32 protein-coding genes and 1 tRNA gene are annotated in these 40,858 nt (G+C 42.4%); 21 read left to right on the top strand and 12 right to left on the bottom strand.

The annotated features are described in order from the left end of the window. Nucleotides 1–328: hypothetical protein (locus AAGA18_12880; protein ID MEM9446232.1), on the bottom strand; the 328-nt coding region annotated here is incomplete at its 3' end. Nucleotides 329–733: 405 nt separating this feature from the next. Between AAGA18_12880 and AAGA18_12875 the strand changes: the two genes are divergently transcribed. From AAGA18_12875 to AAGA18_12830, 10 genes are all read left to right on the top strand, one after another. Then, a complete protein-coding gene (locus AAGA18_12875; GenBank protein ID MEM9446231.1) occupies nt 734–1,093 on the top strand; it encodes a sensory rhodopsin transducer in 360 nt (119 codons plus the stop codon). A gap of 169 nt (nt 1,094–1,262) precedes the next feature. Continuing rightward, entirely contained in the window at nt 1,263–3,482 is a 2,220-nt protein-coding gene (locus AAGA18_12870) for a hypothetical protein (protein ID MEM9446230.1), read from the top strand. A gap of 63 nt (nt 3,483–3,545) precedes the next feature. Continuing rightward, nucleotides 3,546–4,835, top strand: coding sequence for a UDP-glucose/GDP-mannose dehydrogenase family protein (locus AAGA18_12865; GenBank protein ID MEM9446229.1), 1,290 nt, complete (start codon nt 3,546–3,548; stop codon nt 4,833–4,835). Between the two features lie 6 nt (nt 4,836–4,841). Continuing rightward, complete coding sequence (locus AAGA18_12860; protein ID MEM9446228.1) at nt 4,842–6,107, top strand: adenylosuccinate synthase; 1,266 nt, start codon at nt 4,842–4,844, stop codon at nt 6,105–6,107. 15 nt (nt 6,108–6,122) lie between these two features. Beyond that, a complete protein-coding gene (locus AAGA18_12855; protein MEM9446227.1) occupies nt 6,123–6,842 on the top strand; it encodes an isoprenyl transferase in 720 nt (239 codons plus the stop codon). Continuing rightward, nucleotides 6,843–7,694 carry a phosphatidate cytidylyltransferase gene (locus AAGA18_12850; GenBank protein ID MEM9446226.1) on the top strand — a complete coding sequence of 284 codons (852 nt, stop codon included), beginning with the start codon at nt 6,843–6,845 and terminating at the stop codon, nt 7,692–7,694. It begins immediately after the preceding gene. Further along, entirely contained in the window at nt 7,691–8,851 is a 1,161-nt protein-coding gene (locus tag AAGA18_12845; GenBank protein ID MEM9446225.1) for a 1-deoxy-D-xylulose-5-phosphate reductoisomerase, read from the top strand. The genes AAGA18_12850 and AAGA18_12845 overlap by 4 nt, the downstream gene beginning before the upstream one ends. Before the next feature lie 25 nt (nt 8,852–8,876). Continuing rightward, nucleotides 8,877–10,349: an RIP metalloprotease RseP gene (gene rseP / locus AAGA18_12840; protein MEM9446224.1), complete on the top strand. Its 1,473-nt coding sequence runs from the start codon at nt 8,877–8,879 to the stop codon at nt 10,347–10,349. Further along, on the top strand, nt 10,349–12,133 hold the full coding sequence (ispG, locus tag AAGA18_12835; protein ID MEM9446223.1) for a (E)-4-hydroxy-3-methylbut-2-enyl-diphosphate synthase: 1,785 nt from the start codon (nt 10,349–10,351) through the stop codon (nt 12,131–12,133). Before rseP ends, ispG begins: the two co-directional genes overlap by 1 nt. A gap of 121 nt (nt 12,134–12,254) precedes the next feature. Continuing rightward, the gene (locus tag AAGA18_12830; protein ID MEM9446222.1) at nt 12,255–13,634 is read left to right on the top strand and encodes an adenylate/guanylate cyclase domain-containing protein; all 1,380 of its coding nucleotides are present in this window, start codon (nt 12,255–12,257) and stop codon (nt 13,632–13,634) included. Between the two features lie 6 nt (nt 13,635–13,640). Here the strand turns inward: AAGA18_12830 and pdeM are convergent, their stop codons facing one another. Then, nucleotides 13,641–14,306, bottom strand: coding sequence for a ligase-associated DNA damage response endonuclease PdeM (gene pdeM / locus AAGA18_12825; protein ID MEM9446221.1), 666 nt, complete (start codon nt 14,304–14,306; stop codon nt 13,641–13,643). A 14-nt stretch (nt 14,307–14,320) separates the two neighbouring features. Continuing rightward, nucleotides 14,321–16,777 (bottom strand): ligase-associated DNA damage response DEXH box helicase, encoded by a 2,457-nt coding sequence (locus AAGA18_12820; GenBank protein ID MEM9446220.1) that lies wholly within the window; start codon nt 16,775–16,777, stop codon nt 14,321–14,323. Between the two features lie 29 nt (nt 16,778–16,806). On the opposite strand from AAGA18_12820, the gene AAGA18_12815 reads away from it, so the two are divergent. Both AAGA18_12815 and AAGA18_12810 read left to right on the top strand, forming a co-directional pair. Beyond that, complete coding sequence (locus tag AAGA18_12815) at nt 16,807–19,497, top strand: ATP-dependent DNA ligase (protein ID MEM9446219.1); 2,691 nt, start codon at nt 16,807–16,809, stop codon at nt 19,495–19,497. Between the two features lie 29 nt (nt 19,498–19,526). After that, nucleotides 19,527–19,754: a hypothetical protein gene (locus tag AAGA18_12810; GenBank protein ID MEM9446218.1), complete on the top strand. Its 228-nt coding sequence runs from the start codon at nt 19,527–19,529 to the stop codon at nt 19,752–19,754. A gap of 73 nt (nt 19,755–19,827) precedes the next feature. Here the strand turns inward: AAGA18_12810 and AAGA18_12805 are convergent, their stop codons facing one another. After that, nucleotides 19,828–20,718, bottom strand: a complete 891-nt coding sequence (locus AAGA18_12805; protein MEM9446217.1) for a tetrahydrofolate dehydrogenase/cyclohydrolase catalytic domain-containing protein — start codon at nt 20,716–20,718, stop codon at nt 19,828–19,830. A 714-nt stretch (nt 20,719–21,432) separates the two neighbouring features. Here AAGA18_12805 and AAGA18_12800 point away from each other — a divergent pair. Next, nucleotides 21,433–21,508: transfer RNA gene (locus AAGA18_12800), tRNA-Arg, on the top strand. Nucleotides 21,509–21,625: 117 nt separating this feature from the next. Here AAGA18_12800 and AAGA18_12795 read toward each other — a convergent pair. After that, on the bottom strand, nt 21,626–21,883 hold the full coding sequence (locus AAGA18_12795) for a hypothetical protein (protein ID MEM9446216.1): 258 nt from the start codon (nt 21,881–21,883) through the stop codon (nt 21,626–21,628). A 476-nt stretch (nt 21,884–22,359) separates the two neighbouring features. After that, nucleotides 22,360–22,953, bottom strand: a complete 594-nt coding sequence (locus tag AAGA18_12790) for a DALR domain-containing protein (GenBank protein ID MEM9446215.1) — start codon at nt 22,951–22,953, stop codon at nt 22,360–22,362. Nucleotides 22,954–23,514: 561 nt separating this feature from the next. Between AAGA18_12790 and AAGA18_12785 the strand changes: the two genes are divergently transcribed. Beyond that, nucleotides 23,515–24,969, top strand: a complete 1,455-nt coding sequence (locus AAGA18_12785; protein ID MEM9446214.1) for a malectin domain-containing carbohydrate-binding protein — start codon at nt 23,515–23,517, stop codon at nt 24,967–24,969. A 47-nt stretch (nt 24,970–25,016) separates the two neighbouring features. Here AAGA18_12785 and AAGA18_12780 read toward each other — a convergent pair whose 3' ends face one another. The 4 genes from AAGA18_12780 to AAGA18_12765 all read right to left on the bottom strand — a co-directional run bounded on the left by AAGA18_12780 (nt 25,017) and on the right by AAGA18_12765 (nt 31,944). Next, nucleotides 25,017–26,039 (bottom strand): hypothetical protein, encoded by a 1,023-nt coding sequence (locus AAGA18_12780; GenBank protein MEM9446213.1) that lies wholly within the window; start codon nt 26,037–26,039, stop codon nt 25,017–25,019. A gap of 314 nt (nt 26,040–26,353) precedes the next feature. Then, nucleotides 26,354–27,757, bottom strand: coding sequence for a dihydrolipoyl dehydrogenase (lpdA, locus tag AAGA18_12775; protein ID MEM9446212.1), 1,404 nt, complete (start codon nt 27,755–27,757; stop codon nt 26,354–26,356). 40 nt (nt 27,758–27,797) lie between these two features. After that, a complete protein-coding gene (gene odhB / locus AAGA18_12770) occupies nt 27,798–29,072 on the bottom strand; it encodes a 2-oxoglutarate dehydrogenase complex dihydrolipoyllysine-residue succinyltransferase (GenBank protein MEM9446211.1) in 1,275 nt (424 codons plus the stop codon). A gap of 28 nt (nt 29,073–29,100) precedes the next feature. After that, a complete protein-coding gene (locus tag AAGA18_12765; protein MEM9446210.1) occupies nt 29,101–31,944 on the bottom strand; it encodes a 2-oxoglutarate dehydrogenase E1 component in 2,844 nt (947 codons plus the stop codon). A 310-nt stretch (nt 31,945–32,254) separates the two neighbouring features. Between AAGA18_12765 and crtI the strand changes: the two genes are divergently transcribed. Then, entirely contained in the window at nt 32,255–33,709 is a 1,455-nt protein-coding gene (gene crtI, locus AAGA18_12760) for a phytoene desaturase family protein (protein MEM9446209.1), read from the top strand. Continuing rightward, a complete protein-coding gene (locus tag AAGA18_12755; GenBank protein MEM9446208.1) occupies nt 33,706–34,455 on the top strand; it encodes a carotenoid biosynthesis protein in 750 nt (249 codons plus the stop codon). Before crtI ends, AAGA18_12755 begins: the two co-directional genes overlap by 4 nt. A 32-nt stretch (nt 34,456–34,487) precedes the next feature. Here the strand turns inward: AAGA18_12755 and zwf are convergent, their stop codons facing one another. Beyond that, a complete protein-coding gene (zwf, locus tag AAGA18_12750) occupies nt 34,488–35,960 on the bottom strand; it encodes a glucose-6-phosphate dehydrogenase (protein MEM9446207.1) in 1,473 nt (490 codons plus the stop codon). Between the two features lie 67 nt (nt 35,961–36,027). Then, nucleotides 36,028–36,705, bottom strand: coding sequence for a 6-phosphogluconolactonase (pgl, locus tag AAGA18_12745; GenBank protein ID MEM9446206.1), 678 nt, complete (start codon nt 36,703–36,705; stop codon nt 36,028–36,030). A 188-nt stretch (nt 36,706–36,893) separates the two neighbouring features. Between pgl and AAGA18_12740 the strand changes: the two genes are divergently transcribed. From AAGA18_12740 to AAGA18_12720, 5 genes are all read left to right on the top strand, one after another. After that, nucleotides 36,894–37,619, top strand: a complete 726-nt coding sequence (locus AAGA18_12740) for a UDP-galactose-lipid carrier transferase (GenBank protein MEM9446205.1) — start codon at nt 36,894–36,896, stop codon at nt 37,617–37,619. A gap of 13 nt (nt 37,620–37,632) precedes the next feature. Beyond that, nucleotides 37,633–38,070: a thioesterase family protein gene (locus AAGA18_12735; protein ID MEM9446204.1), complete on the top strand. Its 438-nt coding sequence runs from the start codon at nt 37,633–37,635 to the stop codon at nt 38,068–38,070. A gap of 42 nt (nt 38,071–38,112) precedes the next feature. Continuing rightward, entirely contained in the window at nt 38,113–38,913 is an 801-nt protein-coding gene (locus AAGA18_12730; protein MEM9446203.1) for a CbiX/SirB N-terminal domain-containing protein, read from the top strand. Continuing rightward, complete coding sequence (locus tag AAGA18_12725) at nt 38,885–39,484, top strand: DR2241 family protein (GenBank protein MEM9446202.1); 600 nt, start codon at nt 38,885–38,887, stop codon at nt 39,482–39,484. The genes AAGA18_12730 and AAGA18_12725 overlap by 29 nt, the downstream gene beginning before the upstream one ends. Nucleotides 39,485–40,422: 938 nt before the next feature. Further along, nucleotides 40,423–40,858 (top strand): hypothetical protein (locus AAGA18_12720; GenBank protein MEM9446201.1); only part of this gene is annotated, 436 nt, incomplete at its 3' end.

Below are 40,858 nucleotides of genomic sequence, written 5' to 3'. Positions count from 1 at the left end.
TATTGGGTCTTTTAGAAGTAATCTGTAAGTTATCCATCAACAAAGGACCGCCCGCACCATTTGCCGAGCCGTCTCCAAGGACTGCATAAAAGCCGACCCGATGAACGTAACCCGAAAGAGAACCGCCTATCACGGCGCTGCCTACCGTAATATGGCCGTTGGAGCCCCTCTCGAATGTTAATCTACGCCAGTTGTTTTTATTAATGGAGCCCAAGTTATTCAAAAAGCCGGAACTGTCTTCTGTAAGTTTGCTGACACCCGGATGATTAAGGGTGTGATCTATAAGTTGTCCTCTAGTGGACGATGTAAAAATTAATCCACAAATCACCCATGCGAAGCAAATCCACCTAAAGTTATTGATTAATTTCATGGTTTATTCCGAAATGGTAAAAAACGTCATTTAACACGAACAATTCAGTAGTTAAATAACAATTTTTATTAACAAGAGTTTGTTTTTACAAATCAGGATATATCCAACGTTCTTGCCACTGCTTGATGAGTATCTGATGATCTTGTATGCAGAAGAAGGACAAGAAATAGAGTGATGGGTGTAATAGCAGTCTATAAAAGAAGTAATTCCATAAATCTAATGAGGTTGTTCTCTTTCGGCAGCTCATGTGGCTGTTCGGATTCCAGGTAGCTAGCAATTAAAACGGATGATGCCATGGCTTGGGAAATAGGTAGCAATTTGATGTTGCAAGTTGCACATAAATCGCTGGACTAGGAAATTCCTATGACTACTGGAGGAAAAAAGAAATGGATGGTGGCGGACGCTCGTTTTCAGTCTACACGGACTGGCGGTGAATATCTGTGCTTTCTCAACGCCAACGAAGAGGATGCGGCCGTTCGAATGGCCTTTTTATTTGGTGAGAAGAAGGCTCCAATCGAGGATGTGATTGTGGTCGTTAAAGCTCAAACAACGAGACATTTAGCTTTAGATCGTTCGAGTGAATTGGGTGGTATTAGCTTGCCAGAGAAAACAGCTTTTGGGATTGTCTTAAAAAGCGATATTCCAATCGTGGTCCAACATTCCAGATTGGTAAGCATTGGGGATCAAGAGGTTTTATTGTCCTCACAACCCTACAGTGAATAGCAATATATTAGTTAATGCGTAAAAATGCCGGACGATAAGTGATAGAAATTTGTGTTAGAACTTTTGCAAGACTAAGGGATTGTGTGACTTACTTTAATGTTGGCACAAGAGAATACAGATGATAATAAGGGAGCCATTGAAGTTTTCTATTATAACTAGCTGTAGCCTCATGGTGCTGTGCCTATTCAGCTCTGTTCTAAGGGCACAAGACGAAGCCGCGCGTATCCCTATTGAGATTACTTGTGATGGTGAGAATAGCTATGAGAATGGGGTCGCATACGCTGAGGGTAATGTAGTCGTTCGTTACGGAAGTGATGTCATATATGCTAATGAGGTGTATTTCTATAGTGAGAAGGGAATTGTAGAAGCGCGAGGTAATGTCCGTATTTTTGTAGAAGGACAAATTTTCAGAGGAGAATACCTTGAATACAAACTTGATAGTGGAGCAGTAGAGTCCAGGGATTTTATGACGGCAAGAGATAAAATCTTTGCCTATGGAGAAGAAGCATTTACACCAACTAGTGATAAGTATGTCATTAAGAATGGATGGTTAACTACAAACAATAGTGAAAATCCTAGTTACCGACTGAAAGCTAGCACCATCGAGATATACCCTGATGACTCTGTTGTCATGAAGAATGTGACAATCATGTTGGGTGAGGTACCTGTGATGTGGATACCCTACGTGAGTCAAGGTCTAGGTGAACAACGAGGGGAGTGGAATGTCGAGCTGGGCTCTACAACACGGTGGGGAATCTTTGCTTTGGGCAACTATAGTTTTGCCATGAATGAAAAGTGGTCTACCAATGCGCACTTCGGTTATAGGGGACGACGAGGATTTGGTGGTGGACTCGACTTTGACTTTCATCCTCGCGAGGGGGACATAGGTGAGTTTAGGAGTTTCGCTACCGTTGATAATGGATTTGATATTGATTCGGAAGCCAGGAGCTCTGTTCCCGATGAAGAAAGGTACCGCTTTGAGTATAAGCAGCGCTTCAATATAACGCCGGACATTTATGTGATCGGGGATCTCAACTTCTGGAGCGATAAGTTCGTCACACAAGATTTCTTTGAAGATGAATTTATCCAGGAGCGTGTTCCGGATAACTTTTTTGATGCGACTTATTATGATCCGAATTTTACAGCATCTTTAACGACACGATTTCAGATAGATGAGATGTTTGATACTCTAGAGCGCAAACCCGAATTACTGCTCGAATTTAAGAGGCAGAAAATTCCTATGACGCCCATCAGTTACGAAGGTCAATCAAGTATAAGTTATTTACAATACAAATTTGACGAAGACAATCCAATTGGCACCCGACCTCTTGACCCTAACATTGGATCACAGGATTCTGCAGGGGCATTTGTCAGCAATACTTTCAGTGCGTATCGCTACGACTCGTTTCATCAATTTCTCTACCCTCGGCAGTACTTCAACTGGCTAAGTTTTACGCCTCGCGTAGGCACAAGACTCACTCATTATGAGAGTGACACGTATACCTATAGTGGTAAGGAAGAATGGACAAGAGGTGCGTTTAATGCCGGTTTTGACGCTTCCTTCAAATTGAGTAAAACTTGGTTTGAGATACAAGATGAGAGATTCGCTATTGATGGACTTAGACATGTTATCCAGCCGTATTTGAACTACGGCTATACTTATGTCACGAAGCGTCCAGATCAATTTTTCTCATTTGATAATCGCTATGCTTCTACCCGAGCACAACCAATTGATTATTCATATTATAATTCTATAGATTCAATTGATCACTCAAACCGCCTTCGGCATGGAGTAGTCAATAAATTGCAGACAATGCGAGATGGGGAAAGTGTAAATCTAGCCGAGCTAAGAACTTATGCAGATTTTGAGATTGATAGAGGTCAGTATGAATTTACGCGCTGGGACTCATCCTATTCTGAGATTTTTAACGAGTTGACTCTTCATCCATTACCATGGCTCGAGTTTGACCTACATAGTGCTATTGGCGTTGCTGATGATAGTTATCATGAAGTGAATAGTGAGCTTACGTGGCAAGTACACCCTTCACTTGAGGTTGAGCTAGGCCAACGCTTTTTGCGTATGAATAACGATGCGACTTTTGTCGATCCCTTATATAGAGGGACCTTTTTTACTGAAAGCAATCAAATCACTACAGGCGTATTTTGGCGTTTGAATGAGAACTGGCAAATTGCCCAAGATCTGATTTTCGAAGCGGATGAGGGTCTTTTACAGGAACAGAGTTACACTCTTTATAGAGACCTTACCCACTGGAATATCTCTGCCACAGCAAAATTGCGCAGCAATGAGTTGATTGACGAGGAGTTTTTAGTATTCTTCAACTTCACGCTCAAGGCTTTTCCGCGAGCGTCCTTTGAAGTGGGTAATTAAAAGACTGCACTTGTTGTCTGCTTCTAGGATTCGAATTTATAACAATCACAAAAATATTATTGAATGAAAATAGCAATTGTAGGTTCCGGGTATGTCGGATTAGTAACAGGTACGTGTTTTGCTGAGGTAGGACATGAGGTTATATGTGTAGACAATAACAAAGAAAAAGTAAAAATGCTTCAAGCCGGGGAGATTCCCATTTACGAGCCAGGTTTGGAAGAACTTGTTCGAAAGAATGTACAACTAAAGCGTTTGAGCTTTACGGATTCTATTAAAGAGGGTGTGGATCATTCGAAGGTTATTTTCATAGCTGTGCCAACGCCTCCTCAGGAAGACGGTAGTGTGGACTTGAGTTTCATTGAAAAAGTAGCTCGCGAGATTGCAGAAGTTTTAACCGATTACCGTATCATCGTGGACAAGAGCACTGTTCCTGTGAAAACAGGAGAGAAAGTCTCGGAAACTATTCGACGTTACGCGATTAAAGATGTGGATTTTGACGTGGTTAGTAATCCAGAATTTTTGCGTGAAGGAAGTGCAGTAGCTGACCTCATGGACCCAGATCGGATCGTGGTGGGTGTCATGGGGCAGCGTCCTGTTGCCGATATGCGCGAGATTTATGCTCCATTTAAATCTCAAGTGATGATCACTGATATTAACAGTGCGGAGCTTATCAAGCATGCTGCAAATAGCTTTCTCGCTCTGAAAATTAGTTATATCAACGCGGTTGCAGCGATATGTGAGGAATCGGGAGCTGACGTCACTCAGGTTGCTGAGGGAATGGGTGCCGATCACCGTATCGGTAGAGCTTTCCTGAATGCAGGCCTAGGATATGGTGGGTCATGCTTCCCAAAGGACATCAAGGCTTTCATTAAAATTAGTGAAGAGCTTGGTTATAGCTTTGCCCTTCTAAAGGAAGTCGAGAATATCAATTACAATCAGCCAGAGCGTTTTCTAAAAAGAATGCGTGACAAGTTATGGTTGCTTAAAGATAAGAAAATTGGACAGCTCGGTCTAGCCTTTAAGGGCAACACCGATGACATCCGTTCGAGCCTGGCTATTGTCTTGGCAGAGAAAATGATTGCAGACGGAGCCGAGGTAAAAGCTTTTGATTACAAGGGCATGTCAAAGTGTAAAGAGCTTCATCCAACAATCCCTTTAGTCGAGAGTCCGTATGATGTAGCAGTAGATGCTGATGCTTTAGTGATTGCTACGGAATGGAAAGAGTTTCAGTCTTTAGATTGGGTTAAGATCAAACAATCAATGCGTACCCCAACAATCTTTGATGGTCGCAATTTGATGAATCCGGATGAGATGAAGGCTCTAGGATTTGAATATCACAGTGTAGGACGCTAGAGCTGAATGATGAATACGGTATTAGTCGGAGTTCAGTGGGGAGACGAAGGTAAGGGAAAAATAATTGATTTCTTAACCGAGGTAAATGACGTTGTAGTTCGCTCTCAAGGAGGAAATAATGCAGGCCACACAGTTGAGGTTGGCGAAAAGCAGTATATTTTGCACCTAATTCCTTCCGGTATTCTCACTAAAGCCAAGAAGTGTCTTATTGGTAATGGAACCGTCGTGGATCCGCTGTCCTTAGTGCAAGAGATTGAAGGCCTACACGAGAGGGGTATCAAGACAAGGGGCAGATTATACCTAAGTGACAGAGCCCACTTGGTGATGCCGTATCATCGTATAGCGGACGCAGGTAATGAAGCTAGCAAGAGAGTTAAGATTGGGACTACTAAGCGTGGCATTGGTCCAACATATCAAGATAAAATAAACCGAGTTGGTTTCAGAGTTCATGATCTGCTAGACAAAGATTCTTTTGCAGGGAAATTAAAAGCTCGTATTCGTGAGGTTAATAAAATTCACAAGCAGAATGGATGGGAAGCATTATCTGCCGCAAAGGTGAATAAATCCTTTATGGATGCTGCTGAATTGCTTCGTCCGTATATTTGTGATGGCATCCATCTTCTCCATGATTTTATGGATGCGAAAAAGAGAATTTTATTTGAAGGAGCTCAAGGAACGTTTTTGGATATCGATTATGGCACTTACCCTTTTGTGACTTCCTCAAATACCACGTCTGGGGGATCTTGCACGGGAGCAGGAATACCGCCTACGAGCATCAATACTGTTTATGGAGTTGTAAAGGCCTACACGACCCGAGTAGGTGAGGGGCCTTTTCCTACGGAAGAAGATTCTTTGGGTGACCTGCTTCACGGAATGGGTAGGGAGTTTGGGGCAACGACTGGTAGGGCAAGAAGATGCGGTTGGTTTGATGGAGTTTTGGCTCGCTTCTCGGGCAGAATTAATGGCGTAGATAAACTGGCTATCACAAACATAGACGGGCTTGACGGTTTAGAAGAAATAAAGGTTTGCGAGTATTATAAACTAGGCCGTAAGAAGCTTGATTATCCACCAAGTAATCCCGAGGCTTTAAAAGCCTGCAAGCCAATTTATACTACTTTTAAAGGGTGGAAGACCTCCACAAGTAAAGCACGCGAATGGAAAGACCTACCACTTAAGGCAAGGCAGTATCTGAAAGTTTTATCTGAGCTTTCGGGGAGCAAGATAGATATCGTTTCCGTAGGGCCTAAGAGGCAAGAAACCTTCTATGTCTGATGGACTCTGCGGTAAATGAATGAGAGTCCAAAATTTAAAAAAGTTCCTAAGCATGTTGCAATTATCATGGATGGTAATGGGCGTTGGGCCAAAGAGCGTAGCTTACCCAGACTTAAGGGTCACGAGCAGGGAGCTGAGGCGGTTCGCGAGGCCTTAGAAGCCGCCGCAGATATAGGCGTTAAGTATCTAACTCTTTATGCATTTTCAGTAGAGAATTGGTCTCGACCAAAGCCTGAGGTCGATGGCTTGATGCTTTTGCTAGTTGATGCCCTGAAAAGATATAAAAAAGATCTTATTAAGCGTCAAATTCGGTTCGACACTATTGGACGAGTAGAGGACTTACCACAAAAGGTACAACGCACTTTAAGCAATACGATTGAAGCAACTTCAAAAAATAGGAAAGGGACTTTGGTGTTGGCACTTAGCTATGGGGGAAGGACGGAGCTAGTTGACGCAGTCAAGTCTGTGGCGAATAAGGTTGCAGAGGGTGAATTACAAGCTAGTGAAATAGATGAAAACCTGATATCCAAGAACTTATATACGGCTAAAATGCCTGACCCTGATCTCCTCATTCGCACAAGCGGTGAAATGAGACTCAGCAATTTTCTCTTGTGGCAGTTATCATATACTGAGCTCTACGTGACTCCTGTCCTATGGCCCGATTTTAAGAAAGAAAACTTTTATGAAGCTGTTCGTGAATACAACAGCAGAAACCGTAGATTTGGAGGTGTATAATTGTTTGTTGCAAGGTTAGCATCTTTCTTAGTTATCTGGTCAATTATTATCACCTTGGTGGTATTCAAATTCTCAGAGGGGACATTTATCTTAGTCGCGCTCGTAGGGATTTTAGCGCAGTGGGAATTTTATCAGTTACAAAAGGGTAAGGGACTACATGTTTTCGCTAAACTTGGAACAAGTGCCGGTATAGCATTCTTTGCGGTTCTTTATTTTCAAATCTTTCATGCGGGTCTTACTGCAAAATATAGCAGTGTGACAGAGATCTTAATTTTCATGGGAATTATTTTGGCTTCTCTCTCAAGGCAAATATTTGATAAGGACCAATCTACACCAGTGGTATCGATCGCCCTAACGCTATTGGGTTTCTTCTATGTGCCTTATCTATTTAGCTTTATGGAACGGATTTTGTTTTGGCAGACCTCACAAATGGACGGCGCTTATCTGGTTCTTTACCTGGTAGCAGTCACCAAGTTTACGGATGTGGGTGCTTATGTTGCGGGTAAAACTTTTGGTCGCCATAAAATGAGTCCTACCATCAGTCCTAAAAAAACATGGGAAGGCTTTGTAGGAGGGTTGATTGTAGCACTCGGCTTCAGCTTGGCTTTAGTTTATTTTCTCCCCAACAATTTGGCCAGTTTATCGGGAGTACATGCTTGGGTTTTAGGGATTTTGCTGCCCGTTATCAGTGTCGTAGGTGATCTAGCAGAATCCGTGATCAAGCGGGATGCGAAGTCCAAAGACTCTGGGGGAACGATTCCCGGTATTGGAGGTGCCTTAGATTTAATTGATAGCTTACTCTTTACGGCACCACTTTTTTTCTCTTATCTGATACTTTTTGTTAAATTATGAAACGGGTCATATTATTAGGTTCCAGTGGATCGATTGGGGAAAGTACGTGTAAAGTTGCACGTCAGCTACCAGACCAAATGAAGCTAGTGGGGTTAGCTGTCAGCAGCAGCACACATAAGCTCTTAGAACAAGCGAAAGAATTTCAACCGGAAGCTGTTGCCGTCTATCAAGAGGATAAATTAAATGATATTACTGGAGAACTGCCCAACAGCTGTCGTCTTTATTCAGGAGCTCAGGGTTTAGTTGATTTAGTGAAGGAGACGGATGCAGAAATGGTTCTCGTGGCCATCGTGGGAACTGCAGGTTTGGAGCCAGCCTTAATTGCCCTCGAAACGGGCAAAGACCTGGCTGTGGCAAGTAAAGAGATTTTAGTGATGGCTGGTGAGCGAGTCACTTCTACTGCCAAGAAGTACGACCGGGCGATCTTACCAGTTGATAGTGAGCATAATGCTATTTTCCAATGTCTGGAGAGTCATAAGACCAATCAGGTCCGACGCCTCATACTCACCGCTTCAGGAGGTCCGTTTAGGTTGCTACCCAAGAATGATTTTAACGATATTACGCTTGCACAGGCGTTAAAGCATCCCACTTGGAATATGGGGCAAAAAATTACCATTGATTCGGCTACTATGTTTAACAAGGGTCTAGAAATGATTGAAGCTAGGTGGTTGTTTGATGTAGAGATGGCGAGAATTGATGTGCTGGTTCATCCTCAAAGTATCGTTCATTCCATGGTCGAGTATATTGACCACTCTATCCTAGCCCAGCTCAGCCACTCTGATATGTGCTTTCCTATCCAGTATGCTGTAACGTACCCAGATCGTTATGCCAATAACTTGAGGCCATTAGACTTCGCTGAACTAGGCCAACTTCTTTTTGAAGCGCCTGATCCAGATAAATTTCCAGCTCTTCGTCTCGCTCGAGAAGCTGGAGAGGCCGGCGGAACGCTGCCTGCTGTCCTGAATGCTGCGAACGAAGTGGCGGTAGATTATTTTCTCAAGGAAGACGCTAGATTCCCTCAAATCTGGCATACTGTAGAATCTGTCATGCAGGAGCATGACAACATTGCCAGTCCTGATCTAGATGCTATAATTTCGGCTGATAGTTGGGCAAGGCGGAGAGCGCAAGCAATTTACCAAGAGCTAGCAGCTATCTAAACTAATATTATAAGAAAAGAACAGGATGGATATTCTCACGATACTCAGTTTTATTATAACCTTTATAGGTGCTTTATTTGTTTTCGGCATAACGGTTTTTGTCCATGAATTGGGCCACTATCTTGCAGCTAAACAGCAAGGGCTAGTCATTGAAAAATTTGCTATAGGATTTGGTCCTAAAATATTTGGATTCAAGCACGATGGAGTCGAATGGGTCATTAATTGGTTGCCTATAGGTGGTTTCGTCGCCTTGCCTCAAATGGCTCCTATGGACATGGTTGAAGGTGAGACGGAGAAAAAGGCTGTGGACTTACCGGAAATATCGCCCAAGGCAAAGATTATCACCGCTTTCTTTGGTCCTTTATTTAGCTTTTTACTTGCGGTAGTAGCTGCAGTAGCTGTTTCTTTCATTGGTTATCCCAAAAGCATTGATTCTAAGACAACCACTATTGGCTTTTTTTCTGATACAAGCCCCGCGCAATCAGCAGGGATGGAGATTGGAGACAAAATTCTGAGCGTTAATGGCAAGAAGGTGATTTGCTGGCAAGGGCATCCTGATGGCCTCGTAGAGACAATTATCTTCAATAGTGATGGTAGCCCCTTAAAGATAGAAGTCGAGAAGGCATTAGGAGGTGTAAAAACATATGATGTCACGCCGGTAAAAAATCCTGATTTAGAAAATCTCTATACCATAGGGATCATGGCCGCCCAGGGTAATATCATGGTAGGGAACGTCATCGATAATTCTCCGGCTCAGAAGGCTGGATTGCAAAAAAATGACATCGTCCTAAAAGTAAATGGGGAAAAGGTTTATAACACCTTGCAAATCACAGAAAAGGTTGATGAAGCCCCGACTCAACCTATTGAGCTAATCATTGAAAGGGAGGGCAAAAAAATGCCTTTCAGTGTGAAACCTGAATATCCGGTTTATGATAAAGATGGGGAAAAAGTTCCATATGAGAGGCCTATTATAGGTATTGGGTGGGCAGTGGACCCTGAAAGAGATACTTATATTTATAAACCTTCTCCCATGGAGCAGATTGTTCATAACGGCACTTTGGTTTTTAGAGTTTTAAATGCCTTGATTACGCCTAACGATGGCATTAATGCTGGCCACATTTCAGGTCCTATAGGTATTCTAAGGAGTGTTCAGCACTCATGGCTTGCGGATTGGAGATTTGTTCTTTCGTTTTGTGTGATGCTAAATGTGAATTTAGCTATTTTAAATCTTTTACCGATCCCAGTGCTGGATGGTGGGCATATAGTCATTTCTATTGTTGAATGGATCAGGAGGCGTCCAGTCGAGGGTAAATTCCTTTATGCAACACAGTCGGCTTTCTTTGTTCTCTTGATGGGTTTTATATTATTTGTGACATTCAAAGATCTTTCCCGGGAAGTTAGGGGCTTTAAACAAGGGCAAGAGCTATCTGAGATAAGAGAAAAAAATAGAACACTTAGTTTCCCGGAAAAACCAATTACGATTAAGGAGAGCCAGTAGTGAAATATTGCTCAGATCCCCTTACTTATAAACGTCGCAAGACGCGAGAAGTTACTGTAGGTAAAGTAAAGATAGGTGGAGAGAACCCTATACGAGTTCAGTCCATGATTACCTGTGACACAAAGGATACAGATGCTTGTGTCAAACAGACTTTAGAATTAGTTCAAGCTGGCTGTGAAATTGTTCGAATTACTGCGCCTACTGTTAAAGATGCAGCTAATCTCAAAAATATAAAAGCTGAACTAGCTCGTCAAAATTGTGATGTTCCCCTTGTAGCGGATATTCATTTCAAACCTGCTGCAGCGATGGAAGCTGCCCAGTGGGTTGATAAAATTCGTATTAATCCAGGAAACTTTGCAGACAAGAAAAAGTTTAATGTTCGTGAGTATACTGATGATGAGTACGAAGATGAGTTGCTTCGCATTGAGCAGGAGTTTTTGCCGCTATTGTATTTGATCAAGGAGCGTAAGATTGCACTACGTATAGGCACAAACCATGGATCATTATCCGATCGAATTATGAATCGCTATGGAGATAGTCCGTTAGGCATGGTTGAAAGCGCATTGGAGTTTGCCCGCATTTGTAGGAAATTTGACTTTCATAATTTTCTTTTTTCCATGAAAGCCTCGAACCCCAAAGTCATGGTAAATGCTTACCGTTTGCTTGTTTCAAAGCTTAACAGACATGGCCTTGATTGGAACTACCCAATTCATTTAGGTGTTACCGAAGCTGGAGATGGTGAGGATGGTCGTATTAAAAGTGCCATTGGAATTGGATCCTTATTGTGTGATGGACTTGGTGATACTATACGCGTTTCTCTAACGGAAGATGCCATTAACGAAATTCCTGTGGCCAATGCCATGGCAGTCTTTGCTGAGAAGCAAAGTCATTATCCTTCTTCTCAACATGAGATAGTACTTAGTTATGATCCATTTGAATACACGCGCAGACATAGCATGGAACTTGATATGCAAGGAGTGCCGTGTGGGGGTGAAAATACAACTCGTGTCTTTGCTATTAAAAGTGTTTTTGAAGGCCTGAAAGACAGACTCAAAGCTATGGGTGATACGGCACCTGAAATTGTTTATGAGACTTCAGATGTCTTGGAAATAGATCTTACGGATGAACAACAAATTAAGGAAATCAACACCTTGGAAGAACCCAAAATGGTGACTGTCAAGGATGGAACAGAATTGTCCCCAGTCACTGCCTTTCGAGTTCTTGCTTCTAAAGTACACCCCATGCACCCGATTCTGCTCAAAGACACTTTCCATCCTGAGAGAGAGTATGACATGATGCAAAGCTTATTGATGTCCTCGACTTATATTGGATCACTGATTTGTGATGGAATTGGAGACGCTATATTAATTAGATCTGAAAAGGCCCCAGGCGCTAGTATCCGATTGGGTTACAATATTTTGCAAGCGAGTGGAAATCGTATCTTTAAAACAGATTATGTCGCTTGTCCTTCCTGTGGTAGAACTCTCTTCGACTTGCAAACGACAACGGCACGTATTAAAGCTGCAACCGATCACCTAAAAGGGGTACGCATTGCTGTGATGGGTTGCATTGTTAATGGCCCAGGTGAAATGGCAGATGCTGACTTTGGCTACGTGGGAGGCGCTCCTAGGAGAATTAATCTCTATGTTGGGAAGACTCCTGTGAAGTTTAATATACCTGAAGATGAGGCCGTTGATCGACTTGTTGATTTGATTAAAGAACACAACAAGTGGGTAGAACCTTCTAATGAATCGGAAGAAGTGCCAACCGCTGCAGCTATCTAAATTTTGGTTTTGTTTGTTGAAGCCTAGCTCAAGCTTTAGTCCGGTTATCTTATAACTAATAGACTATAACGCCTTTATCTATACTGGATAAGTGCCGCCTTATATGTTAAAGGAGTTTGTCATGCAATTCCAAAGGAAGGTAAGCAATTGGATAGGTGCTTTCATGGGGCCTATTTTTAAAAGAGTTGAACTGAGCAAAACTGCTAAGCGAATTCTCCGTGAAGAAGAGTTAAGAGGGGAGAAAATTACTAATTTCGTCCGTTACATTTTCGGGTTTCTTGCATTAGGACCGACCTTAGTTATTGTGATCCAAGCAGGGGTGCCTGCTGGAATTATTGTCAATCTTTCTGCTTTTGCTATCTATTTTGGATTAACTGGTACCCACACTTTTGCTCTGGCCAATAGCGGTTCAAGAACTAAACAGGCCTTTCGAATTCTGGTTATTTTTGTGGATGTTTGTGTGGTGACACTTATCATCGCATTTTGGACCGGATATAAATCTGCTGACGCTCCAGCATTTGCTTTGAAGAATCCAACGCTTTATTTCTTCTCTCTTGTTATCATCGCACCGGTGCTTCAATACAGGATGAAGCTGGTAATATCTGCCTTAGCTTTTGTCCTCTTAGCCTATGCTGGATTTGTGATTTGGACTTGGGTGGTCGGATATCAATCCACAAATAACTGGCGAACATACATTATGGGAGAAGGTCTCGTAGCATCTGATGTTCTCTTTAGTAGGCCAGTGGTATTTATTGGCCTTGCTCTAGCAGTTGCTTTTTCGATACGCCAATCGCTACATATGATTGCCCGAATAGGTGAGGCTGAGGCAAAACGCACCGTGCTAGCTCGCTACTTTTCACCTTCAATTGTAGAGGATATTACACAACATCCTGAGGAGGTTCGTCAGGCTCGTCGACAAAAAGTGACCATCCTTTTTTTAGATATCAGAGGATTCACACGATTTAGTGAAAACCTTGAAGTTGAATCTTTGGTCGATTGGTTGAGGGATTTTCGTGCTGAGATGACGCAAGCCGTTTTTGATCACGGTGGCACACTTGATAAATATATTGGTGATGCAGTGATGGCTACGTTTGGGACTCCACATGCTGACCCCCAAGCGGGTGGAGACTCTATTCGTGCGGTTAAGGCCGCTTTTAGCATGTTTTCAAGGTTAGAGAAATTGAATGAGCGTTGGACTAAAAAAGGGTTACTACCTATAAGGATAGGAATTGGTTTACACACAGGAGAAGTTGTGGCTGGAAACATTGGGGAACAATTACAGATGGAGTATACGGTTATTGGAGACCCCGTAAACACGGCATCTAGGATAGAAGGACTCTGTAAAGCCTTGGGCCGTGAATTGCTCGTTTCAAAGGCTGTTTATGATGAAGTCATGCATCTATTTGAAGGTGAAGAGATGCCTCCAACAGAAGTCAAAGGAAAGAAAGAGCCCTTGAGGATCTTTGCACTATCTAATGATGTTCTTAACCAAAAAGCGTGAGCTATCTTATGAGAACCAAACTTTTTGAGGTAGGTGTAGAATCTGGTTATCAACAATTCCAAAGATTTGAGAGTTAGGTTCTGGCTGGATTGTATAATGGCCTGTAAATGAGCCAAATGAGGGTAATAAGGCGCTTTGTTCTCCAAAATAGAAGCAAGGGATTCGTGTAGTTCTATGGCCCCTGTCTTTGACTTTGATACTAGGGTGAATGTGACCAGCAATGTTGTATAAACCTATTTGGTTTTGCGGTTGATGAGATAGCAGAAAGGGTTCAATGGAGAAGCTGTTTTTCATTAATTCTATGTTCCATTTTACGGGGAGATCACGGCAAGATCGATCATGATTACCTTCAATAAGCATTATTTCTAATCTGTTATGTTCTTTTTTCCAATTGGAAAAATTCATAATAGTGGGGGCTGAAGCGCTTTCTTTAGCATGAAATAAATCTCCTAAAATAATGAGTTTTTGAGGTCTAGTTTTTTTCAAGAGAGTGGTTAATCTTTCTAGGTCATATGGGTCACTTCCTTCAGGCACCGGAATACCTCTCGCACGAAAGACAGCTGATTTACCAAGGTGTAAGTCACTGATAAGTAGTGCCTTTTGTTTTTGCCAAAAGATTGCTCCTTCAGGATAAAGAATAAGTGTTTGGTTCTGTAAGCTGAGGCTATGCATCTAATCCACTGATTTTATATGGTACTTAGCAGCTTATTTGAATCATCTTCTAGCTTAGAAACCATTTCTTGTATACGGTCGTGCCATGTTTCTGAAGATACTTCCGTGTGTAGAATTTCCGCCCAAAGAGGAAAAGCCATAGGGGTGAGTCTTTCTGTTACTTGATACCGCACAGGAATTTTCTCAAGTCTTTCCAAGGTTTTGCTTAAGCGGGTGAATTCAAGTTGTCCTTCTAATATTTCTCTTTGCGATTGCTGAAGAAGTAGGTTTTTAGGATCGTAATTCTGAAACATGTCATAGAGTAGAGTAGAGGATGATTGTAATTGTCTCATCTTCTTTCTCTGTCCGGGATAGCCTTTGATGATTAATCCAGCTATACTCGCGATGTCGCGAAACTGTCTTCTCGCCAATTCTGTAGCATTCATGCAAGCTAATAAGTCATCGAGCAACGATTCCCTAGAGATTAAGTGACGAATCATGAGTTCATGAAACTCAATTTTATTAGACGTCTGTAGTGAAAAGCCATAGTCATTTGCAGCGGTTTTTAGGGTAGTTTTGTGATTTTTAGTGAGTCGATAAGCTATGAGAGAGGATAACCCTTGATTAACTAGGCGACCTGCGAAAGGGTAAAAGCTGATATGAAATTGGCGAGGCAATTTAGTGGATTCGACTAGAAGACATCCATTGTGAGGAATACGAGACTCTGATTCTTGAATAGATAGAATAGGCGCAACTGCCAGCATTTCAGGATCTCTTGAATTTTTTTCAATAATTTTCTTACTGACAGCTTCGGCAAGTTCTGAAGAAAGCGGAGCACGACCTCCCTGCCAACTTGGCGTATGTCCCGAGCGTCTTGTAGCAAGTCTTACGTAAGCAGTCATATCGCGAAAGCGTATCAGTTGAAGTTTTTTACCTGCAAATTGAAAACTGTCATTAGGTTTTAATTTGCTAATAAAATATTCTTCAACACTGCCTAGTGTTTTACCCGAGATGAATTTGACTAGCACTTCACTACTCCCAGTAATGGTACCAATGGACATGCGATGCATTCTGGCCAAAGGGGAAGAGTTAATTGATAGAATTCCTTTTGCATCTATCACAACTTTTCTGTACTGCGGGTAGGCCTTGAGAACTTTACCTCCGTTGCTAACAAAGTCCACGGCCCATTGCCATTGTTGCTCGCTCAATTGACTGAAGGAATAAGTGGATAACACCTCACTTTGGAGTTCAAGAAGAGCAGTTTTGCCTTCTAATGCAATGGTGTTGATATGTTGCAAGAGGACATCAAGTGGGTTAAGACAAGGAATTCTGCTTTCTATTTGATTGGCCTTTAATGCGGATCTTGCAGCCGAAAATTCAATCAACTCAAAAGCGTTCGTGGGGACTCCTATAATGCGGCTTGTTTGACCCGGTTGATGTCCAGAGCGCCCTGCCCGCTGCATAAGCCTGGCGATACCCTTAGGTGAGCCAACTTGAATCACTTGATCAACAGGTGTGAAATCGACTCCAAGATCTAAGCTAGAGGTGCAAACAACCACTTTAAGTTCTCCCTCTTTTAATTTTCTTTCAACTTCCAGACGCATTTCACGGTCAATGGACCCATGGTGTAAAGCAATCTTCTCTTTCCACTCTGGTCGCTCTTTGAGAATGCCTTGGTACCAAAGTTCTGTTTGTGATCTGGTATTCGTGAAGAGGAGTGTGGATTTTACATCATTAAGTTGCTCTACAACCTGTGGGACTAGTTTTAGGCCCAAGTGACCAGACCAAGGGAAATTTTCAATCTCAGGTGGTATGATCGTAGATATTTGTATTTTCTTATTTAGTTTACCCGAAATTATCTGACTATGATTAGCGTGCTGTTTGCCTAAGAGGATTCGCATGGCTTGCTGAATGTTACCTAGAGTGGCTGACAAACCCCAGATTCTCAGAGAGGTGTTCCAAGCTCTAAGTCTGGCAAGGGCTAACTCCGTTTGAACGCCGCGCTTGGTGCCAAGAAGTTCATGCCATTCATCGACAACGACACACTGCAAGAATTTGAATCTTTCTCGCGTTTCAGGGTAAGTAAATAGAAGGCTAAGAGATTCTGGGGTGATAATGAGGATAGAGGGGTATTTTTCACGCTGCTTTTTGCGTGAGTAAGCGGAAACATCTCCGTGTCTAGCGCCTAAATTCCAAGCTATCTTTAAGTCGTCGATTGGTTTTTGAATGGACTTTAGTGTATCATTAGCAAGAGCTCTTAATGGAGTTATCCAGAGAATTAGCAGCCCTTCAAGCTTCAAGCCGTTCGCTTCATGATTAAGGTGATCTAATAAAGGACCACCAAGAACTGCATAGGTTTTACCTAAACCTGTTGGCGCGTGCAGAAGTCCACTCTTGCCCTCTAAGTAGGCTTTCCAGGTTTGTTTTTGAAAAGGAAAGGGCTTCCATCCCTGCTTTTCAAACCAATTAGTAAGTAGATTTGTGCGCGTCACTTTTAATGATTATAATACGGTCTACTAAAATGGCTAACGATTGGAAAATTCAGCAATTTCCTCACGGTATTTTATTGCCTCAGATCGATCTATGGTTGGATGCTCGTATCCCGCAAAAGTGCTCATTTATTTCGCATGCGCACTTTGATCATATGGCTAGGCATCAGAAAGTCATTACATCTCAGTGGACTGGTAGACTGATGCGAGCTCGATTATCTGGCCTAAAGGAATCCGTAGAGCTTCCTTATCACCAACATCACTTGCTGGAGACTGGAACTGAATTGCAGCTCTATCCTGCAGGCCATATTTTAGGTTCTGCTCAGCTACTATTAAAAAGTGAACTCGGAAGTTTACTATATTCAGGAGATTTCAAGCTACGTGATGGATTGTCTTCGGAGCCTTGTCAGCCAGTCCCCGCTGATGTGTTAATCATGGAGACAACTTATGGGTTGCCTCAATATATATTTCCCCCAAGTCAGGAGGTGATGGCAGATATCATCAAGTTCTGCATAGAGGCTGTAGAAGACAACAAAGTGCCCGTATTATTTGGTTATTCACTAGGTAAAAGCCAAGAGTTACTTAGTTGCCTGAGTCAAGCAGAGCTTCCAATTGTATTGCATTCAAGCATTTATCGTATGACAGAGATTTACAAAAAGCTGGGAGTCAAGTTTCCTCCTTATGCAAAGTTCTCAGGCGAGTCCCTATCTGGCAAGGTTTTGCTTTTTCCTCCCAATGCTAATAGGAGTTCGGCACTACAAAAAATTAGTAATCGCGTCACAGCTGCTATTACGGGCTGGGCTTTAAATCCAGGAGCTGTTTTTCGTTATCAATGTGATGCCGTTTTTCCCCTCTCTGATCATGCTGATTTCAATGACTTAGTTCGATATGTTGAATTAGTTAAGCCTAAAAAAGTTTATACTGTTCATGGGAGTGCAAAAGAATTTGCGCTTCATTTACGAAACTTAGGCTTTGAGGCTTGGGCTCTAACAGGAGATAACCAACTAGAGTTTGATTTATTGCAGCAGACAAAAACTCCTCAGCTAGCGAAGGGTGGCGAAGCAATCCTTCAACCTAATAGGGAGTTACAACAGTTAGCAAGACTTCTCGATGAATGTAGCAGGATTACAGGAGTTATCTCAAAGGTGGAAATGATATCCAAATATTTCTTAGATCTAGTTGCCAAGGAAACGGGTGAGAGAAAGCTATCACTGGCTGTTAATTATCTCTCAGGTAGAGCTTTTCCTCAGAATAACCAGAAAAAATTAAATGTTGGCATTGCTTTGCTAAGGAGAGTGGTATCTCAGGTAGCGGGCCGGAACAAAGGAGAAATCAGAGAGGTATATCTCAGGCACCAAGATACGGGCTCCGCCTTCGAGGAGCTCTTACAGGGATATACTCAGCCAGGATCTCATTTTAGTTTAATAGAGCTTGATGAGTCTTTATCTCTCCTAGCGGATGCTCGTAACCCTGGTCAGAAATTGAAGTATTTACAGGCCCTATTTCTAGACTTAGAGCCTACAGAAATTAAATGGGTCGCTAAATTTATAACTGGTGATCTAAGAGCGGGAGTTAAAGAGGGTGTAATTGAGGAAGCTATTGGTAAGGCTTTTTCTTACCCTGCTGATAGTATCAAGGATGCTTCTATGCTCTTAGGAGATCTTGGTCAAACGGCAATCCATGCGCACAAGGCAACACTAGATCGAATCAAACTTTCTTATTTCTCACCCATAAAGCCTATGCTCGCTAGTCCTGAAAAAGACGCGGAAGCATTAATGACACGAAGTCAAGGTCGATGGTATGCAGAAGACAAAATGGATGGTATCCGGTGTCAATTACATAGAAAAGGAAATGAAATTCAATTATTCTCTAGAGATTTAAACCGCATAAATACCATGTTTTCAGAGATCCTAGAGGCAGCTTTAAGTTTAAAAGAGGATTGTGTCTTGGATGGTGAATTAGTGGCCTTTCAAGATGAAAAAGCTCTTCCATTTGCCTCATTACAAAAGCGGCTTGGTCGCAAGGAAATAGACCTCTTTTTAGAGGAAGATATACCAGTCTGTTACTTCGCATTCGATTGCATGAAAAGGGGTGAAGAAATGCTTATTTATAACTCATGGCGCAAGAGACAAATTGCTCTACAGGCGCTTTTATCCGATCAAAATTCCAGTCACTTAAGGATATTGCATTATCAATTAGCAGAATCTACTCAGAAAATAGAGGAGCTGTTCTGCAGAGCCCGAAGAGTTGGAAATGAAGGGCTAATCCTTAAGAATCCGGAAAGTAATTACTCTCCAGGAAGAAGGGGAATGCAATGGTTAAAACTGAAGAAAGCCTATGCAACTATTGATGCTGTGGTCATAGCTGTTGAACAGGGCCACGGCAAACGAAAAGAATATCTTTCTGACTACACTTTTGCGGTTAAAGGACGAAATGAAGAATTGTTAACTATTGGTAAAGCTTATTCAGGTCTATCCAATCAAGAATTGGAAGAAATGACGGAGGTTTTCAAAGGGCTAACAATTGAGGTGTCAAAAGGCAGATATCATAAGGTTGAGCCCAGGATAGTGGTCGAGATTGCTTTTGATTCGATCCAGTCGAGCAAGAGACATGACTCGGGACTGTCTTTGAGATTTCCGCGCATTCATCGCCTGAGGTTGGATAAAAAAGCCGATGAAATAGATACGCTAGACCAATGTTTGCGATTAAAGGGCGACCATTAAAAGACATGAATAGATAGGAATAGAGATCAATGCTTAAAAAAGTAGAAAAAACAACATACATCCTGCACTGTGAAAAGTGTGGTAAGAAAGAGGCTGGAGCAATCGTTTGTAAGAATTCGCGAGTGCAATCAGACGCAGAGTTCTCAAAATTTATCGTTCAATGGGACAATAAAGGTGTGAATTCGGCGCCAAGATTGACTTCTGCTAATTGTAGAGCCTGTGGCGATGCCGCTGGCGTTGAGAAGTTACTAGGGTAAACCTAGTTTTAACTCAAGCTATCAAATAGATCTTAGAGAGACTTATTGGATCAGGGTGATAATAAGGTCTTGATTAGAGATCTGGATTTTGCATTTCTGCGGCTCTCACTGTATTCGCCATTAGCATAGCTATAGTCATAGGGCCTACTCCGCCGGGATTTGGAGTGACATAACTTGCGGTCTGGCACACTCCATCAAAATCGATGTCACCTACCAAGCGATAGCCTTTGGGCAGGGAAGAGTCTTCCACACGGTTTACTCCAACATCGATTACAATTGAGCCAGTCTTAATCATATCAGGTTTAAGGAATTCTGCTTGTCCCATAGCAGCCACTATGATGTCAGCCTGCAGGGTGTAATCGCTAACATTTTGCGTCCGAGAATGACATAATGTAATAGTAGCATTTGCTCCATCAGCTTTCTGACATAACATAGCAGCTAAAGGTTTGCCCACGATATTTCCTCTTCCAAGGATCACGACATGCTTACCCTGAGGATCTATGTTGCTGCGGGCCAGTAATTCACAGACTCCAGCTGGTGTGCAAGAGCGAAAACCAGAAGTATCTCCTAGCAGGAGCTTACCAACATTTATAGGATGAAACCCATCCACATCTTTCTCCGGTGAAACACTGGAGAAGATAATAGTTTCACTAATGTGTAAAGGGAGAGGAGCTTGAACTAAAATCCCATGAGTGGAAATATCCGCATTAAGGGCAGCAACTTTCTTAAGGAGTTCTTCTTGACTGGTATCCTCAGGTAGCACAAGTGTTCGGGCGATAATTCCCAGTTCTGCTGCCTTTTTATCCTTCATGTTTACATAAGCACGCGATGCGGGGTCTTCTCCTACCCTGATAAAGCAAATAGCTGGTTTAATCTCCCGAGATAAAAGGATTTCAACCCGATCTTTTGTTTCATTATGAATCTCGGAAGCTATTTTTCTTCCATCGATAAGTTCTGCTGACATACCAAGAATTGAACGGACCTCTTATTCAATTGGAAAGCAAAAAGTTGCGGTAATGCGAAAACCAAGTTTTTCAGTCCTTAGTACTTAGAAACGCTGCCAAAAGCTTCTTCTATTTATAAATAAATGTATGATACGAATGACCAATTTTATTCATTAGAGCATAACTTTTTTAAACAAAGTATGTATGGCAGTATACTGCCCCCGTTTAAGTGCAGCCGCTAAAAAGTAAAACAAAGGCAATCTTGAACCCTTTCTTGTATGACTCGGTTTTCATCTCAGCTTAATGTATATTAAGGTTACGTGGTTAAAGATAACGTTGTCATTCTATTAATGCAATTCTTGATATGCACTTGGCTTCTCAGCCTATTACTTCAGGGTGCCCGAGGTTTTGACTCTTTGAAATTCTCATTTTTTCATATGATAGCTTAGTGCTCTTTCTTAAAGATTGGACTAAATTCAAGAAAAAGTTAATCTAAGCATTTAGAGCAGATTCATTCTATATAAATTTTTCTCAATGGATAGTGACTTGCCAAATCATTTAAAATTACTAGGCTGCATCACTTATTCTTAGATTATAAATCAATAAACAAATGAATGCTGTAAAGAAGACATGTTATCAAGGTCTTAGTGTAATCTCAAAACTGTTCCATTGTGGATAGCGAATTGAGATTTAGTCTACGAGCATTTTCATAAGTTTAAGAGCGTGAATATTTTGCGCCCGTAGCTCAGTGGATAGAGCAGTGGATTTCTAATCCATTGGTCGCAGGTTCAAATCCTGCCGGGCGTGCCACTTAGACAGAAAATTTAAATAGCCGAAAAATCACTTGTTTCTATTGATTTACCAGAGATCAATTGGCGAGGCATCAAGACAAGCCATATGGGTAGTGTAAAGAGATAATGAGAGCGCTTACTCGTTAGCAAATCCAAACTGATCCAACATACTTTTCACTATCTGAGAGTATTCTTCAGGAAATAGCGAGGCTTCGCTTGGACATGCCATGTAACCCATAACTTTAGCGAAGGAAGTTTTGCAATTTTGAGTTTGTGGATGACTTAAAAACACTTCTAAAGCCTTGAGATAGTTCTGAAAATCAACATCCAGCAGCGAAGCATTCTCAGAGAGTCTTTTCCAGGTTTCTTGGGTATCGGCATTATACTTAAGCATCAGATCTAAGAAACGTTCAGCAGCTTGAGGAGCTGCTGAATTCTTGGATAATTATTTTGAGAATAGATTGGTCTATTTGGGATTGAAACCCTTTTTCAAGAAAATGATTCCACAGGATTTGTTGAGAAGTAATGGCTTTTGTTTTTTTCTCGATAAGTTGTTTAAAGTGAGTTTTATTTTGCATAACTTTATGCATCTCTTCATCAGTTAATGAATTGATGAGAGGTCAGTGTCTGCGAAAGTCAAGCAGATCAAACACTTTCTTGAGCAGACGAAAGCAATGCTTGTGATGCCGAGGCCAAAAATCGGGAATTTGATTTAAGCAAAGGGCTAGATGTGACGACAGCAACGGCATCATGTGTATGAATGCAGATCAGACCAAGAAATTGACGAAGGAACAGGTCTATAGCCACTCCAATGTTTTCCATCCCAAATGCGTTTTACAGGTAGCCGGAGCCGATTACGGCAAACGGTATTCATGACTCGATTTCCACTAGTACCAAATCGTAGCCGCTCGTGCTATCTCGAACTTCCCAACCTTTTTCACGTAAGGTCTCTCGTAGCTTATCCGCTTCTTGCCAATTACTCACATTTCGAGCCTCTTCACGTTGGCGTGCTAAGGCTTTGATCTCGGGCGGAGCAGTGGATTCGGGAGCTCTCTTCTTTGATTGGGAGGGAAGTCCCAGCAGTAGTAGTACTCGTGCGAGATCTCGCCGAACTGCCTTATCTTTGCTGCTATCGCTACCTTTCAGATTTCTGAGGGCGCTATTGAGGGCTCCGAGAGCTTTTGGAGTGTTGAGATCATCGCAAAGCGCATCAAGTGTGGGCCTGAAAACAGATGTTTCCATAGAAGCATAGTTAATATGCTCTATTGCTTGAGTATCGACATTCTTAGTGTATTCAAGGATACGTTCGAGGGAGTGAGTGGATGTGGCAAGTGATTCCCAAGTGAAATTGAGTGGTTTGCGGTAGTGTCCAGAAAGCAAGAGATAGCGCAGTGCTTCAGAGGTAAAACCTCGTTGAATCACTTCATTTTTTCGGCTCAGCGTGTTGTAGAACGAGAGTTTCACGGATTTATACGGATGTCCTGTTTAGTGTGAACGATGTCATAGAAATTGAAGGTTTTCTGATTCTCTTCATAGTGTAAGGCGTTGCTCAATGTATAGCTGCAGCGTGATAGCTAGTTGAAATCCGCTAGCTAAATTTGAGTTACAAACATGAGAAACTTTCGCCAAGTATCCTTTGCTTGATTACTGGAATGTTGACTTGCAAACAAAGGACAGACTAACCGATTTAACCGGCGTTAATTCATCGGGCAGGGTCAGTAAATTTTTCTCTTGAATACAAAATTATTAATGAGAAAGATTTCGCCAATATAAATGCAAGTCACTCTCACGACTAATAACTCTATGGGTTCAAAGCTAGTGCCAAGATCTTGTTTAGTATTTTAAGCTTCTTGTGTATAATAAGGCGGTGTACAAATAGGGCCTATACTTCACTATCTAAAACAGCAAAGCCTCGATTGATGCCTTTTACTGGTAATCATTTTTTCTCATGATGCGATAGGATTTGACGAACCTAATCATTTAATTACACTTGCAATAATATAACTCTAACTATCTGATAGATCTATGAGTAATTCATTCAATATCGTTAAAAAAGTAGGGGTAAGTCTTTTGACAACAATGTTGTGCTCAGCCATGGGTCTAGCTGAACTACCTTCCGGCTGGCTTTCGACTGACATTGGTAATCCAGCTCTTTCTGGCTCTACAACATACGATAGCAACAGCCATCTATTCGTCATCCATGCTGCTGGTCAGGATATATGGGAACGTTCCGATCAATTCCATTTCCTTTACCAGCCTACCATCGATAATTTTTCAGTAGAAACTGGAAATATTAGTGGATTGCTTCCTTATTCTGGGGTTCATCCATGGGCAAAGTCAGGCGTCATGATCCGCGAGACCCTAGATCCAGATAGCCCATATGTTTTCTTCTGTAATACCGGTAACAATGGGTTGCGTATTCAGTGGAGAGATACCAAAGGCGTGTTAGCAAAGGATTTTAATTGGGTCTATGGTCTTGATCTTGAAGGAAATCAATTATTTTTGAAAATTGAGAGAGTGGGTAACATCTTTTGTTTTCTAGTATCAAGCAACCAAGGTGGATTTTTTGACGACCGTGGGGTCTTTTTAGTTGCGTCATTAGAAGTTGCAATGACAGATTTTGTTTACGCAGGAACCGCTGTAACAAGTCACGATGCCAATCAATTGATTAGCGTTGAGATTCAAGATTTCCGTACCGATATCGCAATGCTAAATACGCCTGCCACATCAACAATCTTTGCTGTAAATTCTGGAAGTAATTCAAGTAGTGGGGAGTTCCAATCCGATCGTTCATTTATAGGGAATAGTTACAGGTATAGAATCAGCCATGTTCCAGATTTTAACGGAAGCGCCCCTGATAGGGTTTATCAAAGGGAACGCTTTGGACGCGATTTCTCTTATCAGATAAACACTGGTAGAGGACAGTATTTTGTAAAACTATTTTTGGCAGAAATATTTTTTGATGCACCAGGGAAACGTATTTTTGATATAACAGTAGAAAATGGGCTTGTTGTGGATGATTTAGATCTCTTTGCAGAAGCTGGTAAAAACAATGCATTCGATATAGAAGTAGAAAATGTTTATGTAGCTGGAGACGGCATATTAGACATTGATTTTTCTGCCACAGTCAATAACGCCAAAATCAGCGGAATTTTAATCAACAAAGCGCCTTATCCAATCAACCCAGGTGCTGGCGCTCCAACTCCGACCTATAACGACCTATTACCGAAAATTCTATTTCCACTTGAAGGCATAGAAGATCTAGATGGGCCCGAACGCTTATTCATAAAACAAGCCATTACTTTTCCAGACAACTACGGAGTTGTTGGGACATTAGAGATAGTAGGTGATGCGGTGATTTATACGCCGGATCCTCTCACGCCATTCCTTGGTCCCTCTATTTGGTCTGAGTCATTCGAAGTTATTGTATCAGATGGTCTAAGCGATACTTCTGTCTTTTATTACCCATACTTCGAATAAGAAATGGATCTTCGCAAAACCTCTAAGTCTCTAGTGTAGCATTCCGGTTAAAAGGCATTTTGGTTAGAATTCGAAAGTCTCTCGCTATTATTTAGAAGAACGGGATCTACATAATAGTGATAATTGCCTTCCGGCTCTACTCTTCTCTCTAGATTTCCATCCGGCTCTTTTCTAAATGCTTCCAAGCCTTTGGGAGCAAAACTCCACATAATTCCTGGAGTTAGCTTGTAATAATACTCCAGCCATTTGTCCCCATGCGCCATAATGGGTAAATTTGCCATGAAGTCCTTGAATTTATGAAAGAAATAATCTCTGGCCGAATCAAATAGAGCTTTACTTAAATCATTATCGCGTTTCACTTTTGTCTTATCTCCTCTCAAGTTTCCAACATAATTGATGATGTCATCGGGAAACACAGACAAGTCACGCGTTGGTTGTCCTGCCCAATGATATGCTTTTAATTCGTAATCTCCATGCCAAACCTTCTGGTCGCGAACTAAATAATCGCCCGGTGCACTTAATGCCACATTGTTATAACTGACGCGTTGCTCTATTTCGTCCAGGAGACTATAGGAGCCATTCTTTGCCATAAGCCGCAAAGCAAATTGATCGCCAATGGTATTAAGCATAGGAAAAGCAATGCTGTAAATTGATGCTGCCCATTGCAGCCAGAAATCGGGATCTTTGGCCAGAACAACTCCTGAGTTGATCTTGGGACAATCGATTGGTCCCATGGTACAACCTGGAATATCATGCGTTAGAATCACGTCTTTTTCTGTTTCTAAAAGAGCTTCTAGGCGGTTAAACACCACCATATCGGAGTCCATGTGCAAGACTTTTTCAAAGTAAAATGAAAGAAAGAAACCCGCCAAAGCTCGCAACCCAATGATCTCGCACACTCGCTGGAATTTTTCCTGGCCCGTGAAAATAACAAAATCTTCATCACGGAGGATTATGAAAGGAATGTCACTATGAAAGGTATCAAATGTTCTTCTCAACAAGTTCGCCTGAGTTTGAGCTTGTGCACCGATAGCAATGGTAAAAGCACAGATAGGGCGCATTGATTTCACCTAAAAGACTTCCGGAAATAGTTTATATCCTCCAACAAATTTATTTTGAAAAACAAATCTATCGATAATTGATATAAATCAATCCAAACTATTTGCAAAAGATTAAGCCGAAAGTTTAGAACCAAACGAGAGAGTGGGTTGCATGGAAAATTTATGCGCATGCATATCATTTTAAAAGTCCAAATCATCCCATCACTTTATTCGTGCTTTGATCCTAAAAATTTAGCAATTTGCGCAGGGATCGTGTTTCGGAGCTATCTGGCGGCTCTAGCTATTGCAAAGTAAATTGATGGCTATATCTCAGACGGGAAAAACTAACCATGTATCATACGGCCATCCACACTTAGAGCCGCTTCCTTAACTGTTTCGCTCATCGTGGGGTGAGCATGGACTGTTCTGGCGAGGTCTTCGGCACTTCCACCAAATTCGATGAGAGTAACTGCTTCAGCGATTAATTCTGATGCCCCATATCCAATGATATGAGCACCAAGCACTCGGTCAGTCTTGGAACAGGCAATGACCTTGGCAAAGCCGTCTGTTTGATCAACGGCTAATGCTCGGCCATTGGCTTGGAAATTAAATTTGCCCACCTTGTATTCTATGCGTTGTTCATTGGCTTGCTCTTCTGTGAGACCCGTACTAGCTGCCTCAGGGTGAGTATATACTACCCCAGGAACAGCGTGATAGTTCACATGCCCACCTTTACCGGCTATATGCTCAACTACGGCTACACCTTCGTCTTCAGCTTTATGGGCTAACATAGGACCATCAATACAATCTCCGATAGCATAGATGGAGGGAATATTTGTCTGCCAGTAATCATTTGTCTTAATGCGCTTTCGTTCGGTCATCTCGATGCCGACACCATCCAGGTTTAGGTCATCTGTGTACGGGCGACGCCCTACACCAACGAGAACTTTTTCAGCAGCAAACTCAACATTTTTTCCTTTTTGAATGGCTTTGAGTGTGGCTTGCTTATTTGTGATCTCAGCAGACTCGACTTTAGTATCTAGATGAAATTTTAAGCCTTGCTTGGTAAGTGATTTCTGTAGCCCTTTGGCAAGTTCTTCATCAAAACCTGGTGCAATTTTAGGGAGAAACTCAACCACTGTGACTTCTGAACCTAAGCGCGACCATACCGAGCCGAGCTCTAGTCCTATGGCTCCAGCGCCGATGACAATAAGAGATTTAGGAACTTGAGGTAAGCTCAATGCGTGAGTGCTGTTGAGAACGGTCTTGCCATCAAAAGGTAGGAAAGGCAATTCAATAGGAACACTCCCAGATGCAAGGATTAGGTGCTTACCATAGATGCGTTTAGTGCTACCCGAGCTATCTTTAACAGAGACGCAGTCACTATCGACCAATGAGCCTGTTCCTAAATAGCGAGTAATTTTGTTTTTCTTGATAAGGAAGTCAATACCCTTGGTGAGGGTGGTCACTACTTTATCCTTGCGGCTAATCATGGCGGCAAGATCTAGCTTGAGGTCTTTGGCTATGATGCCATGGCTGGCAAAGCGAGTCTGAGCAAAGTGGAAGTGTTCGCTGGAGGCCAGTAACGCCTTACTGGGGATGCAACCTACATTCAGACAGGTTCCTCCTAGTGTTTTATCTTTTTCAACCAGCGCCGTATTGAAGCCAAGTTGAGCAGCGCGGATAGCAGCAACATAGCCTGCGGGGCCCGCACCTATGATAATTAGATCGTGATTAATATTAGACATGATAAATTCAGATGATTCTGTGCAGGGTATAAAAGGCGTTTTAGAAATCCAGTAATCCTACTGTTGGATTTTCTATGAATTCCTTAATGCGAACAAGGAAAGTTACTGCTTCTTTGCCATCAACCAGCCGATGGTCATAGCTTAGGGCCAGATACATCATAGGGCGAATAACAACTTGCCCATTTATTGCTACAGGTCTTTCATTAATGGCATGCATGCCTAGAATAGCGCACTGAGGAGCGTTCAAAATGGGAGTCGACATCATCGAACCAAAAACACCTCCATTAGTAATTGTAAAAACACCACCTTCCAAATCATTAAGCGTAATTTTACTATCACGTGCTTTCTTAGCATAACCAATGATGTCTTGCTCTAATGTCGCTAATGATTTGGCTTCGCAGTCTCTTAGAACTGGCACAAGGAGTCCTTTTTCAGTAGAAATAGCAACTCCTATATCAAAGTAATGGTTTTGCACAACTTCCTCTCCATCGATTTGAGAGTTAACGCCTGGTACACTTTGTAATGCATAGACCGCTGCTTTAACAAAGAAAGACATAAAGCCCAGCTTCACACCATGCTTGTTAACGAAACGCTCTTGGAATTGCTTGCGAGTAGCCATGACGTTGGTCATATCGACTTCATTGAAAGTCGTTAGCATAGCAGCTTCTTGTTGCGCGGTCACTAAACGATCAGCAATCTTGCGGCGCAATTGCGACATGCGGCGCCTAGTTGAACGAGGGCTGCTCACTAACTTATCCAGTTTGGGTTTGATAAACGCGCTAGTAGCTGTGGGCAAAGCTATAGATTTACCGGATTTGAGGGTTTCTAGATGCTGGAGAACATCTGCCTTGAGGATGCGACCATCTTTGCCTGAGCCTTCTATGGCCAGAGGATCTAAATGATTTTCTGTGATCAAATGGCGAACAGCAGGTGATAATGTCTCCGATAAGTTGCTAGTGGGTTCTTGGGCCTTATTAACGGGAGATGAAATGGGCTCAGGAGGAACTTTTTCCTTTTTAGAAGAACTACCATTTTGAGCACTAGCTGAGGTTTCACTACCGTTTTTAATAGATGGCTGCTTTGTTTCATCTATACGCGCGACTACCGCACCAATTTCTACTTCAGTGCCTTCTTCGAAGAGGTGTTCTAGGACACCTGAATTTTCAGCATAAACTTCAGAGGTCACCTTATCTGTTTCTATTTCAAAAAGAATATCTCCATCTTTAACAAATTCACCGTTCTTTTTGCGCCAGGCTCCTATGGTGCCTGTGCTTATGGATTCACCGATTGTGGGGACTTTAACTTCGAATGGCATAACTATAAATCTGATTGGTTTTAAGAATCTATTTTAGTGTAAAGGCTTGATTGATAAGATCTTCTTGTTCGAGTTCGTGGATGGCTAAAGCCCCGGTAGCCGGGCTAGCGGATGCGTCTCTTCCAGCATAGGTAATAGAACGCTCAAATAAATGACGGAGTCTGGGCTCAATGTAGAACCAAGAACCCATATTTTGCGATTCTTCTTGGCACCAAATCATATGCTCTACTGTGCTCAAATGGGGTCCGAGAGCAGTCTTCAGATTTTTTTCATGCAGAGGGTATAATTGTTCTATGCGCAAGATAGCGGTGTCTGTTATTTTGTTCTTTTTACGGTGATCGTCTAAATCGTAATAGACTTTCCCACTACATAGTATAACTCTTTTGGCTCCCTTTTTCATCTCTGGGTCAGGCAGGATTTCCTGAAAGGTGCCGTCTGTGAGATCTTGGACAGAAGACGTACAACGTTTATCTCTTAGCAAGCCTTTGGGAGTCATAATGATTAGAGGCTTCCGAAGAGTCTTTTGGCGTAGTGCCTGGCGACGCAAAATGTGAAAGTGATTAGCAGGAGTCGAGCAATAGGCAACTTGTATATTATCTTCGGCGCACATCTGTAAGAAGCGTTCTAGCCTGGCACTGGAATGTTCTGGACCCTGACCGTGATAGCCATGGGGTAAGAATAAGGTGATACCGGAGGTAACACCCCATTTGGATTCAGAGTTTGTGATGTATTGGTCGATGATGGTTTGCGCACCATTAGCGAAATCACCAAATTGAGCTTCCCAGATGCATAGCATCTCCGGGTAATCCAATGAGTAGCCAAAATCAAAGCCGAGCACGGCAGCCTCTGATAGGGGACTATTGTAAACACAAAAGCTCGCTTGGGTTTTAGAAATATTTTTAAAAGTGATATGGCGTTCACGAGTATCCACATCATATAGCGCGGAGTGACGTTGGCTGAAGGTTCCTCTACGGCTGTCTTGTCCAGATAGTCGGATAGAAATTTGATCTTCCAAAATACTTCCAAAAGCTAAAGCTTCTGCGAAAGCCCAATCGAGTGGGCTCTTACCCTCTGACATAGAAAGCCGCTGCTGTAATAATTTTTGAATCTTATTATTGATCTTGAAATGTTCAGGGGCTTTGGTGAGTTGTTGGCCTATGAATTCAATTTTCTTTTTCGAGACAGCAGTGTCCACAGGCTCTAATAGGTCAGGATGCGAAATTGGTGCACGCATCGAGGGCTTAACGTTTTTTACCTCCTTTTTGGATCGAGCTAACTCATCATTTAGTTTCTTTTGAAAAGACTCTTTGTAGGCATCAGCCTCAGCAGTTTGAATCACACCAGTTTCAATTAAGGACCTCATGAGACTCTCACTAGTGAGAGGTTGCTCCTGAATGGCAGAATAGAGAGTAGGTTGCGTGAAATTAGGTTCGTCACCTTCATTATGCCCATGGCGGCGGTAGCAAACGAGGTCAATGACAACATCACGCTGAAAGCGCTGACGGAAATCCATCGCCAGCTCAATAAGGTATACGGCAGAAATAGGGTCGTCTCCATTGACATGGAAAACAGGAACACCAACTGATTTTGCGAGTGCAGTGCAGTAGTGCGCTGAGCGTGCATCTTTGGGAACAGTAGTGAAACCTATTTGGTTATTGATAACAATATGGACCGTGCCTCCGGTTCGGTAACCTTCTAGACGCGAAAGATTAAAAGTTTCTGCTACAATTCCTTGTCCAATAAAAGCTCCATCTCCGTGCAAAAGAACGGGCAGAACCTTGCGGCGTTCAGTTGTATCATTAAGGACACGTTGCCAGGCTCTAGCTTTCCCTTGAACGACGGGGTCGACCGCCTCGAGGTGGCTGGGATTTGGCGCAAGACTAATTCCAACACTATGTCCGGTGCTAGTGATAAGAGAAGATTCGTAACCCAGGTGATATTTGACATCGCCATCACCAAGCTTGAGTTCAGGAATATGGTTCTCGGAGAATTCACCAAAGATGGTGTGATAATCCTTGCCAAGTATATTTGCTAAGACATTCAAACGTCCTCTGTGAGCCATGCCCATGACTACTTGAGAAACGCCGCGTTCAGGACAGCCCTCAATGAGCGCATCAAGCATAGGGATAAGTGTTTCTCCACCTTCCACGGAAAAACGCTTTTGTCCCACAAAACGAGTATGCAAGTAGCGCTCAAACTGTTCAGCAGCCATGACTCGAGTCAGGATGCGCTTCTTTTTCTCTTTCGGGAAGTTAGGTCGGTTGTGAGTTTTTTCCATTTTGTCTCGCAGCCATCTTCGGATAGTGAAATCCTGAATATGCATATACTCTACGCCTATTGTTCGGCAGTAGGTATCTTTGAGAATATCTAGGATTTCGCCCAGCTTGCGGTCACCGCCACCTGCCAGTGTGCCTGAATGAAAGTATGTATCGTAGTCATTCGTATTGAAATTGAAGTTTTCCAACTTGAGTTCAGGAATACCAGACTTCTCAATGGCTAATGGGTCGAGATGCGCTTCCCGATGTCCAAGTGTCCTGTAGGCAAAAAGCAAATTGTAGATACGTGCCTGTTTCAGTCGATGTGGCAAAGCAGAGGGATCTGGCAAATTCGCAGAGCCCTGAGGGCGATTACCAGATCTACTGGGAGTTTCTGGCTTAGTTTGACAGCCTAACTCGAAGCCTTCAAAGAAGGCTCGCCATTTTTCATCAACATTATCAGGGTCCAATTTCCATTGCTCGTGCAAATTCTCTAGCAGTGCAATGTGCTCACCATTGCCAATGGTGCCTCGAACCTCTGAACTTTTACCATTGCTCCGTTGTGGAAGGGTGAAGCCTTGCTTAGCTGAGGCATCGGGCGTTAGTTCTGACGACATAGTTAATCTAAATTGATATCGCACCTTCCATGATTGTCAATCATGGGAATTCAAAATAAGAGCTATTTTCTAGGCTTATTTAAAAACGAAGCCAAGTCTCTCCGTGATGTAAAGGATGAGGACGAATCCTGTGCTGAGGAAAATGACTACCATCATCAATAGTTTGAGCACCTTACTTGTCTCTTTCCTTCGGAAATGCTAAAGAGTTCCTGAGATGGCGTCAGCGAAAAATTGCAAATCATCAATAGCAACTTTTTTTGCTAATTGTTGTCTTGATTGAACCGTGGGTAGGCAGTGGTATGTTTAGCGGATGAGAGGCAGGGAGAAGCAAATAGTTGTCGTAGGTGCTGGCTTAGGCGGCTTAGCCACAGCTTTAAGGCTTCAACATGAGGGTTATGAGGTCACAGTTTTAGAGAAGAACGCTACCGTAGGTGGTAAACTAACTGAACGAAGAATAGGATCCTACCGTTGGGATATGGGACCGTCCTTGTTGACGATGCCAGATGTATTGGATGAGTTGTTTTTATCAATTGGAAAGCAACGGCGCGATTACCTTGATTTAGTTCGTGTAGAGCCTACGTGTCGGTATTTTTGGGATGATGGAACTGTTTTAGATGAAGATAAGCATTTTTTCAGCCGCAAAGATGTTCAGGCATTTATGCGCTATGCCAAGGGTATTTATGACTTATCTGGTGAAGCATTCTTAATGCGTCCCCCAGAAGATTTCTGGAAGGCCTTTACCCCAGCAAACTGGCCCAAGCTCATTCATATGCCAAAGGTAGCGACTTTTGCTTCAGTAGCTCAAGAAGTTGCTAGACGGTTTGAGGATCATCGGTTGCGACAGCTCTTTGAGCGTTTTGCAACTTACAATGGTAGCAGCCCTTACAAGGCTCCTGCGACTTTTAATGTCATCCCGTATGTAGAGGTTGAGTTTGGAGGATGGTATATCAAAGGCGGTATGGTGCAACTAGCTAGAGTTTTGGAAAAATTGTGTTTGGCCGCCGGTGTAACTATACGTTGTGGATCTCAGGTTCTGAAGTTAGATGAAAAAGGAGTTGAATTGACTGGCGGAGAGATCCTTCAAGCAGAACACTATGTAGTAAATGGAGATGTCATACGCGCTCACAACGAATGGATTCGTGTCTCGGGATGGGAAAGACAAGCAAAACATCTGAATCAGCCTGAGTTGTCGCTTTCAGGGTTTGTTATGTTTCTAGGAGTTAAAAAACAGTATCAAGAACTCAGTCACCACAACATCTTTTTCAGTTCAAATTATCAAGAAGAGTTTAATGATCTATTTGAGGAGAAGCAATTTCCCAGAGATCCTACTGTATATGTAAATATTACTGCTCGCACAGACCAACAGGATGCTCCAGAAGGTTGTGATAACTTTTTTATTTTAGTCAATGCGCCAGCAGATACAAAAGGTCCAGAGTGGAATAAGAGAAAGGATGAATATGCTGAACGGGTATACCGAAAACTAGAGAGTTGTGGGTTGCAGGGGATTAGAGAACAAATTGTGGAAAGTAGTTTTTTTACCCCTAATGAGTTTGCCAATCGGGACGTTACAACAGAGGGTTCTCTCTATGGATGGGCTTCTCACTCTCCGTGGACAGCTCTTATGAGACCCAGGATTCAATCTCCCTTGTGGAGATCTTTGTATTTTGTGGGTGGCACAACCCATCCAGGTGGTGGTATACCCTTGGTTATTTTAAGTTCTCAAATGGTAGCAGAAAAAATTAAGAGAGGCTCTCATAAATCGTGAAAAAGAAACGATCTATCATCATCAACAGGGCCAAGCGTTGGACGCTCGTCATTTTTGTTATATGGGCTTGTGTTGGCTTTGCTAAGCTTGGGCTGAAAATAGAACCATCGACTGTAGAAGCCTGGGGTATTGGAAACTGGGCTTGGATTGGATGGATAGAGGCCTTTTTTTTATGGTGTATGTCTATTGGGGATTTTGTCTTCATCTGCTTGGCAACTGCTTTAATTGGCTTCGCTGCTGCTGACAAAATAGGATGGCGCAGGACATGGATTTCAGCGGGAATTATTATGGGATTCTCTGCCATGCTGGAGACGATAGGAACACTGACAAGTTTTCCTTTTGGGGCCTATCACTACACGAATCAGTTTGGCCCTCTCATTGGAGGCACCCTGCCTTGGGCCATTCCCATGGCATGGTTTATCATCATTGTAGGGCTACATCTCATACTCAGCTATTGGTTTTGGGCTCGTAATGTCTGGAGTATGGCTTTAATTGTTGCCGCCTTAGCAGTCATGATCGATTGGATCATGGAGCCTTTTGCTTATGGCGTGCGTGGGTACTGGCAGTGGTATATTGGGTATCCACCACCTGCCAATTATTGCACCTGGTTTTTTGCTTCCTTGCTACTTGATCGGGCTTCTCCGCTTCCATTGAAGACAAGTGGTGGAACAGACTGGTTATGTGAAACTGTTCTCATCATGATGTTGCTTACCTTTATTATTGGACGGATTGCCTACGGAGTGTAGAGGATCAGAGTTTAAGAGATTTTGGCAAGTGCTTAAGATCTAGGATCTAAAGGCACCCAAGAATTATTTTCCTGCTTCAGCATCATATCCGACTCAGTAGGCCCCCAGCTGCCTACGTGATAGAGATTCATTGGCAAGTTACTCCAGTTGTTGCGAATGGCATCAATGATTTCCCATGCGCGAAGCACTTCGTCCGCGCGTGTGAACAGAGTGGAGTCTCCCATTATGAAATCATGGAGCAGTCGCTCATAGGCCTCGGGTGAATAGGAACCAAATTGACTCTTGTAAGCAAAATCCATGTCAACAAATCCCACTTCGCTTTTACCTGGCCTTTTGGCATTGAAAGTCAAATGAACGCCTTCATCCGGCTGAAGCCGAATATGTAAGCGATTGCGCTGTAAGCTGCCAGGTGAATCTTCGAACAAGGCTTTAGGAGGTCGTTTGAATACGACCACAATTTCACTGGCCCGGGTAGCAAGGCTTTTGCCTGTGCGCAAGTAGAAGGGGACTCCAGCCCAGCGCCAATTATCAATGGTGAGTTTGAGTGAGACGTAAGTCTCGGTAAGAGAAGCAGGGTCAACCCGGTCAGTGAGTCGGTATCCTTCATATTGTGCCCTCACAACAGAGTCGGAAATCGTTTCTACCTTGGGAATAGGAATAGAGCTCAAGACTTTCACTTTTTCGTCGCGGATGGCTTCTGAATGAAGAGACCCAGGTGGCTCCATAGCGGTAATGGTAAGAAGTTGCATCAAATGGTTTTGCACCATATCACAAAGGGCTCCAACTCCGTCATAATACCCACCACGAGTTCCTACACCTTCTTTTTCAGCTACTGTAATCTGAATATGATCCACAAAATTTCTGTGCCAGATGGGCTCGTAGATAGAGTTAGCAAAGCGCAGGTAGAGCATGTTTTGCACGGTCTCTTTTCCCAAATAATGGTCAATCCTGTAGATAGAAGATTCATCGAGTGAATTCTGTAATTCCTTAACTAAAGCTTGAGCCGAGTTATAGTCTTTACCAAATGGCTTTTCCACAACGACGCGAGCTGCATTCCCATAGCCTACAAGATCTACATCTGCTAAGCACTTGGTAACCAGGCCAAAGAAACTGGGTGCAGTAGATAGGTAAAAAAGATTCTGCTCAATCCCTTCTTTTTGCAAGCCAGCTAACCGAGTTGATAGCCCCTTGTAAGCTTCTAGGTCATCAAAATTTCCTTGATGGTAGCAAACGTGCTGCGAGAATTCTTTCCACTCATCTTCATCTACAGGAGCAAATCGAGAAAATTTCTGTGTTCCTTCTAGCATTTCATTGCGGAAAGAATCATCAGATTTTTCACGCCGGGCAAACCCGATAATTTTAAATTGATCTGGTAAGAAACCTTCTTTGTAGAGGCCGAATAGCGCAGGTACCAGTTTACGAGAAGTTAGATCTCCACTAGCTCCAAATATGACGAGGGTAAAGGGAGTAGCCTTAATTTTAGACTTTGTATGATTACTTGCCATTTACTATTGGGGTATAGGTCGTTTTTATCAACTGGAAAGGATAATTTTGTCACTCAGCCACAGTCTATTAACGAGTGCAGTAAAAGATATGTGCTTGATTAGATAATCGAAATGCTTGTGTGACCGGGAAAGTAGGATCTTGACTTGATTTCATTTTCTCAATCCACAGCTGTTTCTCTTGACCCTTAACCAAGAACCAAACTTGACGCGCTCTTTCAATAACTGGATACGTAATGGTTAAACGAGTGGTGCTTTGTTGTTGGATAGGATTGGCGACAGCATAGCTATTTTTTACCTCGAGCGCAGGGCTCTCGGGAAAGAGTGAAGCAGTATGTCCATCATTTCCAACACCCAAAAGAACAAGATCAAACTTAGGATGTCTACCTAAAATCGTTGACATATTTTTTTCAAAAATTTGAGCAACTTTCTGCAAATCGCTTTCCTCTGTTTTCCAGCGATGTAGCTTGACTCTTCTAGGATGGAAAGACTCCCAGATGTTCCTGTAATGACTATCTGGATGTTCAGGTGGAACCCGGCGTTCATCCCCAATAAAAAGTTCAGTAGCATCCCAAGTCCAGTTAATTTGGGCAAGTGCTCGATAGAATGCCAAGGGGGAATTACCGCCGGATAAAGCAACGGAGAAAGAACCTCTGGCAGCTAGGCATTGCGAACCGTAATCTTGCCAGTGTTCAAGTAACGACTCAATCCACGCTTCTTCCTTCTCAAAACTAAATTCTTTCACCATTGCCTGTTAGTCAAGGATCGGATGGGCATGATTGCAAGGCTATAAAATTGTATTTAAGTAACTCCTCGTCTACTTTAGCAGCTTGTTTATCTAAGACAGCATTAGGTTGTTAAAGTTCCCTGAAATAAGGTCTAATGATAAGAAGTAGTAGTTGACCGAATGTTGGTTGAGTCTATCTTCTAAATAACATGGGACGTTTGGATAAGCTCGATCTTAGCAAGCATATCGATGACAAAGGGGAGTACCGAGAGAGGCTCAAAAAGCTCCAGTTAGATATGCTACATCTCCAACCGCTATTTGCTGAGCAGAAAAGAAACCTCGTTATCATATTTGAAGGGCCGGACGCTGCGGGCAAGGGGGGAGTCATCCGACGCTTTGGTGAGCGTTTAGATCCTCGTTCCGTTAGAGTCTATAGTGTGGTCAAACCCACACCTGAGGAGTACGCCCATCACTATATGTGGAGATTTTGGAGTAAAATACCTAAGTATGGTGAGATTGTTGTATTGGATCGCAGTTGGTATGGCCGTGTCCTTGTGGAGAGAGTTGAGGAATTCGCCAGTAAAGATGAATGGAAGCGAGCTTATGAAGAAATTAACGCCTTTGAAAAGAGTTTAGCTGATGATGGATCTATTATTCTAAAGTTTTATTTACACATCAGCAAAGATGAACAACTTCGCCGTTTCGAAAAACGGGCCTCTGATCCTTATAAGCGATGGAAGATCACCGATGAGGATTGGCGCAATCGCGAAAAATGGGACGAGCATAACATAGCCGCTGAAGACATGTTTGAAAAAACAGACAAGTCCCATGCTCCCTGGATACTCGTAGAGGGTAATTATAAACTCTATGCACGTATCAAAGTTTTAAAGACCGTGTTGAAGCAGTGCACCAAAGAGCTGAATTTTAAAGAATAGTTTAGCTTTTCCTATGAGTGCTGAATTACCATTAAAGCCGCAGATCACAGTTCCCATCGAAGTTTTTTTCTTTGATACAGATGCGGGAGGAGTGGTACATAATGTGGCCTATCTTCGAATGGTAGAAGTAGCTAGGTCCAAACTGGCTGAATCTTTGAACTGGTCACTCAAGGAAATGCAAGATGAGGGAAAAGGCTGCCCAGTGGTTGTGCGAACAGAAATTGATTACTTAATTCCTGCCAAGCTTGGAGACGTTCTAGAAATTCATGCTGAGATAACCGAGATGCAGCGCATCCGTTTCTACATTAGATTTACTATAAGAAGAAAATCAGACAACGTAGTGATAAGCAAAGTGAATCAGGTCATGGCTACTCTTAATTTAACGACTGGACGTCCACTCGCCCTAAGAGAAGATTGGGTTGAGCAATGGCCAGATCTGTGTCCAAGATAAAGCGGTTCTGGCGTATCGCTTTTTTTGATTTATAATAATAATGTGAATTTCAAAGATGCAGCATTAGTAGTAGCTGGTCATGGGTCTACCTTAAATGCAGACTCTAGCGCTCCTACGTACCAACATGCTGATGAGATCCGTAAAAGAAACCTATTTGCCGAAGTCCACGAAGCCTTTTGGAAAGAGGAGCCTCACTTCCGGGATGTCTTAAGACAAATTGATGCCGATCACGTCTATATAGTCCCTAATTTTGTCAGCGAAGGCTATTTCACTGAGACGGTCCTGCCTAGAGAGTTCGGTTTGCATAGTAGAGAATGCCAGCTGGATGGAAAAAAAGTCTGTTACTGTGATCCCGTAGGCATACATCCGAGTATGACCAAAGTGTTGCGTCATCGAGCCAAAACGGTCATCGGCAAGAAGCGTGTCGATTTACAAGATACTTGTCTCTTCATAGTCGGTCATGGCACATCTCTGAATCAAAATTCCACCAAAGTCATTTATGATCAGGTCGAATTGTTTAAGGAGATGAAACTTTATGGGGATTGCCAGGCTAGCTTTATGGAGCAGGAGCCATTTATCAGCGATTGGAAAACACTAACCCATAAAACCAATGTTATTGTTGTTCCTTTTTTTATTGCCGATGGTCTGCACTCTTATGAGGATATTCCTGTATTATTAGGAATCTCGACAGATGTTCGCGAACAAGGTTTCGAAACTTTCAACCATATTGATGGACGTCAACTTTGGTACAGTCGAGCTATTGGAACCGAGAATTTAATTGCCGATGTGATTCTTCAACAAGTCAAAGACTTTCATGAAAACAGCGCAAGCCTTCCAATATAAACTTTCGGAAAGTAATGGTCCATGGCTGATTGGTCAGGTGCTCATCAGCAAAAATTCTGATTCTACTTACTCCTTATCTCATATTGCCAATGACCAAAAGCCAGAACTTTTTCATGATCCAGTAATTCTTCGCAAATGGGTTAACATAGATGAAAAAGGTGAATACCGACCTCTAAAGGGGGAGGGGAATTTGAAGCCGGGTTGGAAATTAGACGCTCTATCCCTAGACGCGTTAATTTTTGCCCTCAATGTGATCTATCCCACGGCCATTGCCAACTGGTTACACTATGATGCCAACTCGCTTCGTATCACTCCGTTCCAAGAAACAGCCGCAAGGCAGACCGGTATGTATCGAGTCGTGGCCAGGCAATTAACGGATCAGCAACTGCAAGAAGTAGAGCGGGAAACCTGTGGGATAAAATGCTTAAAAATAAGGCTATGGAATGGTCAGGTAGTTGAGCCAAAGGAGAAACAGGACAAACAAGAAGACCATATTCCTCTGCTCTGCCCTGAGGCCTGCAATCTGTTCGTAGCTGCTTGCCGTAGCAAAATTAAAAGCAAAGCCCAATAACTTTCTACCCACTCGCCGATTGCTATTCTCTTTCTTTCAACTTTTTTATTGCATCACTTAGGTTGAAAAAAACCGATCGTCATCCCGCGACTTGACTGGTGTATTTAAGGACACTCCAAATGTTTATAGCCTTTTCCGCTGGATTGATCCCCTGATATGAGCATAGATCCAAGCATCATCCGGCTACGCACAGATCTTTTTCTAGAGCTTTTGACCCATCAAGCCAAGGAATAGTCAGATTCTATACAATACGGTTGCTTATTAAATAGAACATGTATTAGGTAGGAAGTCTTTGCCATTTGCGTTATTCATTGCCTCCAAGAAACCCTCAAAAAATTTGAACCCCAAGAATGAAATAGAAGCTCCTCTCACCTTTTGTTATATCACTGGGTTCAAAGAAATTACATAAACTAATCTAAAGTGATGACACATCATGTGTAATTTGCCTGCTAAATTAATGTAAATAAGAGGCATTTTCATTTGACTCGATGAAAAGTGCTCGAGTAGCTCCATTGTAAATTCAGTCTTATCCTAATCTGACTTCATCTTAGTGCCACTCAGTGGGAGTTTAAGTGCCAGATGAACTTAAGTGCAGCAGAATGGCAACATCCTACTTGTCCAAGGCTCATTGGTTAATAAACAAACATTTTCAATATAGGCGCATATATACAGCATAAGTAGAGGATAATATCTGTTAATACTTAAATCTAGGACAAAAAAGCAATTTACAGGATACAGCGCTGTTTCCTAACGAGCTTTTGGAGCTGTCCTAGATTATAAAATTTATATACACATAATATTTTTCATAAAATTAATGTTATTGAGACGCATTTTCATTTGACTCTGCCATGAAAATTGCTATCAAAATGACCTCTGGATTCAGGTTGTTGAACAAGCTGAAAGAACATGAATGATATAATTATTAAAAGGAACTATAGGTGAAAAAATTATCTGTATTGTATAACTTTAAACAAAATAAGCTATTTCATGCCTCTGCATTTTTAATGACGGCATGTTTGTTAATAAGCTTAACCATTTTTATTAATAACAAGGGGGGATCTCTCCAAAATAGCCCGAGAGAGGGAGATGTCATAGTTAAACTTTCCTCTGGAGCTAAAGAATCTGCGGGCAGTAGTCAACCAAGTGCGGGATTTAATTCCAACATAAACTCCAGGAACATAGGAAATCATTTCGGCTTGCAAAGTTCTCATCATCAGATGATGAAAGATCCACGTTTAGCGGGGATGTTGGAGGACGCCACACTGGTGGAAAGTCGCCAGGAAGAAGATCAGAATACAGGCCATATCAAGAAGTCTCTCCTATTTGAGACAGGCTTTAAATACCCTTTGATCAAGGTGGAGCAAACCATAGAGC

It is taken from the genome of Verrucomicrobiota bacterium, from assembly GCA_039192515.1.
Taxonomy (GTDB): Bacteria; Verrucomicrobiota; Verrucomicrobiia; order Methylacidiphilales; family JBCCWR01; genus JBCCWR01.
The sequence above is the reverse complement of the archived record's forward strand: the minus strand, read 5'-3'. Positions and strand labels throughout refer to the sequence as shown.

Coding starts and splice junctions, on each gene's coding strand:
- AAGA18_12875 (MEM9446231.1), top strand. CDS start 734: ATGACTACTGGAGGAAAAAAGAAATGGATGGTGGCGGACGCTCGTTTT.
- AAGA18_12870 (MEM9446230.1), top strand. CDS start 1,263: ATGGTGCTGTGCCTATTCAGCTCTGTTCTAAGGGCACAAGACGAAGCC.
- AAGA18_12865 (MEM9446229.1), top strand. CDS start 3,546: ATGAAAATAGCAATTGTAGGTTCCGGGTATGTCGGATTAGTAACAGGT.
- AAGA18_12860 (MEM9446228.1), top strand. CDS start 4,842: ATGATGAATACGGTATTAGTCGGAGTTCAGTGGGGAGACGAAGGTAAG.
- AAGA18_12855 (MEM9446227.1), top strand. CDS start 6,123: ATGAATGAGAGTCCAAAATTTAAAAAAGTTCCTAAGCATGTTGCAATT.
- AAGA18_12845 (MEM9446225.1), top strand. CDS start 7,691: ATGAAACGGGTCATATTATTAGGTTCCAGTGGATCGATTGGGGAAAGT.
- rseP (MEM9446224.1), top strand. CDS start 8,877: ATGGATATTCTCACGATACTCAGTTTTATTATAACCTTTATAGGTGCT.
- AAGA18_12830 (MEM9446222.1), top strand. CDS start 12,255: ATGCAATTCCAAAGGAAGGTAAGCAATTGGATAGGTGCTTTCATGGGG.
- pdeM (MEM9446221.1), bottom strand. CDS start 14,306: ATGCATAGCCTCAGCTTACAGAACCAAACACTTATTCTTTATCCTGAA.
- AAGA18_12815 (MEM9446219.1), top strand. CDS start 16,807: ATGGCTAACGATTGGAAAATTCAGCAATTTCCTCACGGTATTTTATTG.
- AAGA18_12810 (MEM9446218.1), top strand. CDS start 19,527: ATGCTTAAAAAAGTAGAAAAAACAACATACATCCTGCACTGTGAAAAG.
- AAGA18_12805 (MEM9446217.1), bottom strand. CDS start 20,718: ATGTCAGCAGAACTTATCGATGGAAGAAAAATAGCTTCCGAGATTCAT.
- AAGA18_12795 (MEM9446216.1), bottom strand. CDS start 21,883: ATGCTTAAGTATAATGCCGATACCCAAGAAACCTGGAAAAGACTCTCT.
- AAGA18_12785 (MEM9446214.1), top strand. CDS start 23,515: ATGAGTAATTCATTCAATATCGTTAAAAAAGTAGGGGTAAGTCTTTTG.
- lpdA (MEM9446212.1), bottom strand. CDS start 27,757: ATGTCTAATATTAATCACGATCTAATTATCATAGGTGCGGGCCCCGCA.
- odhB (MEM9446211.1), bottom strand. CDS start 29,072: ATGCCATTCGAAGTTAAAGTCCCCACAATCGGTGAATCCATAAGCACA.
- AAGA18_12765 (MEM9446210.1), bottom strand. CDS start 31,944: ATGTCGTCAGAACTAACGCCCGATGCCTCAGCTAAGCAAGGCTTCACC.
- crtI (MEM9446209.1), top strand. CDS start 32,255: ATGAGAGGCAGGGAGAAGCAAATAGTTGTCGTAGGTGCTGGCTTAGGC.
- zwf (MEM9446207.1), bottom strand. CDS start 35,960: ATGGCAAGTAATCATACAAAGTCTAAAATTAAGGCTACTCCCTTTACC.
- pgl (MEM9446206.1), bottom strand. CDS start 36,705: ATGGTGAAAGAATTTAGTTTTGAGAAGGAAGAAGCGTGGATTGAGTCG.
- AAGA18_12740 (MEM9446205.1), top strand. CDS start 36,894: ATGGGACGTTTGGATAAGCTCGATCTTAGCAAGCATATCGATGACAAA.
- AAGA18_12735 (MEM9446204.1), top strand. CDS start 37,633: ATGAGTGCTGAATTACCATTAAAGCCGCAGATCACAGTTCCCATCGAA.
- AAGA18_12725 (MEM9446202.1), top strand. CDS start 38,885: ATGAAAACAGCGCAAGCCTTCCAATATAAACTTTCGGAAAGTAATGGT.